Source organism: Vibrio sp. 1978 (assembly GCF_033344345.1).
In genome coordinates this window covers 1-57,671 of sequence record NZ_JAWPOP010000024.1, presented here as the reverse complement: position 1 = coordinate 57,671, position 57,671 = coordinate 1, and the positions used below count along the sequence as shown (strand labels likewise).

General features: G+C 44.6%; 47 protein-coding genes and 1 pseudogene (1 of these 48 running past the window's edge). 18 read left to right on the top strand and 30 right to left on the bottom strand.

The features are described 5' to 3' along the window. The 4 genes from R8N49_RS19510 to R8N49_RS19495 form a co-directional block, all read right to left on the bottom strand. Positions 1-1,463 carry the 5' portion of a proprotein convertase P-domain-containing protein gene (locus R8N49_RS19510; RefSeq protein WP_186585114.1) on the bottom strand. The gene continues 790 nt to the left of window position 1, outside the view, so the window shows 1,463 of its 2,253 coding nt (coding positions 1-1,463); the start codon lies at positions 1,461-1,463; its stop codon lies off the left edge, out of view. Between the two features lie 9 nt (positions 1,464-1,472). After that, positions 1,473-3,614 (bottom strand): TonB-dependent hemoglobin/transferrin/lactoferrin family receptor, encoded by a 2,142-nt coding sequence (locus tag R8N49_RS19505; RefSeq protein WP_186585112.1) that lies wholly within the window; start codon positions 3,612-3,614, stop codon positions 1,473-1,475. Further along, a complete protein-coding gene (locus R8N49_RS19500; protein WP_186585110.1) occupies positions 3,615-5,612 on the bottom strand; it encodes a prolyl oligopeptidase family serine peptidase in 1,998 nt (665 codons plus the stop codon). It lies immediately after the preceding gene. 324 nt (positions 5,613-5,936) lie between these two features. Continuing rightward, on the bottom strand, positions 5,937-7,280 hold the full coding sequence (locus R8N49_RS19495; RefSeq protein WP_031812859.1) for a DEAD/DEAH box helicase: 1,344 nt from the start codon (positions 7,278-7,280) through the stop codon (positions 5,937-5,939). A 550-nt stretch (positions 7,281-7,830) separates the two neighbouring features. On the opposite strand from R8N49_RS19495, the gene R8N49_RS19490 reads away from it, so the two are divergent. Continuing rightward, complete coding sequence (locus R8N49_RS19490) at positions 7,831-8,085, top strand: Lpp/OprI family alanine-zipper lipoprotein (RefSeq protein ID WP_005375145.1); 255 nt, start codon at positions 7,831-7,833, stop codon at positions 8,083-8,085. 26 nt (positions 8,086-8,111) lie between these two features. Here R8N49_RS19490 and R8N49_RS19485 read toward each other — a convergent pair whose 3' ends face one another. Genes R8N49_RS19485 through R8N49_RS19470 form a run of 4 tightly spaced genes read right to left on the bottom strand, consistent with a single transcriptional unit; the run spans position 8,112 to position 12,223 of the window. Next, positions 8,112-9,038, bottom strand: a complete 927-nt coding sequence (locus R8N49_RS19485; RefSeq protein WP_025768560.1) for a L,D-transpeptidase family protein — start codon at positions 9,036-9,038, stop codon at positions 8,112-8,114. A 6-nt stretch (positions 9,039-9,044) separates the two neighbouring features. Further along, complete coding sequence (phrB, locus tag R8N49_RS19480) at positions 9,045-10,460, bottom strand: deoxyribodipyrimidine photo-lyase (RefSeq protein WP_033906725.1); 1,416 nt, start codon at positions 10,458-10,460, stop codon at positions 9,045-9,047. Positions 10,461-10,482: 22 nt separating this feature from the next. Then, a complete protein-coding gene (locus tag R8N49_RS19475; RefSeq protein ID WP_065275469.1) occupies positions 10,483-11,283 on the bottom strand; it encodes a MerR family transcriptional regulator in 801 nt (266 codons plus the stop codon). Next, positions 11,273-12,223: a YbgA family protein gene (locus R8N49_RS19470; RefSeq protein ID WP_017635475.1), complete on the bottom strand. Its 951-nt coding sequence runs from the start codon at positions 12,221-12,223 to the stop codon at positions 11,273-11,275. The genes R8N49_RS19475 and R8N49_RS19470 overlap by 11 nt, the downstream gene beginning before the upstream one ends. 398 nt (positions 12,224-12,621) lie before the next feature. On the opposite strand from R8N49_RS19470, the gene deoD reads away from it, so the two are divergent. The 9 genes from deoD to R8N49_RS19425 all read left to right on the top strand — a co-directional run bounded on the left by deoD (position 12,622) and on the right by R8N49_RS19425 (position 23,231). Next, entirely contained in the window at positions 12,622-13,332 is a 711-nt protein-coding gene (gene deoD, locus R8N49_RS19465; RefSeq protein WP_005375140.1) for a purine-nucleoside phosphorylase, read from the top strand. A gap of 70 nt (positions 13,333-13,402) precedes the next feature. Next, a complete protein-coding gene (locus R8N49_RS19460; protein WP_005383936.1) occupies positions 13,403-14,872 on the top strand; it encodes a hypothetical protein in 1,470 nt (489 codons plus the stop codon). Between the two features lie 86 nt (positions 14,873-14,958). Further along, entirely contained in the window at positions 14,959-16,443 is a 1,485-nt protein-coding gene (locus tag R8N49_RS19455) for a hypothetical protein (protein WP_005375137.1), read from the top strand. Next, complete coding sequence (locus R8N49_RS19450; RefSeq protein WP_318190055.1) at positions 16,427-18,010, top strand: GGDEF domain-containing protein; 1,584 nt, start codon at positions 16,427-16,429, stop codon at positions 18,008-18,010. The genes R8N49_RS19455 and R8N49_RS19450 overlap by 17 nt, the downstream gene beginning before the upstream one ends. A 244-nt stretch (positions 18,011-18,254) precedes the next feature. Further along, complete coding sequence (locus R8N49_RS19445) at positions 18,255-18,635, top strand: DUF3302 domain-containing protein (RefSeq protein WP_064376388.1); 381 nt, start codon at positions 18,255-18,257, stop codon at positions 18,633-18,635. Then, complete coding sequence (locus R8N49_RS19440; protein WP_005375134.1) at positions 18,635-19,765, top strand: HlyD family secretion protein; 1,131 nt, start codon at positions 18,635-18,637, stop codon at positions 19,763-19,765. Before R8N49_RS19445 ends, R8N49_RS19440 begins: the two co-directional genes overlap by 1 nt. Before the next feature lie 335 nt (positions 19,766-20,100). Further along, entirely contained in the window at positions 20,101-20,649 is a 549-nt protein-coding gene (locus tag R8N49_RS19435) for an ECF-type riboflavin transporter substrate-binding protein (protein WP_005375133.1), read from the top strand. Between the two features lie 6 nt (positions 20,650-20,655). Further along, positions 20,656-22,395 (top strand): ABC transporter ATP-binding protein, encoded by a 1,740-nt coding sequence (locus R8N49_RS19430; RefSeq protein WP_186585108.1) that lies wholly within the window; start codon positions 20,656-20,658, stop codon positions 22,393-22,395. Then, entirely contained in the window at positions 22,392-23,231 is an 840-nt protein-coding gene (locus tag R8N49_RS19425) for an energy-coupling factor transporter transmembrane component T family protein (protein ID WP_005383942.1), read from the top strand. The genes R8N49_RS19430 and R8N49_RS19425 overlap by 4 nt, the downstream gene beginning before the upstream one ends. 122 nt (positions 23,232-23,353) lie before the next feature. On the opposite strand, the gene R8N49_RS19420 is transcribed toward R8N49_RS19425, so the two are convergent. The 4 genes from R8N49_RS19420 to napG form a co-directional block, all read right to left on the bottom strand. After that, positions 23,354-23,635: a YrhK family protein gene (locus R8N49_RS19420; protein ID WP_025768568.1), complete on the bottom strand. Its 282-nt coding sequence runs from the start codon at positions 23,633-23,635 to the stop codon at positions 23,354-23,356. Positions 23,636-23,841: 206 nt separating this feature from the next. Next, on the bottom strand, positions 23,842-25,023 hold the full coding sequence (locus tag R8N49_RS19415) for an MFS transporter (RefSeq protein WP_005375129.1): 1,182 nt from the start codon (positions 25,021-25,023) through the stop codon (positions 23,842-23,844). Between the two features lie 199 nt (positions 25,024-25,222). Beyond that, positions 25,223-26,077, bottom strand: coding sequence for a quinol dehydrogenase ferredoxin subunit NapH (gene napH, locus R8N49_RS19410; RefSeq protein WP_053350046.1), 855 nt, complete (start codon positions 26,075-26,077; stop codon positions 25,223-25,225). After that, positions 26,077-26,847, bottom strand: coding sequence for a ferredoxin-type protein NapG (gene napG, locus R8N49_RS19405; protein WP_005383947.1), 771 nt, complete (start codon positions 26,845-26,847; stop codon positions 26,077-26,079). The genes napH and napG overlap by 1 nt, the downstream gene beginning before the upstream one ends. 395 nt (positions 26,848-27,242) lie before the next feature. On the opposite strand from napG, the gene R8N49_RS19400 reads away from it, so the two are divergent. Next, the gene (locus tag R8N49_RS19400) at positions 27,243-27,743 is read left to right on the top strand and encodes a GNAT family N-acetyltransferase (protein ID WP_017820512.1); all 501 of its coding nucleotides are present in this window, start codon (positions 27,243-27,245) and stop codon (positions 27,741-27,743) included. 46 nt (positions 27,744-27,789) lie between these two features. On the opposite strand, the gene R8N49_RS19395 is transcribed toward R8N49_RS19400, so the two are convergent. Both R8N49_RS19395 and R8N49_RS19390 read right to left on the bottom strand, forming a co-directional pair. Then, complete coding sequence (locus tag R8N49_RS19395; protein ID WP_132936476.1) at positions 27,790-28,767, bottom strand: phosphotransferase; 978 nt, start codon at positions 28,765-28,767, stop codon at positions 27,790-27,792. After that, complete coding sequence (locus tag R8N49_RS19390) at positions 28,764-29,039, bottom strand: GNAT family N-acetyltransferase (RefSeq protein ID WP_005375124.1); 276 nt, start codon at positions 29,037-29,039, stop codon at positions 28,764-28,766. The genes R8N49_RS19395 and R8N49_RS19390 overlap by 4 nt, the downstream gene beginning before the upstream one ends. 127 nt (positions 29,040-29,166) lie before the next feature. Between R8N49_RS19390 and R8N49_RS19385 the strand changes: the two genes are divergently transcribed. Beyond that, the gene (locus R8N49_RS19385) at positions 29,167-29,913 is read left to right on the top strand and encodes a flagellar brake protein (protein WP_042521645.1); all 747 of its coding nucleotides are present in this window, start codon (positions 29,167-29,169) and stop codon (positions 29,911-29,913) included. 124 nt (positions 29,914-30,037) lie between these two features. Here R8N49_RS19385 and R8N49_RS19380 read toward each other — a convergent pair whose 3' ends face one another. The 3 genes from R8N49_RS19380 to R8N49_RS19370 form a co-directional block, all read right to left on the bottom strand. Then, positions 30,038-30,997, bottom strand: a complete 960-nt coding sequence (locus tag R8N49_RS19380) for a porin (RefSeq protein ID WP_064354918.1) — start codon at positions 30,995-30,997, stop codon at positions 30,038-30,040. Between the two features lie 396 nt (positions 30,998-31,393). Further along, positions 31,394-33,022 carry a methyl-accepting chemotaxis protein gene (locus tag R8N49_RS19375; protein ID WP_005375120.1) on the bottom strand — a complete coding sequence of 543 codons (1,629 nt, stop codon included), beginning with the start codon at positions 33,020-33,022 and terminating at the stop codon, positions 31,394-31,396. A gap of 293 nt (positions 33,023-33,315) precedes the next feature. Continuing rightward, the gene (locus R8N49_RS19370) at positions 33,316-35,676 is read right to left on the bottom strand and encodes a Lon protease family protein (protein ID WP_042521651.1); all 2,361 of its coding nucleotides are present in this window, start codon (positions 35,674-35,676) and stop codon (positions 33,316-33,318) included. 187 nt (positions 35,677-35,863) lie between these two features. Between R8N49_RS19370 and R8N49_RS19365 the strand changes: the two genes are divergently transcribed. Next, positions 35,864-36,361: a hypothetical protein gene (locus R8N49_RS19365; protein WP_017635485.1), complete on the top strand. Its 498-nt coding sequence runs from the start codon at positions 35,864-35,866 to the stop codon at positions 36,359-36,361. An 85-nt stretch (positions 36,362-36,446) separates the two neighbouring features. Further along, the gene (locus R8N49_RS19360; protein ID WP_186585106.1) at positions 36,447-38,078 is read left to right on the top strand and encodes an ABC transporter ATP-binding protein; all 1,632 of its coding nucleotides are present in this window, start codon (positions 36,447-36,449) and stop codon (positions 38,076-38,078) included. Between the two features lie 242 nt (positions 38,079-38,320). On the opposite strand, the gene R8N49_RS19355 is transcribed toward R8N49_RS19360, so the two are convergent. Both R8N49_RS19355 and R8N49_RS19350 read right to left on the bottom strand, forming a co-directional pair. Beyond that, the gene (locus tag R8N49_RS19355; protein WP_115386801.1) at positions 38,321-40,354 is read right to left on the bottom strand and encodes a prolyl oligopeptidase family serine peptidase; all 2,034 of its coding nucleotides are present in this window, start codon (positions 40,352-40,354) and stop codon (positions 38,321-38,323) included. Positions 40,355-40,474: 120 nt separating this feature from the next. After that, positions 40,475-41,374, bottom strand: coding sequence for a LysR family transcriptional regulator (locus R8N49_RS19350; protein ID WP_186585104.1), 900 nt, complete (start codon positions 41,372-41,374; stop codon positions 40,475-40,477). 162 nt (positions 41,375-41,536) lie between these two features. Between R8N49_RS19350 and R8N49_RS19345 the strand changes: the two genes are divergently transcribed. Continuing rightward, entirely contained in the window at positions 41,537-43,228 is a 1,692-nt protein-coding gene (locus R8N49_RS19345) for an L-lactate permease (protein ID WP_005375111.1), read from the top strand. 315 nt (positions 43,229-43,543) lie between these two features. Next, a complete protein-coding gene (gene lldD / locus R8N49_RS19340; RefSeq protein ID WP_005383962.1) occupies positions 43,544-44,683 on the top strand; it encodes an FMN-dependent L-lactate dehydrogenase LldD in 1,140 nt (379 codons plus the stop codon). A 90-nt stretch (positions 44,684-44,773) separates the two neighbouring features. Here lldD and R8N49_RS19335 read toward each other — a convergent pair whose 3' ends face one another. Then, positions 44,774-45,121, bottom strand: a complete 348-nt coding sequence (locus R8N49_RS19335) for a helix-turn-helix domain-containing protein (protein ID WP_005375109.1) — start codon at positions 45,119-45,121, stop codon at positions 44,774-44,776. Between the two features lie 300 nt (positions 45,122-45,421). Here R8N49_RS19335 and R8N49_RS19330 point away from each other — a divergent pair, with 300 nt between their 5' ends. Further along, positions 45,422-46,525 (top strand): mechanosensitive ion channel family protein, encoded by a 1,104-nt coding sequence (locus tag R8N49_RS19330; protein ID WP_005375107.1) that lies wholly within the window; start codon positions 45,422-45,424, stop codon positions 46,523-46,525. A 72-nt stretch (positions 46,526-46,597) separates the two neighbouring features. Here R8N49_RS19330 and R8N49_RS19325 read toward each other — a convergent pair whose 3' ends face one another. The 7 genes and pseudogenes from R8N49_RS19325 to tdh form a co-directional block, all read right to left on the bottom strand. Next, complete coding sequence (locus tag R8N49_RS19325) at positions 46,598-47,317, bottom strand: carbonic anhydrase (RefSeq protein WP_318190054.1); 720 nt, start codon at positions 47,315-47,317, stop codon at positions 46,598-46,600. A 141-nt stretch (positions 47,318-47,458) separates the two neighbouring features. Beyond that, on the bottom strand, positions 47,459-48,427 hold the full coding sequence (locus R8N49_RS19320) for a spore coat U domain-containing protein (protein ID WP_005375105.1): 969 nt from the start codon (positions 48,425-48,427) through the stop codon (positions 47,459-47,461). Beyond that, positions 48,424-50,850, bottom strand: a complete 2,427-nt coding sequence (locus R8N49_RS19315) for a fimbria/pilus outer membrane usher protein (protein WP_373921216.1) — start codon at positions 50,848-50,850, stop codon at positions 48,424-48,426. The genes R8N49_RS19320 and R8N49_RS19315 overlap by 4 nt, the downstream gene beginning before the upstream one ends. Then, entirely contained in the window at positions 50,850-51,605 is a 756-nt protein-coding gene (locus tag R8N49_RS19310) for a molecular chaperone (protein ID WP_005375103.1), read from the bottom strand. Before R8N49_RS19310 ends, R8N49_RS19315 begins: the two co-directional genes overlap by 1 nt. Before the next feature lie 20 nt (positions 51,606-51,625). Next, a complete protein-coding gene (locus R8N49_RS19305) occupies positions 51,626-52,123 on the bottom strand; it encodes a spore coat U domain-containing protein (RefSeq protein ID WP_017820521.1) in 498 nt (165 codons plus the stop codon). A 39-nt stretch (positions 52,124-52,162) separates the two neighbouring features. Continuing rightward, entirely contained in the window at positions 52,163-52,708 is a 546-nt protein-coding gene (locus tag R8N49_RS19300; protein ID WP_005375099.1) for a spore coat U domain-containing protein, read from the bottom strand. Between the two features lie 389 nt (positions 52,709-53,097). Beyond that, positions 53,098-53,256, bottom strand: a pseudogene (tdh, locus tag R8N49_RS19295) (L-threonine 3-dehydrogenase); the annotation flags it as partial. A gap of 809 nt (positions 53,257-54,065) precedes the next feature. Here tdh and R8N49_RS19290 point away from each other — a divergent pair. After that, positions 54,066-54,458 (top strand): hypothetical protein, encoded by a 393-nt coding sequence (locus R8N49_RS19290; protein WP_318190053.1) that lies wholly within the window; start codon positions 54,066-54,068, stop codon positions 54,456-54,458. Here the strand turns inward: R8N49_RS19290 and R8N49_RS19285 are convergent. From R8N49_RS19285 to R8N49_RS19275, 3 genes are all read right to left on the bottom strand, one after another. Beyond that, positions 54,413-54,658 carry a hypothetical protein gene (locus R8N49_RS19285; protein WP_318190052.1) on the bottom strand — a complete coding sequence of 82 codons (246 nt, stop codon included), beginning with the start codon at positions 54,656-54,658 and terminating at the stop codon, positions 54,413-54,415. The genes R8N49_RS19290 and R8N49_RS19285 overlap by 46 nt on opposite strands. A gap of 105 nt (positions 54,659-54,763) precedes the next feature. Further along, positions 54,764-56,608, bottom strand: coding sequence for a sialate O-acetylesterase (locus R8N49_RS19280; protein ID WP_318190051.1), 1,845 nt, complete (start codon positions 56,606-56,608; stop codon positions 54,764-54,766). 64 nt (positions 56,609-56,672) lie between these two features. Continuing rightward, on the bottom strand, positions 56,673-57,671 hold a 999-nt coding region (locus tag R8N49_RS19275), incomplete at its 5' end, for a host specificity factor TipJ family phage tail protein (RefSeq protein ID WP_318190050.1).

The window sequence follows — 57,671 nt, the reverse complement described above, 5'->3', positions numbered from 1 at the left end:
GCTTTAAGTAAGTTGTGTTTGTTGAAGCTGTCCGTCAGGAATTGGGCGTAATCTTTATTTGGGAACAAGGTGTTTGCGGCAAACACGGTCGATTCCGCCAGATCATGCATTTTCACGCCACGACCAATGCCGTACATGCCTTCAAGTACAATGGCGTCAAACTCACGGAACACGTTATCGGTATCATCACCGTATCGTTCAACCGATGCTTTAAGCGCTTGAAACAGTGGCGTTGACCATAGCTCGTCGCCTAGTTCACCACCTACGCTAACGTGCGCTGGATACTCTGAGCCCTCGAAGTAACGCGCTCTTTGGTTCCATAAGCTACGAGTTGTTTTGCGTGTTCCGAACACACCGTCCCAGTTGAACACCGTATCTAACTCGAATTCTTGACCACGACGCGAAGCATCCAAATATTGAGTGCGGTAGCTCGCGCTGCCTGCCCAGTAATCAGCAAAACCTTCTGCGATAGCACCAGTGTGACCGTACGCCCAATCCGGTACGATTTGGTAATGAATGCCATGCCCAAGTTCGTGTATCACTACATCAGCATCGACTGCATCCGGAGAAACACCACCGACACCCAGCATGAGTGCTTTCGGACCGTAATAGTAAGTAGAGTTATCTTTTGATAAACCGCGAGCATCAAAACGAAGCGGTTCGTCAAACAAGTCGTAAATCAGGCTTGTCAGATATTGGATCGAGCTATCAAGATGATAAAAAGCCATCAACTGTGGGAACGCATTGTCACCAAACTCGGTGCTTTGCATCTCATCAACACTGTCAAATGCTTGAACCCCTTCTGCGCTGAGGAAGTCCAACGTATCGAGTACAGGCGCTTCACCAGGTGCTGGGGCTGCAAATAAACCCGTCGCATCCACTTGCTTTAATCTTGGGTTAGAGAGGTAGAACTTACCGCCGGACTTTAAAACCTCGATCGACTTGGTGACGTACTCGATCGGCTGAGGGTAATCGGACAGTGCTGACCACGTCGATTCTGGTGCCGCTTGCTGTTGCATGGTGCGAAGATCTGGGTTGAATAAAGAAACCTCAACATTAACCAGACTTCCAGAGCTCAAAGCAGGTGGCTCTTGTGCTTGCAGTTGGCGAGGTGATTCCAATTCCATTGCAACCGTTGGTTTACCGTTGCGAATGATCGTATCTTCAAGGCTCTTAAACACTCGCACAACGTGATGATTTTTATCGGTTGTTACTACGAGGGTGCGCTGTGCTTGATATTCACCGTTTACCCAAACATCAAAATTGTAATGCTCACCAAGCTGAGACTGGGTTTTGTAACGGAACTTAAACTCGCCAGCTTCTGAGTAGTGGCTGTCTAGATAAGTTTTCGCTTGCGCTTCATTCGTTACCACAGAGTCCGTTGCGGGATAATCCCACTCTGCAGCCTGCGCCGCAGGGGTACAAGCAATAAGCAGCGAAAACGCCAATGGTTTTAGCTTCATGATTTCGTCCTAGAATTCGTATTTTGCAGTCAGCGTGAAGTAGCGCCCAGGCTCAGTTGAGTAACGCTTACTTTCCTCAGCGATACCCGCTACGTCTTGGTATCGGATGTACTCTTTGTCGAACAGGTTGACGATATTTGCGCTAACACGAAGGTCTTTGGAAACGTAGTAAGTTGCGCCAAGATCAAACGTATTCCACGCGCTTGTCTGCGCACACTCTGTCGCTAGACCAAGTGTGGTCTGGCATTTAGGAACGCGATCCATGGCAGCGGCCCAGTTCCAAGCCACGTAAGCGTTGAAGTCTTGGTTGGCGTATTTCAGTTGAGCATTACCTTCGAATGGCGTAATGCTTCGAACGTATTCGCCTTCCGCGTCTTTGCCATCTACGTAGCCAAACTTAGTGCTGATGTCCCATTGTTTGGTGAGCGCGTACCCCGCAGAAAGCTCTGCGCCATAAGTCTCTACGCCATCAAGGTTTTGGTACTGTTTGATGTAATTACCAGTGCTTGAGTCAAAGCCTGTGGTCACAACATCGATGAAGTTTTCAAACTTGTTGTAGAACACAGACGCATAGACATGCGCACGACCGTTATCGAACTTGTTACCAATTTCAAATGAGTCGGAAGTTTCAGCTTCTAGATCCATGTTTGGTGCAATTACAAACGGCGTGAGCGGCACAAAGTCGTGGCTTACGAAGCCATACGCTTTATCGTATTCCGGAGCACGGTAACCATGGTTATAAGATACATAAGCAATGTTGTTGGCAAACATTTCACGAGAAACCGACAGGCTTGGAGATACCTCTGAGCTATCCATGTCTTTTAATGGGAAGCCGCCCACTTCACCCGCACCGTCTGGCGTGAGACGGTGCGCATCAAAGCGTAGGCCACCTGTGATGGTCCATTTATCCAGTTCCACCATGTCTCGAACGTACAAACCAATGTTATAAGCACGAGCAGGAGCGAAAGGTTGTTTGGTCGAAGGTGTTACTCCGTTCCAATCAATCTTGGAGTCGCTATCTGTGCGTTCGTAATAGTCAGTAGAAAGCTCGACACCGTAAGCCAATTGGTGCTCAGCATTTGCTGCATAAATCGTATTAGTGAAATCGCCACGGAAGCCAATTGTTTCGTCAATGAAGGTTTTGTGTTCCAGCTCGCGACGCTTGGTGATCAAACCATTGTGATCCACTTGGCGCATTAAACGGTTGGTGTCTTCCACCACTTCGGTGTGACGCCAGTAAACTTTGGTATCCAACTCTTCGAACCAAGTTGGATTAATCGGAGTCACCTCTGCACCAATATAAGCGCTGTACTCTTCTGTGGTTTCATCCTCAGCAAAGTCTTCAATATGCCAGATGCCATCAGGTTGAATGGACGGTGAACCCTCCAAACGCTCTTGATTCTGGGTGTAGAGTTCCGCTTTGGCTTTCAACATCACCTCTTCATTGAAAAAGTGGTTGATCGTATAAGCACCGCTGTAACCATCTAGGTCGCGGTTATACAAATCTTCATCAAAGTTACGTGTCTCTTGCCCCTGCCAGTATGAAACGTTAAACAAACTCTCTGTATCACCGGAACGAAAAGCTAGATTACTCGTGCCTTTGTACTTGTTGCTGATATCGGTGTAAGTACCGGAAACATCGGTGTAGAAGTCTTTGTCTTTTAAGAAATCACCCGGCTGACTGGATTCTAAAATCACCACACCGCCGATCGCGCCAGAGCCATGCACCGAAGAACTTGCCCCTTTAATGATTTGCAGCGATTCAAAATTGGATAAATCAAAAGTATCTCTCCCAACTGCATCATTAATGTCATTCGCACCGAAGCCATCCGCAGAACGAATGCCATCACGAACGATCATAATGCGGTTACCCGTCATACCACGGATGGTAATGTTTTGCGGACGTCCTGCACCGCCCGTCACACTTACACCAGGTTCGTTACGCAGCACGTCATATAGCTCGGTCTCGCCTCTTTCTTCGATTTGCTCGTTTGTGATAACCGCGACACTACCTGCCACTTTTGACAATGGCTGATCGATTTTATTGGCGGTTACCACCACCTCTTCCATTGAGAAAACCTTAGATTCGGCGTGCACTTGACTGGCAGCAAGTACCGAAAGTACTGCCGCTGACACTGGGGTAAGCTTCATTTACTGCTCCGCTTTAGATGTTTTAATGAGTGATAGTAGAAATGCGTATTCTTTTGCTTGTTGTTCTTGCGCTTGTCGTGGGTCCATTTGGTGGCCCGAATTAAAATCAGTTTGCAACAAGTACGGCCCGTTGTGCTCACTTAACGCTGAAACTTTAGCCAGATACTTTGCGCCTTCCCAATATGGCACGCGCTGATCAATTAAACCGACTTGAACCAACATGGGTGGGTAAGCGTTTTTATGGATATTGAGAATCGGATCGTACGCCTTCATTAACGCCAATTGTTCAGGTTTGGTTGGGTTACCCCATTCGCCATACTGCTGTGTGGTAAGCGGAAGTGAGGTATCCGACATACTTGCAACCACATCAACAAAAGGCACTTTAAGTACGACACCTGAAAACAATTTAGGATCTTGATTAACCGCTCCGGCCACCAACGTACCACCAGCACTAGAACCGATGGCGAAAACCTCTCTATTGCCACGTTCGAATGTTTGCAGCGCCTTCGCGGCCGCGACAAAATCACCAATAGAATTGGCTTTTCGCACACCACGGCCTTGCTCGTGCCATTCATCGCCAAAGTACCCACCGCCACGGACATGGGCGATAGCGTAAATCACACCTTGGTCGAGTAAACTGATAACCTGAGGCATAAAGTACGGTTTCATCGTAAAACCATACGCGCCGTAACCGTAAATCATCACAGGAGATTGTGGGTGCAATTTGTCTTTGCGATACGCCAAAGAGACCGGGACAGAAACGCCGTCGTGCTTAATAAAAATACGTTGGGATACATAACGCTGACTATCAAAGTCTTGGTAAGCATCTTGAGAGTACAAGGATTTATTCAGCGTTTTTACATCGAACTCTTCCCACTGAGGAGGCGTAGTCATCGACATGCTTCGGATACGAATTTTGTTTGATTCAAAATCGCCCAATGTGCTTAGCCAAGCGACATTACCATCGTGTTCCAATGGCAGTATCACTTTTTCCTGCCCTTGGTAAGAATACACCGTCAATGTCGACAAGTTGTTTGGCTTACTAAGTGCCACAACTCCTGCATCATAAAGGTAGAACTGTTCAAGCGGCTCACGAGGATTGGTAAAGCGTTGCCATGTTGCGCCAAGCGGTGCGAGTTCGGCTTGGTAAAGGGCGAACTTTCCTTCCAGGTTGCTTTTAAGATAAATATAACCTTTCGCCACATCCGCGTAATATTCCACACCCACTTCAGGCTTTCGCAATGAATCTGAGACAGTGCCCGTTTCTAGGTCGACAAGCTTCTGCTCTGTTGTTGACTCGTTGTTGCTTTGCAGCACAGCATAACGGCTATCTGCCGCACGATAGAAAGAAAGTAACCAATCTGACTTGGGTTCATTCCATAGGACTGTTTTTGCCAAAGATTCAGTGGAGATACGTAAGATCTGATGAGGTCGCTGGGTGCGCTTTTCTTTTGCAACGAGGAATGCCACTTTCCCGTTAGGTGACAACAATACGCCACTATCGACGTGCGTCGCCAGTTCCGTAGATTGACCGGAGAGTAAATCAACAACCACAGCACGATATTGTTCGCTGCCGTCGATATCTTCCGTGAAAAGTAGCGTGTCACCATTCACTTGCCATTGACCAAGTTGGTAGTACTGATGCGCAGATTGTCGTTCATCGAAATCGAACACCACGTTTTCTGGTGCATGTTGACTCGCACGGGATAATAGTAAGTAACGACCATCGCGACGCATTAGCGTCCACTCTCTTCCACTCACGATCGACCATGGCTTATCACCTTTGTCTGCCACCATGGTATCCCACTGCGTTAGTAGGTTTTTTGTCAACGTCTGATAACTTTTTTGGTGCTGTTCAGTTTTGTGGTTTTGTTCTGTTAGGTAGGTAAGAACTCGCTCATCTTTACGAGCATCATCTCGAAGCCAGTTGAAATCATCAGCAGCAAAGCCAGAACTAGAGGTAATTATGAGCCCTAAAAAAACATGAGTAAATTTCATATAGAGAGCGAATTCATTTATAGGATTAATACAATGGCGCGTATTCTGCCCTTAAATAAAAATGAGATCAATTATCATTTTCATGATCATGTGAGATTTTTATCTAGTGTGTGAGGAAAAACGTTTGCTTTGACCGAGGTTATAAAACTTAATAACTTCCTAAATTAGCGCTCTATGCTGTTTATATACAACCAGACGGATATAAAAGCTGACTAACGAGTGAGTATGGAAAGACGCTATTTCACCTAGCGACAGACATAAAAAATCCGAGTGCGAACACTCGGATTTTTAAGAACTAAAATCAATGGGAAACTACAGCAGCTTTTACTCTTCAGAGCTCGGTGCCGCTGGTTTTTTCTTAGGGATGAAGACATCATCACCCACAGATACGTTTTTGTAGAAGCTCTTGTCACGCTTAGCTGGTTTTTTCGCCGATTTTTTCGCTTGAGGGCGAGCTTTCTTTGCGGTCGCTTTCTTATTGCGGAAATCTGGTTTAGGTGGCTTAAGGCCTTTAAACTTACCTTTCAAATCTTCGAACAATGAAAACTCAAGATCTTGTTGTAGGTATGCTTCTACACGTTTAAAGCTATCCCAGTCTTTTGGACCAACAAGAGAGATTGCATCCCCTTTGTTTCCTGCACGACCAGTACGACCAACTCGGTGTACGTATTCTTCGGTATGCTTTGGCATATCGAAGTTGATGACGTGTGTCACAGTTGCAATATCCAAACCGCGGGAAGCAACATCAGTCGTTACAAGGATCTTAAATACTGCGCGCTCAAACTGACTCATAATGGTGTTACGTTGAGTCTGGTTCAAGTTACCACTTAGTGCTACAGCCTTCAGTTTCTTTTCGTTCAGCTTTTCTGTTAGTCGCTCAGTATCATCACGCGTTGCCGTAAAGATAATAACTTGACGGTATTCAGCCTCAGAAAGAACACGATCTAAAATTGCCTCTTTATGATCTAGGTGATCACACAAGTAAAATTTTTGCGTGATATCTTTATGCTCTTCGTTAGAAACGCCGATAGCAATTCGCTTTGGCGCATTGAGCATTTCAGCCGCGATTTCATTGACGTCTGCATGATCTAATGTCGCAGAGAACATCAACGTTTGACGACGACGATGCTTGGCTGCTTTATGAATGCGACGAAGCTCTGGTGCAAAACCCAAATCCAACATGCGGTCTGCTTCGTCAAGAATCAGCGTTTCCAAACCATCCAGATAAAGCGAACGATGATCTAAGTGATCAGCCAAACGTCCTGGTGTCGCCACGATAAATTTCGGGTAACGACGCAGAGCTTTTACTTGATCGTTAAAGTTCTCACCACCCAAAATCAGTGCTGCTTCATAAGATAGGCCAGCTAGCATAGAACGAAGCTCACCATATACTTGTTTCGCTAGCTCACGAGTAGGAGCAAGGATTACCGCGCGAGGGTCTTTCGCAGAAAACGATTTTGTCTTTAAAGACTTATGAAGCATTGGCAATACAAACGCCAAAGTCTTGCCCGAACCTGTTTTCGAAGATGCCAATAGATCCTTGCCTGCAATCGCAACAGGAATCGCCTGCTGCTGAATGTCAGTCGCTTTTTTAAAATCGTAGTGTTTTAGGTTCTTCAACAATCGGTTGTCTAGGCCTAGATCTTTAAATTGCAAAGTATTCTCCAATAAATCAGTCAGCGTCTGAGCGCTCTGTAGTGTCGTTTCCGCTCTAACGCAGCAAAAAAATAAAGCTCGGTATAATACCGCAAATCATAGGAGTATAGATAGAGATCACACAAACTAATTCCCTGTGGTAACGGTAAAACATCATTTGTGGCTCAGTTCAGAGTAAAGACTAGCCTTTTTGATGAGCAGCTGGACAGGAAGTTTAGAGAAAAGCCGTTCAAATATGCCTTCTATCCATCAACAAAACGACTTAAATAGCAGTTATTTGGGCCAATAAACTTTCATTTGTGTCAATATCGTCTAAATTATTGATATCAGGAACGTGGCAAATACACCTGCTATGAAAACTGTTGTGAGAACGAAATAAAGGATAGGTAGTTAAACTTTGTTAAGTTCAGGTAAAAGTTGACGTCAGGTACTCCATGAAATTCTTGGGTTTTTTTGACTTTTGCTACATCATGTACTGATAAAATGTAACCACATTTAACCTCGCTACTGTATAAAATAATAGTTAGTAGCGAGACTTTCACTATAAGCAAGGAGTTCTTATATGAACAAAACGTTGATCGCAGCTGCAGCAACTTCAGTACTTCTACTAGCCGGTTGTGCTTCTTCTGATGACGCAGCTACAGCAAATGCAGCAAAATTAGACGAACTAAGCAACCAAGTTAGCCAACTAAGCCAAGACGTACAAGCTCTTCAATCTGACGTTCAAAAATCAGGCGCAGCAGCAATGGCTGCTCAAGAAGAAGCTGAGCGTGCTAACGAGCGTATCGATAACATCGCTCAGTCTTACACTAAGTAAGATTTAATACCGCGTCTTAACGCCCGTTAAGGCGCGGTTATTTCGATAGGAACCCCATTCTGTGCAGCGATTGCTGCTTTAGCCTTCACGTTTTTCATACCGAATTCATCCAACCACCACTTTAACTCTTTCGGCACTTTCAGTTCATCTTTCTCGCCATTACTACGAGTCAAAGGCTCATGTGCTTCTAAGAACACACTTCTGTCAGGCTCAAGTGTCATTTTGATAGGCTGGTTAATGATATTAACGTCTTCGCCGTTACGAACCTTGTCAAATAACCACTCAATGTCACTTGGGTCCATACGAATACAACCCGCGCTGACTCGCATACCAATCCCAAAGTCCTTGTTGGTACCATGAATTAGGTATTCGCCATTCCCGTAAGCTAAACGCAATGCAAACATACCAAGTGGATTATCAGGCCCCGCAGGAACAACGGCTGGTAGGTCAATGCCCTTTGCTTTGTACTCGGCACGAATAGAGGCTGGAGGAGTCCATGTAGGGTTCGGTCGTTTTTGGCTGATACGCGTTGTCATTACTGGGGTATCGCGCCCTATTCGGCCAATTCCGACAGGAAATACATGGACAATATCCTCTCCTTTCGGAAAGTAATATAAGCGCAGCTCGGCTAGATTAATAACGATACCTTTATAAGGTACGTCTGGGAGGATTAGCTGTGTCGGAATAGTAAGAACATGCCCCTCTTCTGGTAAGAAGGGATCCACTCCTTTGTTTGCGGCCATTAAACCTAGCATACCCACATCGTAGAGCTTAGCGATATTTGCCATGGTTTCGCCTTCTTGAACGACGTGGTTTTCAAGGCGACCAATTAAACGGCTTCCATCCTCTGGTAATTCGTACATCTTAGCGAATGATAGACCACTCACTAAAGATAACGACACAGATAGCAGGGTACGTTTTGCGAAACTCATTGATCGCTTTTTGCTAAGCATTTCACTCTATTCCTTGGCACTTTTAAAGAGCTGTAAGGTTATCTCTCTTTCTGTCTTGTGATCAACCATCGGCTTGTGATATTCCAGTAAAGAAAAGCCCTCCCAAGTCCAAGGTTTATGGATGTATTTGTTCGGTACACTTTTGATTTCTGGTACCCAGTGGCGCACAAATTCACCATTAACATCGAACTTTTCGCCTTGGCTTATCGGGTTGAAAATACGAAAGTATGGCTGCCCGTCACAACCCGTAGAAGCAGACCATTGCCAGCCACCATTGTTCGCTGCAAAATCGCCGTCCACCAGCTTACTCATGAAGTACGCTTCTCCCCATCGCCAATCAATATGTAAGTCCTTGGTAAGAAAGCTCGCGACAATCATACGTAATCGGTTGTGCATCCAGCCTGTTTGATTGAGCTGACGCATTGCTGCATCAACGATTGGGTATCCTGTTGTTCCTGTCTTCCATCGCTCAAAGGCTTTCTCATCATAGGACCACTGGATTTTATCCTCCCAATCGATAAATCCTTTGCCTTTGACGAGTTTTGGTTCGAAAACCAATAGGTGCTGATAAAACTCACGCCAAATGATCTCACTTAACCAAGTTGCTTTCCCTTCTGTAAGGTCATTTTGTTGATTTTCAGCATACAAACGAGCAATACACTGCCTTGGTGATAGCGCGCCAATCGCAAGGTATGGAGACAGTTGGCTAGTGCCATCAATAGCTGGAAAGTCTCGCTCGCTTTGATACGCGTCACTGCGCTCCCGTGCAAATTCCCTAAGCTGCTTCAAAATATCATTAGTCGAAGCCAGCCAGTCTTCACTGGATTCTCGAGGATAGCTAAATGTGAAGCTTGAATTAAATCGAGCCGACTCTAATTGTTCGAGTACCTTTTTATTGAGTGGCGCTTGCTCGTGAGGTTTTACTACCGTCGGCATATGGAACTGCGTTAACCAAGCACGCTTGAATGGCGTAAACACCTTAAAATATTCGCCTTGCTTATTAAGAACCGTCGTTGGCGCGTGCACACATTTGTCATGAAACAGTTCAAATTCGATATCGTGAGAAGCTAACGCTTCACTTACTTGTGTATCGAGCTCTCGTTCGTTCACCTCATAGTGAATGTTTGCCATGACAGACGTGGCTTCAAGTGTTTCCGCCCACCCACTAATCACATCTGTACAATCGGAAAACGACGGCACCTCTTTGTACAAAAAGGGAATATTAAGGCTTTCAAGCTCCTCGTTAAGACAAGCTAAGCGACGAGCAATGAGGTCTGCCTGCATCGGCGCCATGTGATGCTCCCGCCACTGCTCTGGCGTCGCGATAAAGCAAGCGACGACAGGCTGACCTGAATCCAATGCCGCTTTGAGTGCCGTGTGGTCTAACGTACGTAAGTCACGTCGAAACCATACTAAAATCATGGTAGCTCCTATCTTTTGTCTACTAAGTTAGGTGTAATTTCTCTATCACTTCAGAGCACCCCATCCGATCACCTAGTTGTGCGTGAAGCATTTTGATGGACGCTACTTGTTTAGCAGCTAGCGCTTTGTTGGAGAAAAGGTAGATAAACGAACCATTTTCAACGACCTCGTGATCTAGTAGACCAGAAACATCATCAACCTTATCGATCAAAGTCGTGTGATACCCTTGTTCGCAAAGCTTCGCTGCTTGAATCCAACTCTCAGACTCTCTGTTTTGTTCAAAGCTAATGAGCAGACACTTTCCTTTGGAAGCGGCTTTGTTTTCAGAATCGATTACAAGGACAAGTCGAGTGATCAAACAAGTCTGAAATAACCCTACTTGTAAAGATCGCAGCGATCCTTTCACCATGTCTAGCGCATCAAATACTGGGCTAATAAACTGATCAATAACGAGTTTTAGTGGATACTCTTTAAGAACAGAGGCAAGTAAACTCTCTGCTTTTCCTCGATTCAGGGTAGACAGCGCAAGCAGCATGTTTTCAACTTCTTCGAGTGTGCGAACCTCGTTTTTGACTTCGACATCGGCGCTTTTTCCTAGCAGCCCCTTCACTTTACCAATCGAAATCCCCTTCGCGAGCCAGCTCTGGACTTCGCGAATCGTATCGAGATCTTGCTGGCGATAAAGTCTGTGTCCTTTTTCAGTTCGCTGAGGTTGGATCAAGTTGTATCTTCGTTGCCAAGCTCTCAGCGTAACTGGTTTTACACCCGTGATTTCTGCGACATCTCGGATCGCGTATAGTTTTTCTTCTGAACTACAAACCATAGCGTAATCTCATCTCCTGCGGATACGGTTCTAAAAACTTCTGTTTTGCTAAATATTCGTCTGGGTAAGTATTTAAGTAATGCTTAATCAATGTAAGTGGTGCTAGCAGAGGCAGCATTCCGATACGGTAGTCGTGAATCACTGTCGCTAACTCTTCTTTTTCTTCTTTAGTTAGTGAGCGTTTGAAGTACCCTTGTAAATGCATCAACACATTTGTGTTATTTTTGCGGCTAGCCCGATTCGTTAACGCCTTCATCAGTCCTAAACGATACTCTTGGTAAAAGTCTTCAATTTCATAATTAGCGACATCAGCGACTAAGCGGCCAAGGGAGCGGTATGACTCTGGGTGGTGTGCCATTAACGTCAGTTTGTAGCGCGAATGAAAGTCGATGATTTTGCCACGAGTAGGCTCACCATCCATCGAGTCGTAAAAGTCATTTAGACAAAATACTCGAGTGATAAAATTTTCTTTCAATACAGGGTCGTTAAGTCTGCCATCCTCTTCAACAGGCAACCAAGGCATTTTTTGCATCAATGTTTGTGTATACAAGCCAACACCTTCTTTCGCAGCACTGTTCTTGCTGTAAACCTTGACTCGCTCCATGCCACAAGTTGGTGACTTAGCACAAACGATGTAACCACAAAGCTGCTCGCTTTGAAGTTCATCTACTTTATTGGCCGAGTAAGTGAGCATATTGTCGGTATGATCATTTTCTGGATTTTTGGTTTCAACCAATGCAACACGCTCTTCATTAGAAACAAGACGAATGGTTGGACGGGGTACTGGCATACCTACGCCGACTTCAGGGCATACCGAAATAAAGTCAAAATACGGGCTAAGCTCTTTAGTCACAAAGTTGCTCACCTTATGACCAGAGTCAAAACGCACTCGTTCACCCAAAACACACGAACTGATACCTACTTTGATCGAAGATTCCATGATGACGCATCCCTATACAAAAAGTTTTGTTGTATAACTTATAGCAAGCCTTTCCAGATTGTACAAGAAAATAAGTTGTACAATTTAATCGTTTTACTTCACTCGAAAGTATTTCGATCAACCAGCTGTCAGAAAAAAGTTTGGCCCAAAAACAAAGAATTTGTGCGCGCAATCGACAAACTGCTCAAAAGCAAATCGATTGCTCTTTTGATTTCAACAGATTTGGTTATCAATAGGAGTTGCAGTTTCTAAATGCGTGGTTTTTGTGACTAAGCTCTCAAGGGGCCACTGTACGTCCCGTTATTATTGCCTCAACGAAAACGAACAAGTTCAACAGAATTGGTAATAGCGTTCTATAATAGAGGCGTTTTATCAAAACAAAACTTTGGAGAGCACTTATGGCAACCCCACACATTAACGCACAACCAGGTGATTTCGCTGAAACAGTTCTAATGCCAGGCGACCCGTTGCGCGCTAAATACATCGCTGAAACGTTCCTAGAAGATGTAAAACAAGTTTGTGACGTTCGCAACATGTTCGGCTTTACTGGCACTTACAAAGGCAAAAAAGTTTCTGTAATGGGCCACGGCATGGGTATCCCGTCTTGCTGTATCTACGTACACGAGCTAATCGCTGAATACGGCGTGAAAAACGTTATCCGTGTGGGTAGCTGTGGTGCAGTACGTGACGACGTGAAACTAATGGACGTTGTTATCGGTATGGGTGCTTCTACAGACTCTAAAGTTAACCGTATCCGTTTCAACAACCACGATTTCGCAGCAATCGCTGATTACGGTCTTCTAGAAGAAGCAGTTAACCAAGCGCGCGCTCAGGAAGTGCCTGTAAAAGTAGGTAACGTATTCTCTGCAGACCTGTTCTACACACCAGAAGCAGACATCTTCGAGAAGATGGAAAAACTAGGCATCCTAGGTGTAGACATGGAAGCGGCTGGTATCTACGGCGTAGCAGCTGACCTAGGCGCGAAAGCACTGACTATCCTGACAGTTTCTGACCACATCATCCGTGGTGAAAAACTAAGCTCAGAAGAGCGTCAGAAGTCGTTCAACGACATGATGAAAGTTGCACTAGAAACTGCAATCAACATCTAAGAACAAATAGTAAGTAATAATTTGCAGCCAGAGTTATGCTGGCTGCCCGAATTATCCCGAGGGGGCGATTGTGTCTAACGGCGAACTGCCAAAAGACGCAGATGGGTTACAACTCAACTTTTGTAAAACATTGGCGTGTGACAACTTTGGATTGAGTGATGCAAAGCGTTACGTTCTGCAACATGCGAACCCTAAGCGTCCGGCGATGGTATGCCGTGAATGTGGAGCTTTCCCCCCCTTACTTAATAATCGCGATGTCGTGAACGAACTTCATCGCCTGCGGCACGTCCACAGTGACGGGTTGCCTGCTTGCCGTAATGATGATTGCGACAACTTTGGACTTTCTGTCCACACTCACAAACACCTCTATCACGCTTTCGGTTACAGTGGCGATCGCCAACGTTACCGCTGTAAAGTGTGTCAAAGTACCTTTGTCGACAAGTGGTCTGGTGCCAACAAGAAGCTTCAATTTCAAGAGAACTTGATGGGTTTATTGTTTACGGGATATTCCGTACGAGAAATCTGCCGCAAGCTTAGTATTAACCCAAAAACCTTTTACGATCATGTTGACCATATAGCTAGCCGCTGCCGCCGCAAGCTGGCAACCATTGATGCGCGCTGGGTAAACCACGCAACGCATTATGAATTGGCCTCAAACTATATTGCATTGCAACCGAACAGCAATAATGGTGTGTATTGGATTGTTTCTGGCGAAGCGCATTCTGGCTATATTCTTTGCCAGCACGTCAATTATTCCGCTGATGAAGAGCCAATCGCAACTCTCGATCATAATCCTTACGATGAGGTGTCTCGTTTTGTTTCCCAGGAGTACGTAGCGGAAGCAAGTGAGCCGCTTGCGGAACCTTCTCATCACCTCAGAGAGCGAATTGACCAAAAATACCAAACAATTTTGGCTCGCGGTAACGTAGAAGACCCTCTTGGTAATCTATCTGTATTTCATTACCCTTCAAAAGGGGCATTAGTCCGTCCGCCATACACCTCGTATGCACACTATTTGCACGTACTTGATATGTGCTGCCCAAACAAACGTGTATCTCTATACATGCCTCAAGATCCCCTACTACGTTCAGCTGCATTGAGCGTTTGTTTACCTCGTATTAAAGAGAAAAGTGTCGACTTGATGTATGTAGAAGAGGACGCTAGTTGGGACATGAGCACTCCCTTTGGCAAAGTCGATATCGCCTATATGAGTTGGTGGCGCGATCGTTGGGCAATCTCTAGTCAAAACGAAAACCACAAAGGCATTTGCTACCTCGCTGGCGATCAAAATGAGCCTGAAAAATGGTTTAACGTTGCGACAACTCGTCATGTGAAGTTTTATCAAAACCGCTTTCAGATTCTTTTCGAAAGCTTCATTAACGAGCCACGTCGCAAATTACGACCTGCTGGTATTTTACCTCTTTTAGATATATTCAGAGCTTGGCATAATTTGTGCTATCAGGATAAACAAGGTCTTACCGCTGCACAAAGGTTGGAAGTCTCTGATGCACCTTTGACAATCAAACAGCTCCTATCGTAGCTATTCTATTGGTAATTTAGATGTAGTAATTAGGGGTTGTAACGGTATACATTACGGCCCCTGATCGATAGTCATGGATGTGAACGTTGGATAAAAACCAAATTCAGCTAGAAGATGATCTCACTAAGCTTAAAGGCCAAATAAAATCGGCCCCTAAACATACCTTTAATATTGCGCAGCAATATCGTATCCGCGCGGAACAAATTTTATTTGTGGACGGAGAGATCAAAGCCTTACTCATCATGGCGCAATGCTGTTGGTGCCTAATGGATTACCGACAAGGCTTAAAACTCGTCAAAGACGCTTACAGCAAACAAACACAGCTTGAAACCGACGATCATCTCCCGGAAATTCTCCATCTTTTTGCACTCCAATATTGGGGCCAAGCAAAGTATTATTCCGCGCAACAATATTGGATTAATGCGCTCGAACAATCTGCTCTTGTTGATGATGTTGAAATTCAAATCGAATCTCTAATTGGGCTTGGTAATGTATGGCGCATCACTAATGAACACCAACTTGCCGCTTCAACTCATGAGTTAGCCGTTAAAGTGGCAAACAATGTTCGTATTGCTTGGTTAGAAGGCAAAGCGCGCATCCTATTAGCTTGGGACTATTACTTACTAAATAAGTTTGTCGAGATGCTTACGGTACTGGATGGAGCAACCGAAGTATTAAAAGATCATGATGACAGTACGTGGCAAGCCGAGATCTGGGACTTTAAAGGGTTAGCACTGCTTGGACTAGAACGCCTTGATGCGGCCGAAGAAGCCACCCAAAAAGCCCACCAGCTCGCCATTGAGCATGACCTCGTTTGGATGAAAGCACACTCTTTTATTAGCCGAGCAAGACTTGAGCTTTTGCGCCAAAATACAGACAGCGCTGCCAAGTTGCTACTTGCAGCAGAAGAGTCTGCACTCAGTTTCGACCACGGTGAGCTACTCAGCCAAATTTGCTTCCAACAATCACGAGTCGCTGAAGAACAAGGTGACTTTGAGTCTGCGTTTAACGCGTTCAAGAAATACCGTAAGCACGCACTCAAAATGCTCAAAGAACAAACTCATCGAATCAGCATGGATAAAGCAAGAGGCTCTAAACGCCAACTAGAGCAGCGAGCACGTAAGCTGATCAATCATATTCGCTCTCAACACGAATACGACCCTGAAAAACAGTTCTCTAATGTCGTTTCTGAGACCTACTGGTGGGAACAGTTAGTTTTGTTTAAAACGGAGCTCAAACGCTCTAACCACGCCATCATTATGATTCAGCATTCAAACCCCGAAGTTCTCGATGTTTGTACCGAGCTCGTTCATGCATTGACAACCTCCAGCGACCTCATCTCGAGAATTTCCAGTAACAGGCTAGCAATGTTAATTGCAGAAAAAGGTCAAGCAGCAGAAGAGGTCTACCGCACTGTCCAAGCGATGTTAGACATCTATCCATGGAAGCGACGCGGAATCAAAGGCCCGAAACCGATACTGTATTTGCAAGATATCCTGACCTTCCCATTCACGTTAGAACAGCTCGAAGAAAGTTATATTGAGGTAATGAAGAATGGAACAACTGCTTAGCAAGGTGACTGACGCAGGTATCGATCCTTCTTCCGTTTCAGGTGAAGAAGCGATTACGCTATGGGAACACATAGGGTTACATATTGCGTTAACAAACCGAGAGAAAGCGCATTGCTATATCATTAGCGCCGAGTATCGAAGAGAGATCAAACAGCTCAACGACAGCATTAGTGAATTGAAACAAGCGCTTGAGTTGCTTGTTTTACCAGAGGATGTAGAAGATATTCTTTCTGTGAAAGCAAGCTTGAGTGAGCGTTTGGTTGAAGTAGGTGACTACAATGCGGCATTAACCGAGTATGTTGCTTCAACCAATATCGCCGTCGAGTACGGCTATATTGATGAGTACGTATTGGCCATTATTGGAATGGGTAATTTGTGCGATGCCCATGGGGATCACCAACGTGCATTACGTTATTATCAAAAAATAGATGCTATCGATCACGCTATTGGCAGTCGATCCCTACGCCTTCGTTACAAGCTGTACATGCTTGCCTGTTATATCAGCTTGAACCGTACCGCAGACGCCAAAGAACTATTGAGTGAATGTGAAGAACTGAGCATTCTCGTCAGTGATAAAAACCTCGCCGCACAAATTCACCTCTACCGAGCCAAATTACATCGTCTGCAAGAAGACTACCCCAATGCGTTGCTGGCTATTTCGAATGTTCAGTATACAACGGGTAGTGCCACGACATACTGGTTATCCACGATGGTCAAAATTGAGACTGCGTATTGTCTAAACGGTGTAGGGCACACTTCTTTAGCTAATTTAACGTTGGACTCCATCAGTAAAAGGATTCAAAAGCAACTATCTCCTATCGTTACTCAGCATTTTTATAACGCGATGAGTCAAGTTTACGCCTCTCAAGGGTTGTATCAAGAAGCATTAAATTGTGAAAAAAAAGCGCATAGAATCGAATCTGATCTTGTAAAACATATTCCGATCGGTGAGTTAGGGTCTGCTCAACTACGCCGACTTTCACGCTTTGAGTTACAACTCAAACTCATTTTGTCAGAGCTAGAAAACAAAGAACTAAAAGAAACCACCAAGCAGCATAAAAATACTGTTGCTCAGCTACAGCAGGACGTCTTTACCGATCCACTTACGTCTTTACACAACCGACGCTGGTTAGAAGTTAAACTAAAAGATCTACTTCTGCACGATACTGCATTTGCATTGATGGTCATCGATATCGATCACTTCAAATCCATCAATGACGAACTAAGCCACTTGGTTGGCGACAAAGCGATCAAAAGTGTGTCACAGGAACTGGCGTCCTACTTCAGATTTAAAGGCGCATCGTGCGTACGATTTGGTGGTGAAGAGTTCCTCGTGATCCTTGAGAATACCCAACTGGAACGCGCAGAAATGCATGCCGAGAATTATCGTGAACGGATTTATCAATATGGTTGGGACGATATTCTTGGTGAACGGGGGCTGACCGTATCCATAGGGATTACCTTGCATCGAGAAGGCGAGAATACTCAGCGAACTTTTTATCGTGCAGACAAAGCTCTTTATCGCGCCAAAGCCAATGGCAGAAACCAAGTCTGTACCGAACTTTAAACCATGCCCCGGTTGACACCTGGGGCTTTAGTATACTTTTTACTTATCCTTCCTATATCACTTCACTGCTTGTTTAAATAAGTACTCAGCAACACCTTAACTGCCAATAAACATCAGTGGATACTTACATCGCATAAACATAATTCCTACATAAAAACCGCTTGATTCATCTGTAGTTAAGACAAATACTTAAATTGTTAATTTACGTAGATTTTCCATTTCGCAATACGCACAGGTAGGTAAGATGTTTCTAGACTATTTTGCACTTGGGTTACTCATCTTCGTTGCTTTAGTGATCTTTTACGGAATCATTGTCATCCATGATATTCCATATGAAATCGCCAAAGAGAGAGAGCACCCGCACCAAGACGCAATTCACTACGCTGGCTGGGTCAGCCTTTTCACTTTGCATGCGCTGTGGCCATTTTTATGGATCTGGGCAACATTATGGCGCAAGGAACGCGGCTGGGGTTTTAAACAACTAGAACAAGAAACACACGACATTCATCACCGCCTTGAAGAACTCATCGATGAAGTCAACGAACTCAAAAACCAAGTATCGATGTTGAAACAACAAAAGATTCAGCAAAAGCCTTTGCCTGAACAAAGTAAAGAGGACGAATAATGGACTTATTGCTGATTCTGACTTACGCCGCTCTTTGTATTGCCATTTTTAAAATTTTCAATATTCCTCTAAACAAATGGACCGTTCCAACCGCCGTACTTGGCGGCGTAGTGTTAGTGGGCACACTCGTGCTGCTTATGAACTACAACCACCCATTTACTCAATTGGGTAACCAAGTGTTCCCAACTACGCCTATCGTCTCTGGCGTGCGTGGCCGCGTGGTGGAAGTGCCAGTCCAAGCCAACCAACCGCTCAAAACGGGCGATATTCTTTTCAAAATCGATCCTGTGCCTTTTGAAGCAGAAGTTGCTCGCCTTGAAGCGAAAGTCAAAGAAGCAAGCCAAGGTGCGTTGGGTTTAGAGTCTGATCTAAGAGAAGCAGAAGCTGCTGTATTGAAAGCGCAAGCGGACAGAGATAAAGCACAAAGGGAGTTTAGCCGATATCAAAGGGGCTTTGATCGTGGCGCGTTTACTGAACAAGATTTAGATACTCGACGCCAAGCGTATAAAGCGGCAGAAGCCATGTTAGACGTTGCGATTTTGCAACAAGAACAAGCGCAAATCGCTCTGGACTCTGAAATCGGAGGCGAAAATACCCAAGTCGCGCAACTTCTTGCCGAGCTGCGTAAAGCAGAGTTTAACCTAGAGCAAACCGTCGTTCGTGCGCCAACCGATGGTTACGTTACGCAATTGGCTTTGCGTCCTGGTGTTATGGCTGTGCCGTTGCCACTTGCCCCGGCAATGACCTTCGTACATACCGAAGACATTACGTACACCGCGGCATTCAGACAGAACTCATTACAACGCTTGAAGCCAGGCTTTGAAGCAGAATTTATGTTCCGCGCAATTCCGGGCAAAGTGTTCCGTGGCGAAGTCATTGACGTGATTCCAGCCATTGGTGAAAGCCAAATTCAAGCGCGAGGCGCTCTGCTTGGGACTGATGCCTTGCGCACGAGCGGACGTGTTTTTGCGAAGCTGAAAATTACCGACGACTTGAGTGGATACCACCTACCAATGGGTACTGCGGTTGAAGTTGCAGTTTATTCAGACAGCTTTACTCACGTATCAGTGATGCGCAAAGTGCTTATTCGTATGAAGAGCTGGCAGAACTATTTATACCTCGACCATTAATGAACATATAGCGCATTCATTTATTGGTAAAAATAACATCAAACCGTGTAATCAGGGGCTGACGATCAGCCCCTGATTCATTCTAGCCATCCAGATAGATAGCATTCCCACTTTTATTAATATTCTGTATAATGCGCGCCTTATTTTTAATGCTTGCTAAAACCAAAGCCAGTCAAAGGGATGCGTGAATCAAATCACACATTTCCTGAAGAAAAATAGAGCAAACAATAAGCAGCTTGGTTGTTTTGAATATATGTTACACAATCAAATAACTAACGCTTTCCAACAATATAAATGAACGTTCTTTAAAATCGACTATTGAACTGAGGTTATCTATGAATCTTTCCGCTAAAACTGTTGTGGTTATTGCAATCGGTGCTGCTCTTTACGGTATCGGCGGCTTACCTATGTTTGGCATCCCTGTGTTTGCAAACACAACGCTAAAACCAGCAATGGCAGTATTAGCATTGTTCTCAGTACTATTTGGACCACTTGTTGGCTTCTTGGTTGGTTTTATTGGTCACTGGGTTACTGACCTATTTGCAGGTTGGGGCGTATGGCTCACTTGGGTACTTGGTTCAGGTATTGTTGGTTTGATTATCGGTCTATTCCCTTCTCTAACGCGCTACCGTTTGGAGAAAGGTGATTTCAATATGAAAGACTTCGCGTTATTCGTAGTACTTGCGCTATTAGGCAACGTATTTGGTTACGGTTGCTCTGCATTCCTCGACACGATTTTATACGCAGAACCGTTCACTAAAGTGTTTACCCAGCTTTCTATTATCGCGATCGGTAACACCATTCTTATTGCTATTGTTGGCTTCTTCATTCTTAAGTCTGTCGCTAAACGTAACAAGCAAAGCCGTAACTTAACAGAGGCTTAATGTCGAATGACAATCGAATTTTCTAACTTCTCTTTTAGATATGAGTCGCTGGACAAACCGACGCTAAAAAATATCAATCTAAGGATAGAGAAAGGAGAGAAAATCGTCATTATCGGTCCAAGTGGTAGTGGTAAATCTACTCTTGGGCAATGTCTTAACGGACTGATCCCACACGCAATCAAAGGGGAAACCAGTGGAACATTGACCATCAATGGTCAAGACACCGCCCCTTTCGACATGCACCAATACACTGAGCAAGTTGGCACCGTACTCCAAGATACGGACAGCCAATTTGTCGGTTTGAGCATTGGCGAAGACATTGCATTTGCGCTGGAAAACCAGCTAACTTCAAATATCGACATGTACCCATTGGTCAAAGCCACGGCCAAAATGGTCGACTTGGAACAGATGTTAGATCGCTCTCCCCACGATTTATCTGGCGGGCAGAAACAGCGTGTTTCTTTGGCGGGCATTCTCGTCGATGACGTCGATATCCTTTTGTTTGATGAACCACTAGCTGCGCTTGACCCTAAAACGGGTAAAAAAACCATCGAGATCATCGATGATCTACACCGCGAAACGGACAAAACCATAGTAATCATTGAGCATCGTCTTGAAGACGTTCTGCATTGCTCAGTTGACCGTATTATCTTGATGGAAAGCGGCGAAATCATTACCGATACAACGCCAGATGAAATTTTAGCGTCGCCTCTACTAGAAGATTACGGCATCCGCGAACCGCTTTATATTTCAGCACTGAAAGAAGCAGGCTGCGCGATTGAGGGCGATGCAAAACCTTCTAGCTTAACTACCTTACCGTTGGAGCAATATAAACCAGCGGTACAAGCATGGTTTGATGGTTCAACAGCACAACCACCTAAAACGCCAGCCGAGACTTTGCTTGAAGTCCGTGGCCTCACCTATTCTTACGACGGTGAGAAAAACGCGTTAGAAGACGTGAGTTTTGACATTAAGTGTGGCGAGTTTGTCTCTGTACTTGGCAAAAATGGCTCGGGTAAATCGACCATCACCAAACTGATTATGGGCGTTATTGAAGCGGATAGCGGCTCAATGAGCATGAATGGTCAAGATCTTAACGAACTGACCATCTTCGAGCGTAGCCAGAAAGTGGGTGTGGTGATGCAAAACCCGAATCACATGATTTCCCATCACATGATTTTCGACGAAGTGGCCTTCGGCCTCCGTAATCGTGGCGTTGAAGAGAAACAAATCGACGCTAAAGTACTTGAAGTCCTAGAGCTGTGCGGTTTGAGCAAATACCGTCACTGGCCAATCGAAGCATTGAGCTACGGCCAGAAAAAGCGCGTAACCATTGCGTCAATTTTGGTCTTGGAACCAGAGCTTCTGATCCTTGATGAACCGACGGCAGGTCAGGACTATCGAAACTACACGTCTATGCTGAGTTTCATCGAAAAGCTCAATCGCGAGTTGGGCGTAACCGTAATGATCATCTCTCATGACATGCATTTAGTGTTGGAATACACCTCGCGCTCTATCGTGATTGCAGACAGTAAATTAGTCGCGGATGCACCAATGACGCAGGTATTCAGCAGTCCAGAGCTACTAGACCAAGCAAACCTCACTACCACAAGTTTGTTTGAGTTGGCTACGAAAGTTGGTATCGAGGACACCAATGGCTTTATGCAGCACTTTATCAATGTAGAAAAAGCGCACCGCCAACAAAAAAGCGACGACGTAAACCAACTAGAGAAAGCGGTGGCATGAAAGACAATAAGATGAAGTTTGGTATCAACTACATCGATACCCAATCGCCACTTCATAAGTTGAATGGCATTACTAAGTTCTTGCTTTTCATTGCTTGGGTAACGGTGGTATTGACCACATTTGACTTGCGAATCATCGCGCTGTTGATCGTGCTGGGTTTGGGCTTATTGAAAATGACCAAAGTGCCCTTTCATGTCTACAAACCGCTGTTATTCGGTACAGGTACGGTATTACTGATCAATGCCCTGTTTATGTTCGCGTTAGCACCGCAACAAGGTACTGAGTTCATGGGTTCATCAACGGTTTTACTCTCGTTACCCGGTAATTACTCGCTCACTCAAGAGACATTGTTTTACCTAGTAACAGTGACGTTGAAGTACTTCAGCATGTTCCCAATCGCATTGGTGTTTGTATTTACCACTCATCCGACAGAGTTTTCAGCCAGCTTGAACCGTTTAGGTGTGCCTTACAAAATCGCCTATGCCGTAAGCTTAACGCTGCGCTACTTGCCGGAAGTGAAAAAGGACTTTGTTAACATCATGCACGCGCAACAAGCACGCGGAGTAGAACTGAGCAAGAAGGCTCCGTTGTTCAATCGTATGAAGAACGTCGCGAAGATTCTTGGACCTCTGATTTTCTCTAGTTTAGACAGAGCCGATCAAATCTCAAACGCGATGACGCTACGTGGTTTTGGCCGCCACTCCTCTCGCACTTGGTACAGCTTAAAACCACTGACCAAAGCCGATATGATCTGCATGGCTGGGATTGCGGTGATAGTGATTGCTGCGATCAGCAAGCGTGTGATGGACACACAACTGTTCTGGTATCCGTTTTAAATTCTGAAGCTTCAAACTGAACATAACGTGGTTAGTGTTGTGACCACGTTATCTTCCGTCTTTCCCCTCGATAACTCACCTGTTGGCTTCTTGCTTGCGAGTGTTCAAAAGAAGCGGTAATTTCAGCGGCTCGCTGATGTGCCAGAAAGTTGCTTATTTAAACGACCAACATGAACTAAACTCATCAGTTTTATCAGGGGCTTAATGATCAACTGCGCACTGCCTACAATGAAAAGCCAAGTACCACTTTCAATCAACGAATCATTCAAAAAGAAAAAGCTACCAATTAAAAACCAAATAGCAATGAGTAGGTCGTTTGCAGCACCTAACGCCTCATAGCGGCGCTGAATAACGATGTGACGGCTTCCTAGATCTAAATCCAACTCTCTGCCATGTATCTGCACTGTATAGCTCCCCTCTTATTGTTTCGCGTCAGTTACGCCCAAGTTATTTCGAAATACTTAGTTCTAAACCCTAACGGACGTGGCATGCATTGACAACCATTGGAGGGATTATCTATTTGCAATAAAAAGAAAAGGGCGCATAAGCACCCTTTTTAGCGAGTCTAATTACAGGTATTCGCTTTAATGATTAGATAGTGAGTACCAACTTAACTCCACTTCAACAAGCGAGTTTCGTTGCCTTCTTCCGGCTTCGCTGGAATATTGAGTGACAACAGCAAGCTCACTGCTGCCATACCAGCGCCGATGTAAAATACGCTAGCAGGTGAAACCAGCCAAATCACACCAAACGTAACAGGTATTACAACCGCCGCAATATGGTTAATCGTAAACGCAACGCCCGCGGTCGACGCCATATCTGCTGGGTCGGCAATTTTCTGGAAGTAGGTTTTAATCGCAAGCGCTAACGCGAAAAATAGATGATCGACAACATACAATGCTGCCGCCCACTCAGCCGTTTGCACCAAACCGTACCCGACAAACACGAAGATCAAACCGACGTATTCAAACATCAACGCTTTGCGCTCACCTACAACGCCGATAAAACGGCCTATTCGCTTCGCAAACAAGAAGTTAAAGACATAGTTAATCAGGAACAGCAACGTAATATCTGCGGCGGAGTAACCAAACTTTTCTACCATCAAGAAACCAGCGAACACCGTAAAAATTTGACGGCGTGCTCCACTCATAAACGTAAGCGCATAGTATAACCAGTAACGTTTACGCAGGATGAGCTTCTTGTTCTGAGGCACTTTTGTCTTAAATTGTGGGAAGGCAAATGCCATCACCAAAATGAGCACAAAACCTAAACCACCAGCCATTAAATAGACCGTTTTAAAATCAAGTTTGAGCTGTTCGAGCGAAACCCAAATGGCGCCGTAGGTAAACAGAGAAGCCAAAGCTCCAACAGAAATAAACTTACCCAGCATTTCTGGCGCTTCTTCTTTAGATAGCCATTGTAAAGACAAAGACTGCTTGAGTGTTTCAAAGTAATGGAAGCCGGTGGACATTAACAAGGTTGTAAAAAGTAGACCGTACAAAGTGGGAAAATAACCTGTTAATGCCGTACCAAGCGTAAGCATCGCCAAAGATACGAGCATAAAGCGTTGCTCTCGGATAAACAGCAATACAAACACGGCGGTAAAGGCCAAAAAACCCGGAATTTCGCGCACACTTTGCAATAGGCCTATGTCGGCACCATCAAAGTTTGCTTTCTCTATAACAAAGTTGTTCAACAACGCCATCCAGGTAGAAAAAGCAATGGGCACGATAATGGAAATTAACAGGAGGAAATTTTGCGGCGTTCTCCAGCCGTGCGATGAGGTAGTCATGATGTTTCCTTTAAATATGAAGGCATCATCATAGCTTTAAATGTAACAAATTCGCAATATCATTATTATTTTCAACCCAGAGCAAGCTGATATGGCTGAGGAATATTGTTATGAAGATAAACATCGCACTCAATTCCTTGGCTAAGCGCGATGTTCAAGTATCAAGAGAACTAAAGCATGAGTAAATGTGCTCAGTGGCTTAATCAATGACTTTTACTGATAGGCGATTTTTAAATTCAAACACATGTTCTGGACACACATCCAAACAACGGCCACAGCTAATGCAGTTTTGATCCATAACTCGACGATCTCCCTCTTTCAAAGGCTGCCGAAGCACTTCTGGTTCTGGGCAAATGTAAAAGCAATCCATGCATTTGGTGCAATCTTCGCGCCGAACAGCAGTAACGCGCAACAGGCTTTTTCGGCCTATCACGCCATAGGTAGCCCCCAGTGGACATAAGTGCCCACACCACCCATGCTCAACCAAGAGTAAATCCAACACAAACACTAGGGCGATTAGCACCCAACCTGCGCCCATACCAAACACCAACCCGCGATGCAGTGCCGCAACTGGATCTAACCATGTCCAAAGAATCGCGCCAGATAGCGCACTGCCCAACATCAAAACAGGGATCAGCCAATAACGAATCATGGGAGACCAACGATAGCTCGCTTTAATGTTGAACTTTCGACGCAACCACGCCGCCAAGTCTGTCACGATGTTCAACGGGCACACCCAAGCACAAAATGCGCGCGGCGCCAAAATCGCGTAAAACGCAACGACAATCACTACGCCTAACAACGCATTAAACTCCGGAACATGCCCTGTCGCCAAAGCTTGAAGCACAATTAACGGGTCACTTAACGGCACGGTATCGAGCAACATACTTGATGACAGATTACCAGTTAGAATTCCCAGCGTCGGCCCAGCCATAAACAGCGCAATGATGGTGAACTGACATAGCCGACGTAAAATCAAAAACCGATGCGCGCGCCACCAACCAAGCTTTTCAAGCGCTTCTTTGCCAGCATTTTGAGCTAAATTCTTTGCCATTACTTACCTCCTTTTAGCGATTCAAGCGCACCTTCCGGTACAGGCGTCTCACTAGGGAGGATATTTTCGAGTGGTTTGTCGATCTCTTTCCAACCAAAATTGTAGTGGCTGCCCACTTTGCCTTTCGCCAAATCCGTCGGGACGACTTTAATAGCAGCGACATCCAACACGCACGCTTGTTCACACTTACCGCATCCGGTACACACTTCGGAATTCACTGTTGGGATAAGTTTGGCGTGATAACCGGTTCGGTCGTTGTGAACCATCTCTAATGTGATGGCTTCATCAATCAGCGGACAAACGCGATAACAAACGTCGCATCGTAACCCTTGCCAGTTAAGGCAAGTTTCATGGTCAATAAGAACCGCTGTACCCATTCGAGCATCATCAATATCGGTTAGTTTCGGATCCAGCGCCCCACTCGGACAAGCGACAACACAAGGAATGTCTTCGCACATTTCGCAGGGAATATCGCGTGCAGTAAAGTAAGGTGAGCCAGTCGCGACGGGTGAAAGTAATGTCGCAAGTTTCAAGGTATCGTAAGGACATGCCTGAACACACAAGCCACATCGAATACAAGCTGATTCGAAATCGCCTTCCGGCAGTGCACCAGGCGGACGAATAGGCACACCTTTGGTTTCTCGAGCTTGGCTTTGTAGCGATTGTAAGCCCAATACACACGCAGCTGCGCCAACACCAGCCGCAGTTCGAGCTGTATCACGCAAAAATCGGCGCCGACTTTGCGATATTTTAGACTGAGAGGATTTCATGCTATTTCCTCAACAAAACTCCCTTATCAAGTTAAGCATAAATAGCCCTAAACGTGTCGTTTCCCTATACCTCATAGGAGGTAACCCCATCCTCTATTGATTCAAGTCAACTGACGCACAGTGCCGTCGTCACAGTTTGACTAAATGCGTTTATTTACTGCGACATGAAATTCACCACGATACTCTGCAGTACGCGCCATTCTCAGTACAATAATTCAACACCTTTGCAATCTACTCGCTCAATTCGATGATAAATCACTACTAAAAATTCAAAAAATGACATCATAACAAGCTAATTTAAAAGGCATTTATCCATTAAACATAAAAAAACACTATCCAAATAAGAAAACTGTGGTTAGATTAAAAATTAAAACTAAAAAGCGAAGGAGAGAGGCATGGAAATTATCGTACGTCCAACGACCGTCGAAGACGCAGCGGCACTCGTAGAAATCTATTCACAACCAAAAGCACAACGTGAAACCCTGCAACTCCCAAAGCCTTCGCTCGCGATGTGGGTGGAAAGATTGTCAAACATACCTGATGGTGTTTATAGCTATGTCGCTGAAATTGATGGTAAAGTCGTCGGAAATATTGGCTTTCACCACTCTCTACGTCCAAGAACGATGCACACGGCATCGTTTGGCATCGGAGTACATGATAGTTTCCACGGACTCGGTATTGGTAGCAAATTGATAGAAACAGTCACTGAACTAGCAGATAACTGGTTAAATGTGAGAAGAATTCAGATAGAGGTCAATGCCGATAACGACGCCGCCATTGGGCTTTATAAAAAGCATGGATTTCAAATTGAGGGTGAAGCGATTGACGGTTCCTTCCGTGATGGTGAATTCATCAATACCTATTACATGGCGCGCATCAGACCAGGCCAAAGATAAAACAAAGCCTCCTACTAATTGGAGGCTTTTCTTTTTAAACTTCGACTCACTTTCGTAAGTAAGCCAACGCTCTGCGAGTCAATGCTTCTGTGTAGGGATTGATCTTCCAGTGGTCGGGACTCCAACCTTTCACAAATCGCTGAAAGTCTGCCCAAGCCACAGCAAACAAAGGACGCCACTCACGCTCGACTTCATTAGGGTCAAGATTCGGTTGATAGACAATTAGCGCGTGTTGCAACTGAGCAAAATACGTATCCAAAACCCAAACTTCCATCTCTGCACAACGTTCTGGCTTAACGGCGCTACTCATAAACAGTGCCACATCTTTCATTGCACACCCACATCCAACGTATTGAAAGTCAACCGCAACAACGCTTGATTCTTCTTCATCAAAACAGAAGTTCGCCAATTTGGCATCACCGTGTACTAGTGTTTTAAACTTAGCTTGCGAAAGCGTTTGATCAATCAATTGAGCCGCATTTTGTAGCTCAGTGTCTTGCAATGCTTCAAGCTCGTCGGGTCTGGTTGCTAAGTGCCAGTATGTTCCGGTATGCCACAACTTATCCGAACGAACATCGATGTATCGCGCATGAAAGTTCGCCAACCAAGTGAGGCAGGCTTGTAGATGCTCTAGCTGTGCATCTGTGATGACTTTTGGAAAGCCCACCTCGGCGAGATCTTCCATCACAATGAGCCATTCATTCTCCGATTGGAACGTTTTTAGACCTTGTGGTACTCGGCAGCGAGTATCCACCCCTCCGGAAAAATACTCATACCAATTCACTTCCACCTGATAAGAGTGCAACTTTCTTTGATGAGAACGGTCCGTATTCCAGCCTCTAGGATGCTCTGAAGGCTTAGGGAGTTTTACATGCTTAATGATCACTGAACCAGTAGAATAAGTAACTCGGACTAACTCCCCATAGCCTCCCCATAGCGATTGTATGACTTCTACAGAGCGGTAATTACCGAGATTGAGTTCCTGGCCAATATTTTGGTAGCGTTGGTGGTTGTTACTCATCATGTGAGCAGATGTGACCACGTTTGGTTCTTCTCCATGTAGTGAATAACATATGGGCAAACTGGTTTGATTTGATAACCGAGTGACTCAATTTCTGGCAACACCGCTTCCATCATCACTTTTCCGTACCCCTTACCTCGCAGTGCTTCAGGAACAACCGTTGATGTAATGTGCATGACATTACCCTTAAGCTGATAAATCACCTTGGCTTTATAACCCTGCTCTAAATCAACCCAGAATGTACTATTCGTGGTCTCATGAGTTACTTTATGCATATCTTGCTCTCTAATTTTTGTTACAGATTGATTGAATCAAACTATATCACTGAATAAAATCGATACCATGCGAGAGTGCTGCTTCGCCTCACGCGATTACCTTCTTACATCAGGTACGACAATTATAATGAGAAATATGAGCCCAATTGCCAGAGACGGCAAGCTACCTCTGCAAAGCAAGAAGGCACCAGAACGTCAGGCAAGTACATTAAATAGCACCGATGCAATGGCAATGGTCGAACACGGCAGTGAAGTGAGCTTAAACGTCACCACCCCCGTTGGTACAAAGTTTATTACAACCAGCACATTTGTTGGCTGTCACTCAAATAATACTGCATTGATAGAGGTTCCGAACATCTCCGATGAAGACTTGAAGTTCTATTTTCAGGAAGGCTTTTGGATCAATGTAAAAGCCTACTCTCATCGAGGTGAAGGGGCCGTTATCCCATTTCGGGCCCAATTGCAGCATCGACTAGGCGATCCGTACCCAATTTTGGTGCTAGACCTACCCAACACTATGCAGGTCTTTCAGCTTCGCAAAGAAGTGCGTTACGAAGTAAATTTGAGAGCGCGTGTTTGTTTAGAAGCCTATCGAACTGAATGCGAAATAAGAGATTTATCTCGTAGTGGCTGTCGTTTTGTAACATCACCGATGAGCCGACCACTTCAGGTTGGTGACCACGTTTCATTGGATCTAACGATGCCCGGAGAAAGTCGTATGCTAGCGCCGTTGCGAGGTCGTATTTGTAATTTACAAAAATCAACGCACTATGCTCGCTACGGAATGGAGTTTGATGAGGTTGGTAAAAACAACGCTAAAAACCTCCTCAGTCACCTCAAATTTGATGGTACTAAGCTCACACTAAAAAGATAGATTTGATCACCCCTATCGCTTATCAAGAAGCTTTGAAGTGCTAGAAAACAAGAAACCCCTTACTTTTCAGTAAGGGGTTTTTATTTACTAAGAATAAGGCAGTATCTTAGATAAGAGTCATGACTTAGAAGTCGTAACGTAGACCTAGCGCTAGCTCATCTTTTTCAGCCGCGCCTTCGTTATCCATTAGATCGAAGTTGTATGATGCGTAGCCACGGAAGTTAGGCTTGAAGTAGTAAGTTACATCAACAGCTAGGTTTTCTACAGTATCTGCGTCTTCTAGTTCACCTTTGTTGAACGTAGAAGTGAATACAGTTTGACCCATAGTGTAAGCAGCGGCTAGTTCGTAGCCTTTGTAATCAAAAGTCTTACCTGCAACATCCATATCCGCGCCAGTGTAGTTACCAGCGAAGTAGAAGTCACCTACAGAGTATGCAGCTACCAGCATGAACTCATCGCTGTCGTTTTGATCTGCGTAACCAGCACCTAGTTCAAAACCAGTGTTAGCAAACGCGTAAACACCAGATAGAGAGAAGCCATCTTCCTCGTTGTCTGTAAAGCCTTGTGCATCTGTTGTGCGATCAGCAAAACGGTAGCTAGCGCGTACAGCTAGTTGCTCGAATTGGCCTTTGTAAGACAGCATGTTATCTGTACGGTCAGAAACAGGCAGTTTAAGTGCTGCTGTGTTACCGTGGTAAGCCATAATGTCAGTAAAGTCAGTAAGAACCACTAGTGCGCCGTCGTTTTTACCGTAAGTTACTTCACCGTATTTGCCACCCAGACCTGCATAAGCGTAACGAGTTTCAAGATCACTATTGTTATCTACGGCACCTTCTTCTTTTGTTTTGAACTCACCTTCCCAAAAACCAACGCCGTATAGGTTTTCATTGATTTCCTGTTTGCCTAGGAAGTTAAGACGGATGCGAGTACGGTCTTCTGCCTTACCATCCATCATAGAAAGACGCGCTTCAGCGCGGCCGCCCATCTCAAGAGAAGTGCCATCTTGGTTGTATAGTTCTGAAGCGACAACTTGAGATCCTGATGCCATTAGCGCCACTGCTACAGCTAAAGTTTTTAATTTCATTGTTATTTTCCATATCATTGTTTTATATGTGTTTTCTCACCAGAAAAACAGGACTTTTCTGTACCAACGAGAAAACTGGCGGCATAGTAGCAGCTGTTATTTTTCACGCAACGTGTTGAATAAACAGCACTTATAGAAGAAAACACCACTTAAAATGACGATATGAATACCTCTCAACCATCAAGTTATCGGTTGAGTTAAAAAAAATGTTCGCGTCAAAAAAAATTGACGAAAAAAATGTAAAAACAATATCACAAAACGTGATATTGCCCGCAAAAAAATCTTGTTAACTGACTGTTTTAGATAGACTTATTGATAATAAATCCGATTATTACAAACAAAAAAATCCCTGAGCATTCACTCAGGGATTTAGAGATTTGATAAGTAGATGATGAATTAAAGCTTAAAGAAACTTAATTGCTCTTTCTGCTTCTCTGCAAGTAATGAAAGCTCAGTACTCGCACTTGCACTTTGGCTGATGCCCGCTACGTTTTGGTTTACAAGCTCCGACATGTTAACCACGTTGCGATTGATATCTTGAGTAACTTGAGACTGCTCTTCGGCTGCGGTTGCTACTTGCGTGTTTGAATCGTTGATGTTGGCGACCGACTCGGTAATTCCAACCAACGCTTCATTCGCTTGTTGCGTCAGCTCGTTGTTGCGGCTAAGCATATCAAGGCTGACTTGCATACTGTCATTCGCCAGCCCAGACTGCGCTTGAAGCTCTTCAATGATCGTTTGGATCTCTTGTGTCGAGTCTTGAGTACGAGCTGCTAGCATGCGTACTTCATCAGCTACTACCGCAAAACCACGACCAGATTCTCCAGCTCGCGCCGCTTCAATCGCAGCATTCAATGCTAGCAAGTTGGTCTGCTCAGATACGCCGCGAATCACTTCAATAACATCGTTGATCTGTACAGATTGCTCTTTTAGACGCAAAACAACTTGCGCTGCATCGTTCAATGCTTGAGACATTTGCGCACTTGCTTCCGCACTTTCTTGGAAGATGGCCAAACCTGATTGAGCAAGTCCATCAGCTTCACGCGCAGTTGCGTCAGCAGAGGTCGCGTTATCACTCACATTATTCGCAGTGCTTGCAAGCTCATTAACCGCAGATGCAACTTGCTCGATCTCCGCCAACTCTTGTTGAGCGTTCGCTTCCGCTTGCGTCATTACCGCAGCTAATTCGGTCGATGCAGATGCAACTTCCTCACTAATACGGGTTAACTGGTCCACAGTGTTGTATAACTGCTCTGCGGTTTGGTTTACATCTTTGCTCAGCTTAGAGATCTCATTGTCCCCATCGACATCTGCACGTACTGATAGATTACCCATTGCTAACTGACGCATCACTTCTTGCAGCTTTTGGATTGGTGTAACAATCATGCCAGATAGGAACCAAGCGCCTATCAATGAGAAAGCAAATACCGCTAAAACCGTCAACATAGCGTTATTTTGCACACGTTCATTTTGCTGATGACTTCTGATAGTAGATTGTTCAGCTTGCTCGTTTACATGCTTTGATAGTGTGTTAATTTGTTGGACCATTTCTCGGCCAACATTGCGATACTCTTTGACAAATGCACGGTACTCGCTATCCGATTTCAAACCTTGATCGTATTGGTTGAAGAAAGCAACTGAGCGCTCTGAATATCGCACATAGGATTCAATTGCTTGGCGAACTTTAACGGCATCGTCACGGAATAGATTTCGGGCTTCAATTGCACTTAAATCGGCATCAACTTGCTTTAAGCCTTCTTTCAATTCGGTTAGAAAATTCTCACGACGAGAAGCATCGTAAATAGCGTAAACCGCGCTTATGCGCAGAGGGTAAATTTGGTCGTCAATACTCGCCAATGTGTCTTTGTGAAAAACCAAAGATTCTTGGTTGGAAGCAATAACATCTTGCTCTGCTTGAAGATTGTTTTTAGTAATCCAAAGAGCAATAAACAAAACAATCGCGGTAAATAATACCGGAACCAAAATTTGCGTTCGTACTGACAAATTTTTCAGTGATAACTGCATGACAGGGCCTCAGTTGTATGCGTGATGTCTATATCCAAACAAACTCGAGCTGTGCTTATAACAACGTTACTTTTCGGCAGTTTGAATATCTATGCTTCCTTGCGACGGGATAAATCCCAGACGAATAAACAAGTGGCGAATATTAGAGGTCGATCACACTTTTGTCTAGTACAAAAACTCTCCATTTTCAATCTGTTATTGACAATATCCCGACAGTAGCGTCGGGATATTGTCGTTATGATAAATTATGATCACTTATGATGAGATACATTCACATTTAGGACGGTTTCAGCCTATTTTCTCAACGAATTGAGCTTAGCTTGAGCAAGGCCAAAAATGGTATCGATTGGATAAGAACCTTCATCAGTTGGCTCACCAGCAACTTTCCCCGTAAACAATTCGATAGCTTCAGTAACATGGCCAATCGCCCAAATATTAAACTCACCTTTTTCGACTGCTTTCACGATGTCGGAACGAAGCATTAGATTGTGAACATTAGAGCGCGGAATAATGACCCCTTGCCCGTCATGACGACCTTTAATTACACACACATCATAAAAGCCTTCGATCTTTTCGTTTACGCCACCAATAGGCTGAGCTTGACCAAATTGATTCATCGACCCTGTTATCGCAATGTCTTGTCGGTTTGGTTGCTTTGAAAAAGCAGACACAACCGCACATAACTCAGCCATGCTGGCACTATCACCATCAACACCACCATAAGATTGCTCAAAGGTAATGGTGGTCGTTAATGGCACTCGTGCCGTTTTACCAAATACGGAAGATAAGTAGGCAGACAAAATCATCACGCCCTTAGAGTGAATACTGCCACCCAAATCCACGCTGCGCTCGATATCGATAACATCCCCATCACCGTAACACGTCGTCGCTGTGATGCGATTCGGTGCACCAAACATGTAGTCACTAGTGCTCAATACCGAAAGTGCGTTGACTTGGCCTACGGCTTCTCCTTCGGTGCGAATCAGCGTTGTGCCGTTAATAAAGGTTTCCATTACGTTATCGCGTAATCGGCTTACTCGCATTTCTTGGTTATTGAGCGCCTCTTCAACATGCCCAATACGAATCATGTTGGAGTTGGCTTGACGAGCTACGTAGTTCGACTCTCGAAGCAAGTTGGCGATATTAGCCGAATGTAGAGATAGCTTGGATTGGTCGCCAGACAAACGTGAGCTGTATTCGATGATTCGAGCAATGGCTTTGCGATCGCAATGCAGCATATTGTTGTCATGCACCACGCTAGAGATAAAGCGCGCGTAATGCAGCTCAGACTCCGGCGTACGTTTCATTTCGTCTTCGAAATCTGCCGTCACGCGGAACAACTCGCTGAACTCTGGATCGTAATGTTGGAGTAATTGGTAAGTTCGGTAATCACCAAATAAGATGATTTTGATATCAAGCGGAATCGGTTCAGGATCGAGTGATACCGCCCCCGTCAATGTGACTTCTTTTTCTAGAGACGTAAAACTCAATTGACGAGCACGCAATGCGCGCTTCAAACCATCCCAAACGTAAGGCTGTTCAAGTACTTTCTGAGCATCCATTAATAGAACGCCGCCATTCGCCTTATGCAAGCTCCCTGCGCGAATCAGCGAGAAGTCGGTAAACACCGTTCCCTTGAAAGTGGCAGTCTCAATCGACCCGAAGAGTGAATGATAGTTGGGGTTTTCTTCAACAACGATAGGAAATTCGCTGCTTTTACGGCTTACCAAGACGTTCACTTTATAACGACGTGGCAATTTTTTATCCAAGGATGCCGTCGCAATTTCGCCTTGCTCGCCACTTTGGTCAAGGAAGATATCTGCGTTTTCAACAATATCTTTTTGCAGCTCAGTTAAGTAGGTTTTGATTTCGGAATATTGCGCGTAATCCACTTTGAGTTTTTTGATGAAGTGAGTAATCACATCAAGTGTCACTTCATCATTGAGCTTTTTGATTTTATCGCTGTATGTCTCTTCCCACTCCGTAAGCTCACGAACCATCGAGCGCAATCTCACTTCGAGTTCATCAATAGCATCGCTGAATTGCTCTTGTTCTTTTTTGCTTAGTACATCAAAAGACTCTTCCGTATGAAGCTCATCACCGTTCATGGCGACAAACTGATAATCCCCCTGCGTAGTCAGTGTTAGGCTGATGCCCTTTTCTTTTGCCTCTCGACTAATACGATCCAGCTCGTTTTGTTGCTTAGCTGCCAATTGATTTTTTAATCGCTCAGCGCGGCTAAAGTACATTTCATTGTCGAATGCTAGGGGTAAAGCATTCAATAATTTGCCCATTAAAGCTTCAATATCAACACGTAGCTTATTTCCGATACCACAAGGCAACTTTAATACCTTTGGTGTACGGGTATCCTCAAAGTTCGCAACGTAACACCAATCAAACAGGGCTGCTGCATCGTGCTGGTGACGATTCAGATAGCGCAAGATCATGGTGCGTTTACCTAGCCCATTCTGACCAATGGCGTAGATGTTATACCCTTTCTCTTTGATGGACATCGCAAACTCGACCGCTTTTTGCGCGCGCTCTTGGCCCACGATTTCATCAATTGGAGGTAACTCCTTGGTCGACTTACATGGCATATTCTCTAGATCTGCTACAGAATATAGCTGCTTAGCTTCCAATCTTAGTATTGCCATATCCACTTCCTTTTTTCTTATTTTCGTTATTTGAGTGTAGAGATTATTTGCTTAATTTTAAGTGATTTACCTTCCACCCTAGATTGATTGGACATTTTATGAACACATAAGTGATATTAACACGCACTTGCAATTGATAATCAATTTCATTTAATATCTAAACAAATCAAATGTTGTGGAGATGGATATGAATATTGAGCAATGCTGGATGCGCTACTTAAAAGCGGAGCAACTGATGGAACAAGGCCATTGGCCAGAAGCTCATCGTTTATATGACGACGTGCTCAACAATCTACCCAACCACATTCATTTAGCGCTAGAAAATGCACAAACTAAACCTTGCCAGTTTGTATGTCTCATTACGGGGCTTAGAGATGCCAGCGTGACGCAATCAGAGATTCTCAACAAACTCGGCTTACAACATGATGCGTTCTCAATACTCAATCAAACTTACGCGCTATTTCAATTTTTGCAGCTAGAGAGCCATGAACTGATTGAGCGCGTAGGTCACCTACTTGGTCAACAGAGCGAAGACTTGTTAGCTCACATGGCGGCATTTTGCTCTGCCCAACGTAATGCTCAATGGATGATAGAACTCGAGCACGTAACGCGCGCGCATGAGCAGTTCTTACATTTGCAAGCAATGAGTTCGGCAAAAGCTTCGCCTTCTCACCTGTATAATTAATCTAAAGCTCAAGCATTGAGGCCAGCTAGGTTTGTACTGTCCATTGCTTGAGTATCATTTGCTTTATCAACCACAAGGATCTGTGATGTCTTCTAAAACCATTCTTTCGGTGAACAACCTATCAGTCAGCTTTACGACAAACGATGGGATCGTCGATGCAGTAAAGAATGTTAGCTTCGATTTAAAAGCAGGCGAGACGCTGTCCATCGTTGGCGAATCTGGCTCTGGCAAGTCAGTATCAACCAATGCACTGATGAAACTACTGCCAGACAACGCTATTTTTCATGAAAGCTCATCCATCATGTTTGAGGGTAGCTCCATCTTGGATAAAACAGAGCGTGAAATGCAAAGTATTCGCGGTGATCGCATTGGCATGATTTTTCAAGAGCCGATGACCTCACTAAACCCGTACATGCGGGTGGGTATCCAAGTCGCTGAGGCCATCATGTGTCACCGCCCGGTCGACAGACGAACAGCAAAAGCAAAGGTGTTAGAGCTGTTTGAATTGGTTCATATGCCAAACCCAGAAAAAGCGTACAACAAGTACCCACACGAATTTTCTGGTGGTCAATTGCAACGCATCATGATTGCGATGGCACTGATTAACGAGCCCGATATTTTGATCGCCGACGAACCTACAACAGCGTTGGATGTCACGGTTCAAGCAGAAGTGTTGCACCTGATTAAAGAAATTCAGGCTCAGATGGGCATGGCAATCCTATTTATTACTCATGACTTAGGCGTCGTAAAACACTTTGCAGACCGTGTCATTGTGATGTGTAAAGGAGAAGTCGTCGAAGAAGGCGAAACGCAAACACTCTTCGAGGACCCAAAGCACGAATACACACGTATGCTAATCAACTCGATTCCTAAAGGCAGTAAGGAGCCTATTAGCGAAAGTGCTACACAGCTTTTAAAGGCCGACGATATACGAGTCAAATTCTTGGTAAAGTCGCATTTTATTGCGAGCAAGAATGAGTACTTCGAAGCGGTAAAAGGCATTTCTCTTGAGCTTAAACAAGGAGAGACCCTCGGGATCGTTGGGGAGTCCGGTTCAGGTAAGTCTACACTCGGCCGAGCTTTGATAGGTCTACTGCCCTCAACTGGCAAAATAGAATATAAAGGCCAAGATATGGCCTTGCTGACAAACAAAGAACGTTTTGAGCTGAAAAAAGACGTTCAGATGGTATTCCAAGACCCTTATGGTTCGCTTTCTCCTCGTATGACTATCGGCGAGATCATCACAGAAGGATTAACTGTCCACCAACCAATGTTGAGTAAAAAAGAACGTATGCAGAAAGCACGCGACGTGCTCCGTGAGGTCCGCTTAGATCCCGCGTCCATCAACCGTTATCCGCACGAGTTTTCAGGAGGCCAGCGTCAGCGTATTGCTATCGCGCGAGCACTGATCCTTGAACCTTCGTTTATTCTGCTTGATGAGCCAACCTCTGCATTAGACCGCTCGGTGCAACTGACAGTGATTGACCTTCTGAAAGATTTGCAGAAAAAACACAATATTGGCTACTTGTTTATTAGCCACGATCTATCAGTAGTTAAAGCACTCTCTGATCGTGTTCTAGTCATGCAAAAGGGCGAGGTCATGGAACAAGGTACGGCCGAAAAGATTTTCCAAAACCCTAAAAATGACTACACGAAAAAACTGATAGATGCCTCATTTGATCTTGAAAACAGTGAAAATCAGCACAATGCGGCTTAGGTTCATCACAGTTTCATATTCATAAACTAGGATTAAGAAAAGGTGATAAATTCATCTTGTCTTAAGAATGGCGTAGCTGCCTTTCGGTTTGGCCGCCGAGACTGGTTGGTTCAAGGGTCAGACTTAGTCAACCTGGCTCAAATACTGGCAAACAGTATGAATTGAGTTCCCCCAACCATGAAAAATGCCGCGACACTGTCGCGGCATTTTTTTATTCTCAGAAGTTTCTAACAACTAGGGCATTAAATCGACTCAATACCCATATTATGTAACGTAAATGCATACACGTCTGTGGTGAGGTCAATTTGCTTACTCAGCGGCATTCCTGCACCATGACCGGCATTAACATCAATGCGTATCAATACTGGATTAGCGCCTTGCTGTTTGTCTTGCAGCTCCGCAATAAATTTGTACGAATGTGCTGGCACAACTCGGTCGTCGTGATCAGCAGTTGTCACCAAGGTAGCAGGATATTGCACGCCTTCTTTTACATTGTGAACAGGAGAGTAACCAAGCAAGTATTGGAACATCGCTTCACTTTGCTCCGACGTGCCATAGTCATACTTCCAGCCTTCTCCAGAAGTAAACGTGTGATAACGCAGCATATCAAGCACGCCAACCGCAGGCAGCGCGACTTTGAATAGTTCAGGGCGTTGCGTCATACACGCTCCAACTAACAAACCACCATTAGAACCACCGCGAATCGCTAGGCGATCCGAGCTAGTGTAGTCGTTTTCAATCAGGTATTCCGCCGCCGCAATAAAGTCATCAAACACGTTTTGCTTTTGCTGCTGAGTGCCTGCGTTGTGCCAGGCTTTACCGTATTCACCGCCGCCTCGCATGTTGGCGACAGCATATATACCCCCCAACTCTAGCCAGTTGGCTACATTGCCAGAAAACATTGGAGTAAGGCTGATGTTAAAACCGCCGTAACCATACAACATGGTTGGTGCTCTACCATCAAGTGCAATGCCCTTCTTGTATGAGATGATCATCGGAACTTGCGTGCCGTCTTTTGAGGTGTAAAACACCTGTTTTGATTCATACTCATTACGATCGAACGGTGCCTTTGATTCCTGAAACAGTGTCGATTCACCAGATTCGACATCAAATGAGAAAATCGTCGGAGGCGTCACGTAGTTAGTGAATGTGTAATAAAGTGTGGTTTCTTCTTTTTTACCCGCCAGACCATAAGCCGTGCCTTCTCCCGGCAATTGTACATCTCGAATCCACTCACCTTGGTAGTTAAACTGCTGCACTTTAGAAAGCACATCTACCATATAAGTCGCAAACAGATAACCGCCACCTTTGCTGATTTCTAACGGCTGTTCTTGTTCAGCAATCACGTCAGCCCATTGTTCTGTCTGAGTGTTGTAGCTGACAACTTTGCCATTCGGCGCGTCTAGGTTGGTGTAAAGCAGCAAGGTTGCGTCTTGGCTATCAATTAAGTAGGTGTCTCCTTGCGTTGTCTCGCGCAGCGTCACAATTGCCTGTAACTCAGACTGTAAATCAATATAAAACAGACGATTACCCGATGTAGATTCTGCGCCAGAGATAATGAGGAAGCGATCATCTGTCGTCGTCGTACCAGACACATAACGATGAACTTGCGTATCCAACTCACCGAAAATCACTTTATCTTCAGATTGAGGTGTACCAAGTTCATGATAATAAAGCTTGTGATGCTCAGTTCGAGCAGACAACTCGCTGCCTTGCGGCTTATCGTAGCTTGAGTAATAGAAGCCTTTGCTGCCCAGCCAAGAAATCGACGTAAACTTCGCATCAACAATCTCAGGCTCTAGCTGTTCTTTGGTTTCCGTATCAATGACAAAGATCTTACGCCAATCACTGCCCCCTTCCGAGATGGAATACGCGACCAAACGGTAGTCTTTAGAGAAGCTGACTTCGCCAAGAGAGGTCGTGCCCTCTTCGGAGAAAGTATTTGGATCAAGGAAAACCTCGGCTTCTCCCTCGCCTTTACGTCGATACAATACGCTTTGGTTTTGCAAACCGTCGTTTTTGTAGAAGTAGGTGTAGTCACCACGAACAAATGGCTGGGAATATTTTTCGTAGTTTTGACTCTTCGCCACTAAGTCACGGATTTGTTGGCGGTACGGTATCTGACCAAGGAAATCGAAGGTGACCGAATTTTGACCCGAAACCCATTGAGCGGTTTCTTCACTGCGATCATCTTCTAACCAGCGATAAGGGTCGGTAATGTCGTGACCAAAATAAGTGTCCACGACAGAATCTTTACGTGTTTTTGGGTAATGCATAACGTCCGTGTTACTCCGTTGTTTTTATTAAGTTGTTTATCTTCAATCGTTTTATTGCGGTGATTACCTTAGAGCACCCTATTTTGATTTCAACGACATTGTTTTAAATCTATGAAGAACCTAGAAATAATGAGATATCGTTAAGTATCGGTCACGAATGTGCTCAATAAGCAGCTTCACTTTGTTCGGTGGTTGACGAGTAAACGGATACACCGCGTAGATACCCAACTTTTTACCTACTAATTCAGGAAAAATATCCACCAGTTGACCATTACGAATATCGTGATACACCAAACAGCGCGGGACGTAAGCAATACCATGGCCGCCCAGAGCGGCTTTACGTAATGCGGTCGCGTTATCAGTAGAAAAGCAGCCCGATACTTTGACGATGTAATTGCCACCTTCTCCTTTAAACTCCCAATCCGTTGCACCTGTGGTTTGGTAAGCGTATTGCAGACAATTGTGCGTGGTGAGATCAATCGGCTCGATCGGTTTCCCATTTTTCGCAATATAAGAAGGTGACGCGCATACCACCCATTGGGAATCGAGAATATGTCGTGCGATCAAACTAGAGTCGGCTAAGTAGCCAGTTCGAATGACTAAATCGTAACCATCAGCCACTAAATCGACAAAGCGATTATCCAATGACATGTCCACGGTCAGACCCGGATGAAGGTTACAAAATTCGGCAACAGCATCAGCAAGTATCAAATCTCCAGAGATACACGGCACGGACATTTTTATATGACCGCTCACATTCTCTCCAAAGCCTGCAACAGCATCCATAGCCTCCTGAGTGGCCTGCTTCACATTTTTAGCACTGTGGAGTAACACCTTACCTGCCTCGGTCAAGGTTAATTTGCGCGTTGTTCGATATAATAGCTGAGCCCCTATTTCTTCCTCCAACCTCGCCATTCTTTTGCTAACTACCGAATTTGTAAGGTTATTTGCCTCTGCAACCTTACTAAAGCTGCCAAGTTCGATTACTTGAGAAAATAGGATTAAGTCGTCTGCTCTCATACCATTATGTCACTTTTGGAATTAATTATTTTCATTATTTCCCTATATCAACAAAAAATAAAGGAGTAAATTCACGCCAAATTAACAAAACCATTACAACAAAAAGTCACCTCTACAGCGGATTGACACCGTTCGAGAAGTCAGCGTACGAAGGATGTACAAATGAGTGAAACCCTACTTGCCCTAGTGGCATTTTCGCCAATTGTTGTTGCCGCCATCTTATTGGTTGGTCTCAACTGGCCTGCTAAAAAAGCCATGCCTGTCGCGTTCGGTCTAACCGTCGCTATCGCACTTATGTTTTGGGATATGTCAGCCAATCGCGTACTGGCTTCCGTATTCCAAGGACTCGGCATTACTGTCTCTGTTCTATGGATCGTGTTTGGTGCCATCTTCTTGCTCAACACTTTAAAACACACTGGAGCGATCACCACAATCCGTAATGGATTTACCGATATTTCGGCTGACCGCCGTGTACAAGCCATCATCATTGCTTGGTGCTTTGGCTCGTTCATTGAAGGCGCATCTGGGTTCGGTACCCCGGCAGCAATCGCTGCACCACTACTGGTTGCAATCGGCTTCCCTGCGCTAGCCGCTGTCCTAATGGGCATGATGATTCAGTCTACGCCTGTTTCATTCGGCGCGGTAGGCACGCCTATCATCGTAGGTGTAAACAAAGGTTTAGACACCCATAACATCAGTGAGTCGTTGGCCGCACAAGGTGCAACGTGGGAAATGTACCTGCAAGATATCACAGCACACGTTGCTGTCATTCACGCAGTCGTAGGTACGATGATCCCGGTATTAATGGCGATGATGTTAACACGTTTCTTCGGCAAGAACAGAAGCTGGAGTGAAGGCCTGGATATTCTACCATTTGCGTTATTCGCTGGTGTCTCTTTCACCGTTCCATACGCGTTAACCGGCGTATTCTTGGGCGCAGAGTTCCCTTCACTTATCGGTGGTTTGGTTGGTCTGTCTATCGTTGTTACCGCAGCGAAAAAAGGCTTCTTAGTACCAAAGACTAAGTGGGATTTCGAAAGCGAAGACAAATGGCCTGCAGAGTGGTTAGGTTCGCTAAAAGTCGATCTAAACGACAATCCGGGCAAGCCAATGAGCATCGTAAAAGCTTGGGTTCCATATGTAATGCTGGCAGTTATTCTCGTCGCAAGCCGCGTAAGCCCAGAACTGAAAGGCTTTGTACAAAGCGTAAGTTTGTCGTTCAGCAACATTCTTGGTGAGACTGGCGTTAGCGCTGCGATTCAGCCGTTATACCTTCCTGGTGGCATTCTGGTGTTTGTCGCACTACTTGCTGCAATGTTACAAAGCGGCAGCGTAAAGCCATTGCGTGAAGCATTTGGCGAGTCAAGCAAAACACTGATTGGGGCGGGTTTTGTCTTGGTATTTACCATTCCGATGGTTCGTATCTTTATCAACTCAGGCATCAACGGTGCTGACCTAGCAAGTATGCCCGTCACAACCGCAAACTTCGCCTCTGACCTTGTTGGTTCTGCGTTCCCAGCGCTGAGTGCCACCGTTGGTGCACTGGGTGCGTTCATCGCTGGCTCAAACACGGTATCAAATATGATGTTCAGCCAGTTCCAATTCGAAGTGGCACAAACGTTGTCTATTTCGAGTGTGATTGTTGTATCACTCCAGGCCGTCGGTGCTGCTGCAGGTAACATGATTGCGATTCACAACGTTGTTGCCGCATCAGCCACGGTAGGTTTGCTTGGTCGTGAAGGCGCAACATTGCGTAAAACGATTATCCCTACGTTCTACTACATTGTAATGACAGGCATTATTGGATTGGTTCTGATTTATGGCTTCCAAATGACAGATGTCTTGATGAAGTAACGCGAAACGCAGGGTTTACAGCCCTGCCTAATTTGACACAGCTGTCTGCACTACTACCCCGACATGTTGATTTAGCTTGCTACATCAATTCCCCCGACAGCTGTGTCACCCTTTCCAGTTTGCATAACTGATTGAGTGATTTAATAAAATTTTTCAACCAATTATGTAAATGGGTTACCAACATCACCGATTCAAACGTAAGTGAACCATAGGTAACTATACTCATTTTGATGTCTTCACTGCTTTGCGATGAAGGCTCAACGAAAGAGCAAATTGCTCCACAACTTTGCTTAGAATAACCGCTAGGACACCATTATGATTATCTCAGCTTCTACTGACTACCGCGCTGCCGCGAAAGCCAAGCTTCCCCCGTTTCTATTCCATTATATTGATGGCGGCTCTTACGACGAACGCACGCTGAAGCGTAATACTGACGATTTAGGTGATGTCGCTCTTCGCCAACGCGTCCTACGCGATATGACAGATTTGAGCCTAGAAACCGAGATCTTCGGTGAGAAACTGGCAATGCCAATCGCGCTAGCTCCTGTTGGTCTAACTGGTATGTACGCGCGCCGAGGCGAGGTGCAAGCAGCAAAAGCAGCCGAGAAAAAAGGCATCCCATTTACTATGTCGACTGTTTCGGTTTGTCCGATTGAAGAAGTCGCACCTGCAATTGAACGTCCAATGTGGTTCCAGCTTTACGTGCTTAAAGATCGTGGCTTTATGAAAAACGTACTTGAGCGTGCAAAAGCAGCAGGCGTAACAACGCTGGTGTTTACCGTTGATATGCCAGTTCCTGGCGCACGTTACCGTGACATGCACTCAGGTATGAGTGGCCCTAACGCGGCCATGCGTCGTGTATTCCAGGCGATGCGCCACCCAAGCTGGGCGCTGGATGTGGGTCTACTTGGTAAACCGCACGACTTAGGTAACATCTCTACTTATCGTGGCGAACCAACAAAGCTAGAAGATTACATCGGCTGGTTAGGCGCAAACTTCGACCCTTCTATCTCCTGGAAAGATCTTGAGTGGATTCGTGATTTTTGGGATGGCCCAATGGTTATCAAAGGCATTCTAGATGAAGAAGACGCGAAAGATGCGGTACGTTTCGGCGCAGATGGCATTGTGGTATCTAACCATGGTGGCCGTCAGTTAGATGGCGTACTTTCAAGTGCTAAAGCACTGCCAAGCATTGCGGATGCGGTAAAAGGTGATCTTAAGATCTTCGTAGACTCTGGTATTCGTACTGGTCTTGATGTCGTTCGTATGCTCGCACTTGGTGCAGACTGTACGCTTCTTGGTCGTTCATTTGTGTACGCATTGGCTGCACAAGGCGGCGCAGGCGTTGAAAACCTACTGGATCTGTACGACAAAGAAATGCGTGTAGCTATGACGCTTACTGGCGCGAAGTCTATCGCGGATCTTTCACGCGATTCGCTAGTGAAAATCCCATAATCTTTGCAATCGAGCAAAACAGAAACGAAAAAACGAGCCAACAGTGGCTCGTTTTTTATTGCTCTTCAACCCGATAATTTGACGAGCAAGCTAGCTAACTTGGTGAACGTACTCGATCACGACTTGGTTTCCGTCGATAAACACGTTACTGATATCGCCATCCACCGTCACACGATTTTGTAAATAAACGGTACCAGATGCAGATAGATCACGCTCCGTCAAAGACGGAATCACCTGACCAGGACGTACATGTAGCTGCTCGCATAGCTGTTTTACAAAACCTAGCGTCAGTGGAGAATTACCACGTAACAAGCCAGAAAACTCGTGTAGACTCAAACCAAGGCGCTTCGCCATTTCCATTTGAGTGATGTGCATTTTGGCTTTTTGTGACATCCAGATGTCGTAGAGCGCGTTTCGATCCAGCTCTGTAAATTCCATATCTGCCTCCGCTAATTCAAGAGCCAATACACTCTCACACTTACTTAAGATAAATGTTAGCGATAAGTCAGAGAAGTTATAATTGATCGTCCAAATATCAACCCTCAATCATTGGTAGCGTACCTCTGAACATGCATGAGGCGGTCGCTCAGCAAAACGTAAAGGTAACTCTCTTGTCATTGGAAGGAAAAGTCCATCTCGGCGGTTTAGACATAAGTAAATGATTTAAAGGAAATCACTGGGGTGAAGGAGTAATATCTGCTACCTTTCCTTCCATGGTTCACTAGAAATAAGTTACATATGCCACAGTGGTTTACCGAATTACAAAGCTACATTGAAACGTCTCATCAAAATTGGAGTGGAAGCGTCCTTTTCATTACGCTCGCTAGCTTTATAGCTTGGATAGCTTGGCGGCTGATCCGCTCTCGCCTCGCTGCGCTCGTAGAGAAAACGCCCTTCCACTGGGATGACATGTTGCTTGATGCGCTAAAAGCGCCAGTCAGTACACTCATTTGGTGTTGGCCTGCAACCGTCTCTATCGGCATCATATTAGAGAGCGAGCTCAACGATAAAATAAACTGGTTAAGTACGCTGAAACTGATTTTAATCATCAGCATCTTCGTATGGACCGTTATGCGGCTCATTACCAATGTTGAAGAGCATGTACTCGAACAAAAGAACCGAGATGAAACAACAGTACAAGCGATAGCTAAGGTCGCGCGCCTGTTCTTTATTACCGTCGGAATTCTAACCGTAATGCAGGCATTTGGTCTGTCACTATCGGGCCTACTTACCTTCGGTGGTGTTGGTGGTTTGATCGTCGGTTTAGCGGCGAAGGATTTGCTGTCTAACTTTTTTGGAGGTCTTATGATCTACTTCGATCGTCCATTTAAAGTTGGCGATTGGATCCGTTCTCCAGACCGACAAATAGAGGGGACGGTAGAACGCATTGGCTGGCGTATGACCATTATCCGAACTTTCGATAAGCGTCCACTGTATGTGCCAAACTCAGTGTTTAGCAGCATTGTCGTAGAAAACCCATCTCGCATGCTGAACCGACGTATCTACGAAAAAATTGGACTTCGTTACGACGATGCTGAAAAAATGCCGCAAATTATCACCGCGGTAAAAGAAATGCTGAAAAATCACAAAGACATTGATGCACGCCAAACACTTATCGTCAACTTCGATACATTCGGTCCATCATCATTGCACTTCTTTATCTATACCTTTACTAAAACCGTGAATTGGGTGAGATACCATGAGGTTAAGCAGGACATACTGCTTAAGGTAATCAACATCATTAAAGAACACGATGCAGATATCGCGTTCCCTACTCAGACGCTTAAGCTTGATCCTATACAAATGGTAAAAGCGGAAGAGCAAGAAGATCACGGCTTCTAGTTCTCACCAATACCCAAATAATCAAGCCCGCTGTGTTTAAGCGGGCTTTTTATTTTTCTTCGCATGAAGTGGTTATTGTTGCGTTAACACCATACGTGCATTCAGCGGTTGGATTAGGCGATTGTTTTTCCCCATTACTTCCGAAAAAGATTTTATCTGCTCAGGAGAAATAGTTTGTGCTTCTTTCATCACCAACCAACGTACACCTTCAGAGCATGGCGGTGTCGTTAGTGAGCCGTTAAAGCGGTAGTAGTCTTTATCACTTGGGATAAGGGCATCAGCATCAAATGGAACCTTGATGGTAACATCTTGATCTTTAGTTGGAATGTTAGCTAGCATCTTAGCTAGATCTGGGTTCGCGTCACCCAGTTTAAAGAACACCGCGACAACAGCTAGATGACCTACTTTGTCGGCATGCACAAAGTGTGCTTCTAGAGGGTATTCTTTACCGTCCACATGGTTTTCAGATGGCGTATGGAAGTGGAACTGTTTCAACGTAAACTCTTTACCATCAATGGTGAGTGTGTTTTTACCTTCTAAACCAGTCTGTAAAGTGTGACCGTTGTTCAGCAGTGAAATTGCCTTACCTTCGTAGTCGAAATTCAATTTTTCTAGCTTCGCTTCGGTCGCCGATTCAATGTTGATTGGGCTCTGGTTTTGACCTTTTGCGCACTCAGATGCAAACTCACCCCAATGAGCAGGTCCATGGTTTCCCTCGTAGCCCCAGCTTGCTGCATAAGCTGTTCCTGTAAATACCAGTGCCAAACCTAATGTTGTTAGTGACTTCTTCATCATTTTCCTTATTTCTGAAAGTTAAATTCCGTGAGAATAAAGCCATACTAATCTCACAAAATTAAGCAGTGACAGAGTGAAAACTATGATTACAAAAGATTTTTGGAATAGAAGCCTCTAATGATGTAATTGACATGATGCTCAAAATTGAACGTCAACGATTATTGAGTCGGTGTAAGTACCTGCAGGAGGGGTCGTTTGGCTGGTTAGTATCTGCGCGCGATAATTATAATTCTGTGGCGTGATACCATCCGGAATGGAGCCGCCAGTATCGACGTCACTGTGTTCACGACGTTCAGAACTGGTGCCTCCCCAGCGCTCCATCGTTGATGACTTATAGATTTCATACTCCAAATAGTGACCACTAGAAATCATTCGCCGCTGACCGCCGGACGCATTTAGGCCGTCATTCAAGCCAATGGAGAAGGAACTATTCTTGGTACAAGTTAACGATATAACCTGACTGACCGGTTCAAAACCAGCCACTAATGGGGACGAACCAAAATCAATATCTGGCGCTGTGATCATACAATCAGGGGTCACTTCTAACTCAACCGTAATCACGCTTTGAGCGCTGCCATTGGTGCGGCCAATGCATACCCCTAGAACCCCGATACCCTTACAGTAATCCCAAATCCAGGATACGGTGATTTGGTCTTTATAAGTCCCAGCGGAAAGATTACTACCCACTCCCGTCCGAGCATAGAGCGGAAACTCGGCTTGAGTGCCAAACAACCCGAGTAAATCGAGTAACCCGATTTCAAAAAAATTGTAAGTTTGGCCGAATACATACTCTTGTGAAAGACCTGGATCGCCAAAAATCTGATAGCTGAGCTCCGAACTCGGATCATCCTCATTTAATAGCAAACCATTATTTATACTGTTAAACCTTGCTGATACGTAGTCGCCACTTAACAAAGACACAAGTGTAGAAAAGTCACACGTAATCCCCGCATGAGGCTGAGCTGAGCTTTGCTGCTGAGAGCTTGAAACAGTAAACGAAGAAACATTGCCAAACAAGATTAAAGGTGTTGCCGCCGTGAGCTGACAAGCCATTGTCGAGCACGAGAAAAAGAGAAGTAGGCTAGCAAACCAGCTGCGCAAAATCATAGTGCGGTCTCTTCTTCGGCTTTGATACAAACCTGCTCAGGCAATGTTTGTATTTTTTGACTGTCACGCTGATACAACCCCTCAATAAACACTTTACATGGCGGCTGTCCTTGAGGATAAAACTGAATATAGCGGCCTGGGTCAACGCCTTCAAAGTACGTAAAACCATCCCAACCAATTTGGCTTGTTAAGCCCGTTTCTGAGCGGCCATATGTACCAATCGGAAGGAACAAATGATTTTCGTCTACCACCGTCATGCTCAGTGCAATTTGTAGCTCTATTGGGAACTCTAACAGGTAGCCGTAGCCCGAATGTATCGAAGCAAACTGCTCTGTTGCAGAAAACGCAGCATTGGCAGGTAAATTAAGTGGATCGATTTCATATTTGGCGGTGTAATACGCCGTAGCCCAAGGAACAAGTAGGTAACCTTCATCGTCTGTCACTCCGACAATTTGATTTTCATATTTAACCGGAATACCTTCAAAACCACTGGTGCTCACCACAGCGAAGCTGTCATACACTTCATTCGCCGGGAATATTTCTCCATCCAACGTAGAGACCGAACCTGCCATTTCCGCAAAATAATCATAGTCGCCACTGGTGCCATTTAACCCCGCTCTGAACTGCGCCCATGACGCACGGTAGGTCAAATCAGCCTGTTTACGGTTTTCTGGGTGTTCGTTAATATCATGCGCTAAATTGACGCCCCACCCACCTCGTATTGGCGCAAGGCGGCTGTAACCCACTCGCCCTCGCACATCGCCATCGTCCTCTCTTTTCAGCGTTAGCCCCGAACTTCCCCCCAAAGAACTGAAAGGTAGAGAGAATTGCGCCAACGTAACACTCTGACCACCAATACTATGATTGTAAGAAAGGGACATATTGATATTAAAAGGCAGAGCGTAGCTATAAGTGAGATTTAGGGTACGTGAATCTGAGTCGGATTGTTGAATATCAAAGTACCCACCAGAAAGTGAGCCCCAATCTCCCAAACGGACTCCCATATTGATTTGTGATAGATGGCGCGACGCGAGTGAAGCGTCTTTGCCTTCATCGAGCATTTCGTAATTTGGTAAATGAGATAAGGTATAAAAGTCGGCTTGTTCTACTTGAGTTCGAGCAGCGAAGCTAAACAGCCGAGACTGATAACTATAACCTAGCGCATATGAGGTAGATTGATCCTGAAAATTACTCACACGAAACGAGGCATCCACCGTACCCAAGTTGAAAGCATTAGTGACAAAGCCCAGCCCCGCAACGATCAGGTCATCTTTTGCTTCAGCTTGAGCTTCTAATGTTAACCAATCAGTCATGCCATGACGCAGAGCGGTAACCACGCCACCGTCTCCATAGTCGTTAGATGCATTACCGAAATTTTCTCTGATCGCACCAATACTCGCACTGTAAGATGTAAATCCGGTCTTCAGTAGATCGGAAGAGAGAAAAAATGGGCTGGTCATGACCGTTTGCTTACCTTGAGCATCCGTTGCAATTACCGTTGCTTCCCCAGCACCAGAGAGCATTGGAATATCGTTAATAATGAAAGGACCGGGCCCAACATTCATTGAGTCAGTTTTAAAGCCATTGATAAACAAATCTAACGTAGTGGGCGCTGTGACCTCACCATAAAATGCAGGTAACGGCGTCGTCACGACATCCGGACGCATAGAGAAATCATGTGACAACTGAATACCCGCCAGTCTTACTGGTTGGCTCCAAGATAAAGGGCGAACAATATAGTCCCCTACCTCCATACGAATTCGCTTCTCTTGATTGACGTACTCGTAACTCGTATCAAAACGAGTGTACTGGCTGCTTTGCTGGGACTGAACATCGCGATGAAAGTTAGATTTAAATATCCCGGTAGTAGAAAAAACGCCAAACTCAGAAAAGGCTCTGACTTCATGATTGATAGAAACCTCCTTTTGTCGGCTTTCGTTCTCGTACACACCAAATACGTTGTAGTTAAGCAGGCCACCACGCCCAAACTGAGCCGGGGAAAATCGCCCCATATCCTGCGCTGATAAATTCTGCATCGGTAACCAATTAGGCGGTACGTCAATTGCGAGTTGCAATGACGATTGCAAGTAACGCACGTTAACACCTGGGATAGACGTAACCTCAAGTCTCTCTTCGGTTCCAGGCAACGACTTGGCGGTAACCCCAACTGAAATGAGGTCCTCCCGGAGCAAAAAGAACTGATCGCCAACTCGCTCAACTTTCGCAACAAGCCCGGTTGCTCTTTGATTGATCACCAACTCCAGATTGAGGCTAATATTCTCAAACTTTTCTAATGAGAAATTTTCAGGACTCGGTAGCTCAGAGAAGTGGTTTGCTGAATTTGCACAAAGACCAATACTGCTCCACGTTACGCTAAGTAATACCAACCAAAAGAAAGCATTCATTGTATTAAATCTATTCATTATTGCTTCAATGGTATTTGGTAACGTTTACCTCCAATATTCGCGCTCAAACTCAAGGGTCTGACATTACTATGGGGAATAGACCAAACCTTATACTGTTCAGGAAGAATATAGCCAGCTAGTCCATCGGAAATAACGACAGGATCTTTATTTGGTAGATTCAACTGTAAATTCACTAAGCGAACATGGTGTTTTCCTGAATTTTTAATGTGAACAAAACGCTGATTATTTTTCTTAATAAACTGTGCCTGTAAATCATCCCATAATTCACTGTCACGGTTTGGTTTTTGAGTATCAGTCAGCCCTTTCCCGTAAATAAACAAAGGTATCGAGTAACGCATTCGGACTTTTACAGCGAGTTCATTTTCCGTCAATTCTGTTTGAGGGTTTTGAGTTGGCGGTAATTCATCTATGATCACTCGGTATGCATACTCCTTACCCGCAGAGGCCTCATCTTGGTTGATGATGCGGATTAACTGCTTTTCACCTGGTTCAATTTTGACAAACGGAGGGGTTGCAATTAACTGGCTTTGACTTGAATAACTATCTTCTCCTTCGTTTTGTTCCCACTTAAAAATTCTCACCTGTAAATAAGAATCAACACTGCCTTTATTTACCATCCAAAGTGATGTTGCATTACTCTCCTCTGATATTTTGGGGTAAATCGGCCAAATTAATAATGAGTTAGCATTGGCATTTGAGAAAAAAACAAAAAGGAAGGTTATTAATAATAGTTTTTTGAGTATGAATTCCATTTCACCCCTCCAAAGTTCACTTACCACTCTAATGTCAGCGTCAGCGTATCCATATAAATTCCAGCCATTTCATTCCCATTTATTGTCGCCTTTGCCCAGATAGGAAACTGAATATTATCTGGGTCTTGGTCGGTATCGACGGAATATTGCGTGTCAATATCAAGCACCTGCGTATAATTTAGATCCTGAAACAAAAAGTAATCTACCGTTGTCGCTTCTTCACTGTGCTTTAGCTTACGTACACCGTCCGATGCATTCATCCCGCCATTTACGGAAACATTCATCGTAATACCCGGAGTACAACTTAATGTGAGTGATGAACTGTAAGTGATGCTGCCTTGTACTTCCGTCGCGTAAACTGAAGAATGCTCACCAAAATCTAACGTGCCTATTTGCCCAGCTTGGGTTGCGCTTTCTTCTTGTACTGCGCCGTTAATCAAACAACCTGTATCTACGGTGGCAGACACCTGAAAAGTTTGTGTCGCATCAGCCAGCACAGTTAAAGAGCACAAACTCATCGCGACAAGTGAAAAGCCCCTAACAACCAGCGTCACGTTTTACCAGCTTAGCGTCACACTGATGGTATCGGAGTATGTGCCGGCAATGCTGCTCGTACCGTAAGCTTTCGCAAAAAGCTCAATAGTTTGCGATGTTGCACTAGTAAATTCAGACAGAGCTACCGTCCCGCCTTGTATAATTTGTGTGCTTCGGTCTGAGTCGGTAAACAACGTATAATCAATAAATTGCGCGCCATTTGACATCGCGTAGGTACCAACGGTCGCACTTGCATCATACAATCCGGTGCCCAATGTAAACGTCGGTGTCACACCGTTACTACAAAGCACTTCAATACCCGTCGCACTACCACCATTTACCACACCATCTTGTTCACTGAAGATTGCAGGCACGTCTCCAAAGGCGAGTGAGCCAAAGCCAACGCCAGAAGCTGCATCTACCGCATTGTTTCCATTAATCACACAACCTTGTACAAGGTTAATTGAAACATCAATCGTACCGCTCACTGACGCTCCACTCGCTTGCCAACTAAATGAGGTTAAGAGCAGAGGCATCATCAGATAAAATCTTTTCATATAAAGCTCCATTTTTACATTCCACTGTATATCGGTAACCTTTTTATTAGTTATAGCTCAATTATGACAAACCAAATGCATATAAAATGTAAAACAATAAAAAGAAGCAGGATAAGGATAAAGACGAACAGCAAATAAAAATATTAAACTTAAAAGTGACGATTTTTAAGCATGTAATGCTAAAAAATAACCACTAAAAACAAATGTTTATTATCTTGTTCCAAATACAGAATCGACAATGAGTTAGAAGGTAGGGTGAAGTTGAGTGGAAAAAATCTAAAAAAAGTAGCAGAACGACACGAGAAGTTTAGAAAAGATTGGCGACCATTTCTTCCCGAAACAAGAATCTTCATGAAACAAAAATGCGCCCCAAAAAGGAGCGCATTTCTTACTTGAATAAGTTATTCCCAATCAAGAATAACTTTGCCTGACATACCGCTGCGCATTACATCGAAGCCTTCTTGGAAGTCATCAATCTTGTAGTGGTGCGTGATGATTGGCGATAGATCCAGACCAGATTGGATCAGTGAAGCCATCTTGTACCAAGTTTCGAACATATCAGGTACAAGCATTGTTTATTCAAGCACAATCAGACACTTAAATTCCGGCCATTTGTTTGTGGGGCCAAATTGGGGCTATTTTAAAATCAAATCACATTTAACGATTAAATTGAGCCTGAAATCCTTGCTCGAAACTGGTAACGATCCATAATAACTATTGGATTTTACGGCTTTACAACCATGCAGAGAATGCAAAAAGGAAGTAGCTTCTGACGCTGCTGAATCGCCACATTGCGGATGCAAAGGGCCAGTCGCAAACTTTGAAGTGATATTTAAAGATCTTGTCGCACTATTAGTTCTTGGGGCCATTGCGTATACATTCCACACAAATCTACACTGCTCTTCATCGTGTCAATCACAAAAGTGCACCGCAATTGGTGGAATTAAAATAAATAACTTAAAATCAATATTTTAAAACACTTTTCGTCATATCTAATTACTCATCTTCAATTCTTGAATGATCTCAGCAAACCCTAAACCTTCAAAATTGCATGCTTAATTTGCCCCATGATTGCCCCAAATCTGCCCCATTTCTCGCGACGATAAGTCACCTTGTACCTAGTTTCGAACATCTTAATGCCACCAGCTTTGGAAACATTAGAAGCCCATCACCAGCAGAGCGATAACTCACGCGAACGTGAATGTGAGTTACACAAAGCTCATAAGAAATAACCGCGGAACAGTCTAATCTCCATGTCTTTTCATTAGCCTATTGATTTTAAATTGAATTACTAAATGAAAATTTGCATTATAGGGGAATAGAAAGCGGCCACAGCCGTCTAAATCAGACTATTCTTATTGGAGCCCACATGGCAAGACTGGATGATTTAATTGAATTAGTTGATGAGTATCAGGTTCGTTTTAGACATCCCGACATGATGCCTTTTACGTTTGTACCAGAATTTGACTTGAATGTGATAGATCCTGTATGCCCAGTAAATGCTGCAAAAAAAGGGGTTTATGTAATATTTTGTGGCGAGCGAGTTATTTACATAGGTAAGTCTTCGGCACAGAAGAAGGCCATATGGCACCGCATAGTGGACCACATCTATAGCTCTAAGAAGAGTAAGTGGAGCGATCAAGCAACTCATTTTGTTGCGTGGGCGGTACCAGATGAAACTTTTTTTGAAGCGAGTGCTTTAGAAGAGTTTTTAATCTATAGGCTTAAAAGTGAACTGCCCAATAATCGAATTGGGAAATGAGCATAACAAAATTGGGGTTCCTGCTTATTAAGCTTTAAGAACAGCCAATCAATAAACTTGATGGGCGAGCGCTTGCCTTGCTGCTCACGAATGTAGCTCCAGCCGCTAATCGTGAGATCAGGCCGACCAGTCAGCAAGTGCAGCACAAACATGTTCAGCGCCAACAGAACGCGCATAAACAGCGACCAAATTCGCTTCATAAATTCTCCTTTTAATTAAAAAGCCACCGCGCAATGCAGTGGCTCTTATTTGTTTATATTATTGCTAACTTATGGCTTTGTGTCCGTAGACACAGTTTCTATAAATCACTCACCTTTTATTTTTCTTCTCAGTGCTAAAGTAGTCATTACACTTTCTGTCTGTGCCTGTGATGTTGTTGATATAACCTGTAAGCTTGTATTATATGACTCCTCTTGACTATATCCTGTTGCTAGGTTCATAACTCTGGTTGAACCTGTATCTATCACTCCGTTATCGGTTTGTACGGATGAGCCTGAAAACGTTGTTGTAGGTGCTACATTACCATCACCTATGGTTGATATTGCACTTATAACAATTGATGGCTCAAATACTGGAGTGTTAGTTGTCAGTGTGTCGGTTGGTGTTAATGACTCCTCGTCTATGTAAACATCACTTACATGCTCAACACCTTGCAAATCATAAACAGCAAAGCCAATAAAATTACAGTTAGAGGATGAGTTAACTGTAATCTCAATATCTTTTCTACCAAAGTGTATGCCAAATTCTTCTTGAGTTATTTGGAAAAAATCTAACCGTGTGAAACCAGAGCTGAAACTCTTAGAAGTTGACACTAATCTCATTGGAACATTGTTGAATGTTGCATTTAGCGAAATATTTGTTGCTGATGAATCACGAGTTGCTCCTGCAACAACAATTATTGTATCTGCATACATATCTGGAACGTGAGTCAGGGACAACGAATTAGTGATTTCGTTGTTTACAGTCTGAGTTGATGTCACTGCTCTAAATGGAGCTTTCTTCAATGTTGAAAATGAAGAGTCAGGATAATTGTCAGCTAACCTTAATGCGCAACATCTTCCTATTTTATTTAAAGCAAACTGATTAAAATGGAGTCCGTCATTCATGTGGCATTCCCCTAGGTATCTTGTAGCACCAGAATAAATAACATTAACATCAGCACTTGAAATTCCTGCATCCCACTGAGCTTTTCTGATTAACGTACCATTATTGTTATTGCCTATATCGTCAACAGGGACACCACCAGTTCCACCTTTTCTTCCAATCATGCAGACTTGTAATGGTTGTGACTGAATAATCTGACTTCTAAAATACGCCGCCAAATCCTCCAAATCACTCTGATATATAGCCGATGAAACACCATTATCTGCATCAGATTCACCTTGCAACCAGATAAAATAAACATTTTCAAGTTTATATAGATCTGAGTTTTCTATTGCATTTATCGCATTGTTAGCACCATTAACAGCATTACCTCTAAGGCTTCCAGATGGGGACCATTCACCATCATTTGAAAGTGTTGTCCCACCAACGGCGTAATCAATTATCACCGCTCTCTTTCCTGTCTGCGAATGCCATTCATTTGCAAAAGAAGGCCACATTGAACCAGAATTGGCACCACCTACTGGGTCTGAAAGCCTTAATAAATCAGAACCATTAAAATACAAACCTGTAGGGCATGAAGGAGAGCTGTAAGATTCACCTCTACCTTCTGCATTTGACTGACCAACAACTACAAACAAATCAACTGCATCTACATCTAATCGTTTACTTATTTCGAACTGAACATATTCCTGTGAAGCCTCACCTCGAACAGCGAGATTAGGGTCGTTATTTGGATCTGCTTGAGTTGCTTCGTATGCTAATGTTGACAGGTCAAAGTTAGCACTTAACCCCCATTGCTGGCCGTTAAAGGTATAAGTCCAATTAGGTTGATCATAAGTCACACCAACAGCATAGATACCCTGATGGTTAGCAGCACCCAATCTAATTGATTCTTCGATTTCACGCGAGAGCTTGGGAAATGATTTACGTGGACCAGCCGCAGTACTAAGGGTCGAATCTGTTTCAGCAAACTGTTCTATTTTATCTGCGGCGCCTTCATATTTCGTCACCGCCGCTTCGGTGCGCTGTTCAATATTCTGGGTCATGAATAAACCTCATAAAAAAGCCCAGCTCGATGGCTGGGCATTGGGTAATTGATTTGATGGGTTGTTAGGCGTAGGCATCCACGCGAGGGTCGTCTTCTACGGCGGCGCAGCCAACCTCGAATTCCCCTTTTTGTTTGACTTTCTTCAGTATGCATTTTTTATACATTCGGTTGGCTTGGCCAAACATGTATTCGCTTGGTTTCTGACCCTTTTCACCCACGGCATAAACCTTTTCGGTTGGCTCATCAACTAGGATGACAATGTCTGGCGCCTCTGTGGGCTCGACTCGATACGGGCCGTGTGTTCCCTTGTTACCACTGTTAAACAGTAAGTAGTGCTGTTTACCTTCTTCCCATTCCAGCAGGCCGGAGAGCTGAAGGTATTGATTACCATCGCCAGCGCTGAGCGTTTCGATGACTTGGCCAGACGCGCCCCAGTCCACGGCATCATGTGCCACGGGAACAACGTCACCATAGTTCGACTCCCAACCGTCCATGTCAGTCGAGAAATCGATATTGGTACGGCGATAAGCTTGCACTGCAGCGGCAAATAACCCTTCCCGTTCGGCCTGTTCCTCTGTTGTGACAAAGTTCAGCTTCAGTGGTTTGGGGTTGTAACCATTCTGACCAGGCAAAGTACACAGCAAAGTCTCGGATTTTCGCGATAGCGGGTTAAACCACTCAACTTCGACGCCATCGTAATCCCCATCTTCCGGTAAGCTAATATCCACCGAGAAACTGTCTGGTGTCATATTGACAGGCGAGTACGGTTTACACAGCGCTTCCCTTGGTTCATCGCGCCACATACTGACGGTACCAAGCTCGATACGGGGATAAGCGCGCCCCGTCTCCAGCAGCTTGCCAATCGCCTCCCAAAACGCAGTGGGTTGGTCAAACAGACCATCACAGTAATCTGAGCGGGAATCCCATTTATCTCGATAGGCGATGAGCGTATCGATATCAATCGCATCGTCTTCCAAGCCTGCACCATAGACGTTATTCCGACACGCATCGATGACCGCATCGGCAATCGAACGAGTCGCCTGCTCGGCGTAACTGCCATC

What these genes read in the sequence shown, in the direction of transcription:
- R8N49_RS19415 (WP_005375129.1), bottom strand. Translation starts at nt 25,023, where the DNA reads ATGACTACCTCATCGCACGGCTGGAGAACGCCGCAAAATTTCCTCCTG.
- R8N49_RS19380 (WP_064354918.1), bottom strand. Translation starts at nt 30,997, where the DNA reads ATGAAATTAAAAACTTTAGCTGTAGCAGTGGCGCTAATGGCATCAGGA.
- R8N49_RS19400 (WP_017820512.1), top strand. Translation starts at nt 27,243, where the DNA reads ATGGAAATTATCGTACGTCCAACGACCGTCGAAGACGCAGCGGCACTC.
- R8N49_RS19490 (WP_005375145.1), top strand. Translation starts at nt 7,831, where the DNA reads ATGAACAAAACGTTGATCGCAGCTGCAGCAACTTCAGTACTTCTACTA.
- R8N49_RS19445 (WP_064376388.1), top strand. Translation starts at nt 18,255, where the DNA reads ATGTTTCTAGACTATTTTGCACTTGGGTTACTCATCTTCGTTGCTTTA.
- R8N49_RS19325 (WP_318190054.1), bottom strand. Translation starts at nt 47,317, where the DNA reads ATGAAGAAGTCACTAACAACATTAGGTTTGGCACTGGTATTTACAGGA.
- phrB (WP_033906725.1), bottom strand. Translation starts at nt 10,460, where the DNA reads ATGATTTTAGTATGGTTTCGACGTGACTTACGTACGTTAGACCACACG.
- R8N49_RS19350 (WP_186585104.1), bottom strand. Translation starts at nt 41,374, where the DNA reads ATGAGAGCAGACGACTTAATCCTATTTTCTCAAGTAATCGAACTTGGC.
- R8N49_RS19360 (WP_186585106.1), top strand. Translation starts at nt 36,447, where the DNA reads ATGTCTTCTAAAACCATTCTTTCGGTGAACAACCTATCAGTCAGCTTT.
- R8N49_RS19440 (WP_005375134.1), top strand. Translation starts at nt 18,635, where the DNA reads ATGGACTTATTGCTGATTCTGACTTACGCCGCTCTTTGTATTGCCATT.
- R8N49_RS19310 (WP_005375103.1), bottom strand. Translation starts at nt 51,605, where the DNA reads ATGGAATTCATACTCAAAAAACTATTATTAATAACCTTCCTTTTTGTT.
- R8N49_RS19435 (WP_005375133.1), top strand. Translation starts at nt 20,101, where the DNA reads ATGAATCTTTCCGCTAAAACTGTTGTGGTTATTGCAATCGGTGCTGCT.
- R8N49_RS19330 (WP_005375107.1), top strand. Translation starts at nt 45,422, where the DNA reads ATGCCACAGTGGTTTACCGAATTACAAAGCTACATTGAAACGTCTCAT.
- R8N49_RS19470 (WP_017635475.1), bottom strand. Translation starts at nt 12,223, where the DNA reads ATGGAATCTTCGATCAAAGTAGGTATCAGTTCGTGTGTTTTGGGTGAA.
- R8N49_RS19280 (WP_318190051.1), bottom strand. Translation starts at nt 56,608, where the DNA reads ATGACCCAGAATATTGAACAGCGCACCGAAGCGGCGGTGACGAAATAT.
- deoD (WP_005375140.1), top strand. Translation starts at nt 12,622, where the DNA reads ATGGCAACCCCACACATTAACGCACAACCAGGTGATTTCGCTGAAACA.
- R8N49_RS19290 (WP_318190053.1), top strand. Translation starts at nt 54,066, where the DNA reads ATGGCAAGACTGGATGATTTAATTGAATTAGTTGATGAGTATCAGGTT.
- R8N49_RS19285 (WP_318190052.1), bottom strand. Translation starts at nt 54,658, where the DNA reads ATGAAGCGAATTTGGTCGCTGTTTATGCGCGTTCTGTTGGCGCTGAAC.
- R8N49_RS19430 (WP_186585108.1), top strand. Translation starts at nt 20,656, where the DNA reads ATGACAATCGAATTTTCTAACTTCTCTTTTAGATATGAGTCGCTGGAC.
- R8N49_RS19390 (WP_005375124.1), bottom strand. Translation starts at nt 29,039, where the DNA reads ATGCATAAAGTAACTCATGAGACCACGAATAGTACATTCTGGGTTGAT.
- R8N49_RS19355 (WP_115386801.1), bottom strand. Translation starts at nt 40,354, where the DNA reads ATGCATTACCCAAAAACACGTAAAGATTCTGTCGTGGACACTTATTTT.
- lldD (WP_005383962.1), top strand. Translation starts at nt 43,544, where the DNA reads ATGATTATCTCAGCTTCTACTGACTACCGCGCTGCCGCGAAAGCCAAG.
- R8N49_RS19375 (WP_005375120.1), bottom strand. Translation starts at nt 33,022, where the DNA reads ATGCAGTTATCACTGAAAAATTTGTCAGTACGAACGCAAATTTTGGTT.
- R8N49_RS19345 (WP_005375111.1), top strand. Translation starts at nt 41,537, where the DNA reads ATGAGTGAAACCCTACTTGCCCTAGTGGCATTTTCGCCAATTGTTGTT.
- R8N49_RS19450 (WP_318190055.1), top strand. Translation starts at nt 16,427, where the DNA reads ATGGAACAACTGCTTAGCAAGGTGACTGACGCAGGTATCGATCCTTCT.
- R8N49_RS19365 (WP_017635485.1), top strand. Translation starts at nt 35,864, where the DNA reads ATGAATATTGAGCAATGCTGGATGCGCTACTTAAAAGCGGAGCAACTG.
- R8N49_RS19425 (WP_005383942.1), top strand. Translation starts at nt 22,392, where the DNA reads ATGAAAGACAATAAGATGAAGTTTGGTATCAACTACATCGATACCCAA.
- R8N49_RS19395 (WP_132936476.1), bottom strand. Translation starts at nt 28,767, where the DNA reads ATGATGAGTAACAACCACCAACGCTACCAAAATATTGGCCAGGAACTC.
- R8N49_RS19335 (WP_005375109.1), bottom strand. Translation starts at nt 45,121, where the DNA reads ATGGAATTTACAGAGCTGGATCGAAACGCGCTCTACGACATCTGGATG.
- napG (WP_005383947.1), bottom strand. Translation starts at nt 26,847, where the DNA reads ATGAAATCCTCTCAGTCTAAAATATCGCAAAGTCGGCGCCGATTTTTG.
- R8N49_RS19320 (WP_005375105.1), bottom strand. Translation starts at nt 48,427, where the DNA reads ATGATTTTGCGCAGCTGGTTTGCTAGCCTACTTCTCTTTTTCTCGTGC.
- R8N49_RS19500 (WP_186585110.1), bottom strand. Translation starts at nt 5,612, where the DNA reads ATGAAATTTACTCATGTTTTTTTAGGGCTCATAATTACCTCTAGTTCT.
- R8N49_RS19485 (WP_025768560.1), bottom strand. Translation starts at nt 9,038, where the DNA reads ATGCTTAGCAAAAAGCGATCAATGAGTTTCGCAAAACGTACCCTGCTA.
- R8N49_RS19370 (WP_042521651.1), bottom strand. Translation starts at nt 35,676, where the DNA reads ATGGCAATACTAAGATTGGAAGCTAAGCAGCTATATTCTGTAGCAGAT.
- napH (WP_053350046.1), bottom strand. Translation starts at nt 26,077, where the DNA reads ATGGCAAAGAATTTAGCTCAAAATGCTGGCAAAGAAGCGCTTGAAAAG.
- R8N49_RS19315 (WP_373921216.1), bottom strand. Translation starts at nt 50,850, where the DNA reads ATGAATAGATTTAATACAATGAATGCTTTCTTTTGGTTGGTATTACTT.
- R8N49_RS19305 (WP_017820521.1), bottom strand. Translation starts at nt 52,123, where the DNA reads ATGAGTTTGTGCTCTTTAACTGTGCTGGCTGATGCGACACAAACTTTT.
- R8N49_RS19385 (WP_042521645.1), top strand. Translation starts at nt 29,167, where the DNA reads ATGAGAAATATGAGCCCAATTGCCAGAGACGGCAAGCTACCTCTGCAA.
- R8N49_RS19505 (WP_186585112.1), bottom strand. Translation starts at nt 3,614, where the DNA reads ATGAAGCTTACCCCAGTGTCAGCGGCAGTACTTTCGGTACTTGCTGCC.
- R8N49_RS19300 (WP_005375099.1), bottom strand. Translation starts at nt 52,708, where the DNA reads ATGGAGCTTTATATGAAAAGATTTTATCTGATGATGCCTCTGCTCTTA.
- R8N49_RS19475 (WP_065275469.1), bottom strand. Translation starts at nt 11,283, where the DNA reads ATGGTTTGTAGTTCAGAAGAAAAACTATACGCGATCCGAGATGTCGCA.